This is a genomic window from Caballeronia glebae (assembly GCF_001545035.1).
In the GTDB taxonomy this organism is placed as follows: domain Bacteria; phylum Pseudomonadota; class Gammaproteobacteria; order Burkholderiales; family Burkholderiaceae; genus Caballeronia; species Caballeronia glebae.
This window is the reverse complement of sequence record NZ_FCOJ02000018.1, coordinates 57,672-114,638: the sequence shown is the minus strand read 5'-3', so window position 1 is coordinate 114,638 and position 56,967 is coordinate 57,672. Positions and strand designations below refer to the sequence as shown.

53 protein-coding genes and 1 pseudogene (1 of these 54 cut by a window edge) are annotated in these 56,967 nt (G+C 62.7%); 29 read left to right on the top strand and 25 right to left on the bottom strand.

The annotated features are described in order from the left end of the window. The 7 genes in view from AWB82_RS14900 to AWB82_RS14870 are tightly spaced (at most 49 nt apart) and all read left to right on the top strand, a layout consistent with a single transcriptional unit that may run on beyond the window. Positions 1-1,312, top strand: the 3' portion of a protein-coding gene (locus AWB82_RS14900) for an MFS transporter (protein WP_086968324.1). The gene continues 101 nt to the left of window position 1, outside the view; 1,312 of the gene's 1,413 nt are visible here — the last part of the coding sequence; its start codon lies off the left edge, out of view; it ends in the stop codon at positions 1,310-1,312. Next, positions 1,309-2,064 (top strand): maleate cis-trans isomerase family protein, encoded by a 756-nt coding sequence (locus tag AWB82_RS14895; RefSeq protein ID WP_086968322.1) that lies wholly within the window; start codon positions 1,309-1,311, stop codon positions 2,062-2,064. The genes AWB82_RS14900 and AWB82_RS14895 overlap by 4 nt, the downstream gene beginning before the upstream one ends. 27 nt (positions 2,065-2,091) lie before the next feature. Continuing rightward, entirely contained in the window at positions 2,092-3,291 is a 1,200-nt protein-coding gene (locus AWB82_RS14890) for a CaiB/BaiF CoA transferase family protein (protein WP_086968320.1), read from the top strand. A gap of 7 nt (positions 3,292-3,298) precedes the next feature. After that, positions 3,299-4,252: a hydroxymethylglutaryl-CoA lyase gene (locus AWB82_RS14885; protein WP_086968318.1), complete on the top strand. Its 954-nt coding sequence runs from the start codon at positions 3,299-3,301 to the stop codon at positions 4,250-4,252. A gap of 6 nt (positions 4,253-4,258) precedes the next feature. Next, positions 4,259-6,253: an oxidoreductase gene (locus AWB82_RS14880; protein WP_086968316.1), complete on the top strand. Its 1,995-nt coding sequence runs from the start codon at positions 4,259-4,261 to the stop codon at positions 6,251-6,253. A 29-nt stretch (positions 6,254-6,282) separates the two neighbouring features. After that, the gene (locus AWB82_RS14875; protein ID WP_086968314.1) at positions 6,283-6,714 is read left to right on the top strand and encodes a GlcG/HbpS family heme-binding protein; all 432 of its coding nucleotides are present in this window, start codon (positions 6,283-6,285) and stop codon (positions 6,712-6,714) included. Between the two features lie 49 nt (positions 6,715-6,763). Further along, complete coding sequence (locus AWB82_RS14870) at positions 6,764-7,420, top strand: GntR family transcriptional regulator (protein ID WP_086968312.1); 657 nt, start codon at positions 6,764-6,766, stop codon at positions 7,418-7,420. A gap of 170 nt (positions 7,421-7,590) precedes the next feature. Here AWB82_RS14870 and AWB82_RS38315 read toward each other — a convergent pair whose 3' ends face one another. Then, positions 7,591-8,079, bottom strand: a complete 489-nt coding sequence (locus AWB82_RS38315; protein WP_327344813.1) for an MFS transporter — start codon at positions 8,077-8,079, stop codon at positions 7,591-7,593. On the opposite strand from AWB82_RS38315, the gene AWB82_RS38985 reads away from it, so the two are divergent. From AWB82_RS38985 to AWB82_RS14845, 5 genes are all read left to right on the top strand, one after another. Next, complete coding sequence (locus AWB82_RS38985) at positions 8,012-8,365, top strand: hypothetical protein (protein WP_143756728.1); 354 nt, start codon at positions 8,012-8,014, stop codon at positions 8,363-8,365. The genes AWB82_RS38315 and AWB82_RS38985 overlap by 68 nt on opposite strands. Before the next feature lie 214 nt (positions 8,366-8,579). Further along, positions 8,580-9,878 (top strand): ATP-grasp domain-containing protein, encoded by a 1,299-nt coding sequence (locus AWB82_RS14860; protein ID WP_086968308.1) that lies wholly within the window; start codon positions 8,580-8,582, stop codon positions 9,876-9,878. Positions 9,879-9,888: 10 nt separating this feature from the next. Further along, the gene (locus AWB82_RS14855) at positions 9,889-12,588 is read left to right on the top strand and encodes a CoA-binding protein (protein WP_086968306.1); all 2,700 of its coding nucleotides are present in this window, start codon (positions 9,889-9,891) and stop codon (positions 12,586-12,588) included. Positions 12,589-12,736: 148 nt separating this feature from the next. Further along, positions 12,737-14,035: an MFS transporter gene (gene tcuC / locus AWB82_RS14850; RefSeq protein ID WP_086968304.1), complete on the top strand. Its 1,299-nt coding sequence runs from the start codon at positions 12,737-12,739 to the stop codon at positions 14,033-14,035. 20 nt (positions 14,036-14,055) lie between these two features. Further along, positions 14,056-14,838: a substrate-binding domain-containing protein gene (locus AWB82_RS14845; RefSeq protein ID WP_086968302.1), complete on the top strand. Its 783-nt coding sequence runs from the start codon at positions 14,056-14,058 to the stop codon at positions 14,836-14,838. 15 nt (positions 14,839-14,853) lie between these two features. Here AWB82_RS14845 and AWB82_RS14840 read toward each other — a convergent pair. Continuing rightward, positions 14,854-15,129 (bottom strand): annotated as a pseudogene (locus AWB82_RS14840) (dicarboxylate/amino acid:cation symporter); the annotation flags it as partial. Between the two features lie 265 nt (positions 15,130-15,394). Between AWB82_RS14840 and AWB82_RS14835 the strand changes: the two are divergent. The 9 genes from AWB82_RS14835 to AWB82_RS14800 all read left to right on the top strand — a co-directional run bounded on the left by AWB82_RS14835 (position 15,395) and on the right by AWB82_RS14800 (position 21,308). After that, a complete protein-coding gene (locus AWB82_RS14835) occupies positions 15,395-16,345 on the top strand; it encodes a ketopantoate reductase family protein (protein WP_086968300.1) in 951 nt (316 codons plus the stop codon). Continuing rightward, the gene (locus AWB82_RS14830) at positions 16,342-16,734 is read left to right on the top strand and encodes a VOC family protein (protein ID WP_086968298.1); all 393 of its coding nucleotides are present in this window, start codon (positions 16,342-16,344) and stop codon (positions 16,732-16,734) included. The genes AWB82_RS14835 and AWB82_RS14830 overlap by 4 nt, the downstream gene beginning before the upstream one ends. Positions 16,735-16,736: 2 nt before the next feature. Further along, complete coding sequence (locus tag AWB82_RS14825; RefSeq protein WP_086968296.1) at positions 16,737-17,198, top strand: MaoC family dehydratase; 462 nt, start codon at positions 16,737-16,739, stop codon at positions 17,196-17,198. Further along, positions 17,198-18,418: a CaiB/BaiF CoA transferase family protein gene (locus tag AWB82_RS14820; RefSeq protein WP_086968294.1), complete on the top strand. Its 1,221-nt coding sequence runs from the start codon at positions 17,198-17,200 to the stop codon at positions 18,416-18,418. Before AWB82_RS14825 ends, AWB82_RS14820 begins: the two co-directional genes overlap by 1 nt. Further along, positions 18,418-19,263, top strand: a complete 846-nt coding sequence (aroE, locus tag AWB82_RS14815) for a shikimate dehydrogenase (protein WP_086968293.1) — start codon at positions 18,418-18,420, stop codon at positions 19,261-19,263. The genes AWB82_RS14820 and aroE overlap by 1 nt, the downstream gene beginning before the upstream one ends. Before the next feature lie 110 nt (positions 19,264-19,373). Further along, complete coding sequence (gene aroQ, locus AWB82_RS14810) at positions 19,374-19,814, top strand: type II 3-dehydroquinate dehydratase (RefSeq protein WP_086968366.1); 441 nt, start codon at positions 19,374-19,376, stop codon at positions 19,812-19,814. 33 nt (positions 19,815-19,847) lie between these two features. Beyond that, positions 19,848-19,982: a hypothetical protein gene (locus AWB82_RS38830; protein ID WP_268811026.1), complete on the top strand. Its 135-nt coding sequence runs from the start codon at positions 19,848-19,850 to the stop codon at positions 19,980-19,982. After that, positions 19,973-20,149, top strand: a complete 177-nt coding sequence (locus tag AWB82_RS38310; protein WP_235023294.1) for a dioxygenase — start codon at positions 19,973-19,975, stop codon at positions 20,147-20,149. Before AWB82_RS38830 ends, AWB82_RS38310 begins: the two co-directional genes overlap by 10 nt. Before the next feature lie 253 nt (positions 20,150-20,402). Then, the gene (locus tag AWB82_RS14800) at positions 20,403-21,308 is read left to right on the top strand and encodes a LysR family transcriptional regulator (RefSeq protein WP_086968364.1); all 906 of its coding nucleotides are present in this window, start codon (positions 20,403-20,405) and stop codon (positions 21,306-21,308) included. A gap of 730 nt (positions 21,309-22,038) precedes the next feature. On the opposite strand, the gene AWB82_RS14790 is transcribed toward AWB82_RS14800, so the two are convergent. Then, entirely contained in the window at positions 22,039-23,187 is a 1,149-nt protein-coding gene (locus AWB82_RS14790; RefSeq protein WP_086968289.1) for a glutathione-independent formaldehyde dehydrogenase, read from the bottom strand. An 809-nt stretch (positions 23,188-23,996) separates the two neighbouring features. Here AWB82_RS14790 and AWB82_RS14785 point away from each other — a divergent pair. The 3 genes from AWB82_RS14785 to AWB82_RS14775 all read left to right on the top strand — a co-directional run bounded on the left by AWB82_RS14785 (position 23,997) and on the right by AWB82_RS14775 (position 26,211). Then, the gene (locus tag AWB82_RS14785; protein WP_086968287.1) at positions 23,997-24,239 is read left to right on the top strand and encodes a hypothetical protein; all 243 of its coding nucleotides are present in this window, start codon (positions 23,997-23,999) and stop codon (positions 24,237-24,239) included. A 407-nt stretch (positions 24,240-24,646) separates the two neighbouring features. Next, positions 24,647-25,882, top strand: a complete 1,236-nt coding sequence (locus tag AWB82_RS14780; protein ID WP_086968285.1) for an NAD(P)/FAD-dependent oxidoreductase — start codon at positions 24,647-24,649, stop codon at positions 25,880-25,882. A 56-nt stretch (positions 25,883-25,938) separates the two neighbouring features. Further along, the gene (locus tag AWB82_RS14775; RefSeq protein WP_086968283.1) at positions 25,939-26,211 is read left to right on the top strand and encodes a UBP-type zinc finger domain-containing protein; all 273 of its coding nucleotides are present in this window, start codon (positions 25,939-25,941) and stop codon (positions 26,209-26,211) included. Positions 26,212-26,262: 51 nt separating this feature from the next. Here AWB82_RS14775 and AWB82_RS14770 read toward each other — a convergent pair whose 3' ends face one another. From AWB82_RS14770 to AWB82_RS14745, 6 genes are all read right to left on the bottom strand, one after another. After that, entirely contained in the window at positions 26,263-29,094 is a 2,832-nt protein-coding gene (locus tag AWB82_RS14770) for an ATP-dependent Clp protease ATP-binding subunit (RefSeq protein WP_086968281.1), read from the bottom strand. A gap of 203 nt (positions 29,095-29,297) precedes the next feature. After that, a complete protein-coding gene (locus tag AWB82_RS14765; protein WP_086968278.1) occupies positions 29,298-29,897 on the bottom strand; it encodes an Hsp20/alpha crystallin family protein in 600 nt (199 codons plus the stop codon). A gap of 79 nt (positions 29,898-29,976) precedes the next feature. Continuing rightward, positions 29,977-30,399, bottom strand: coding sequence for a PRC-barrel domain-containing protein (locus AWB82_RS14760; protein ID WP_235023293.1), 423 nt, complete (start codon positions 30,397-30,399; stop codon positions 29,977-29,979). 52 nt (positions 30,400-30,451) lie between these two features. Beyond that, positions 30,452-31,027 carry an HdeD family acid-resistance protein gene (locus AWB82_RS14755; RefSeq protein WP_086968276.1) on the bottom strand — a complete coding sequence of 192 codons (576 nt, stop codon included), beginning with the start codon at positions 31,025-31,027 and terminating at the stop codon, positions 30,452-30,454. A gap of 174 nt (positions 31,028-31,201) precedes the next feature. Beyond that, entirely contained in the window at positions 31,202-32,038 is an 837-nt protein-coding gene (locus tag AWB82_RS14750; protein ID WP_086968360.1) for a helix-turn-helix domain-containing protein, read from the bottom strand. Between the two features lie 255 nt (positions 32,039-32,293). Next, positions 32,294-32,809 (bottom strand): phosphate-starvation-inducible PsiE family protein, encoded by a 516-nt coding sequence (locus tag AWB82_RS14745; RefSeq protein ID WP_086968274.1) that lies wholly within the window; start codon positions 32,807-32,809, stop codon positions 32,294-32,296. A gap of 101 nt (positions 32,810-32,910) precedes the next feature. On the opposite strand from AWB82_RS14745, the gene AWB82_RS37080 reads away from it, so the two are divergent. Continuing rightward, complete coding sequence (locus AWB82_RS37080; protein ID WP_143756726.1) at positions 32,911-33,474, top strand: hypothetical protein; 564 nt, start codon at positions 32,911-32,913, stop codon at positions 33,472-33,474. Here AWB82_RS37080 and AWB82_RS14740 read toward each other — a convergent pair. Then, the gene (locus AWB82_RS14740; protein ID WP_086968272.1) at positions 33,420-34,328 is read right to left on the bottom strand and encodes a LysR family transcriptional regulator; all 909 of its coding nucleotides are present in this window, start codon (positions 34,326-34,328) and stop codon (positions 33,420-33,422) included. The genes AWB82_RS37080 and AWB82_RS14740 overlap by 55 nt on opposite strands. Before the next feature lie 104 nt (positions 34,329-34,432). On the opposite strand from AWB82_RS14740, the gene AWB82_RS14735 reads away from it, so the two are divergent. Continuing rightward, positions 34,433-35,239 (top strand): phytanoyl-CoA dioxygenase family protein, encoded by an 807-nt coding sequence (locus AWB82_RS14735; RefSeq protein ID WP_086968270.1) that lies wholly within the window; start codon positions 34,433-34,435, stop codon positions 35,237-35,239. A gap of 527 nt (positions 35,240-35,766) precedes the next feature. Here the strand turns inward: AWB82_RS14735 and AWB82_RS14730 are convergent. From AWB82_RS14730 to AWB82_RS14705, 6 genes are all read right to left on the bottom strand, one after another. Further along, complete coding sequence (locus AWB82_RS14730) at positions 35,767-36,987, bottom strand: alpha-hydroxy acid oxidase (protein WP_086968268.1); 1,221 nt, start codon at positions 36,985-36,987, stop codon at positions 35,767-35,769. Between the two features lie 108 nt (positions 36,988-37,095). After that, complete coding sequence (locus tag AWB82_RS14725; protein WP_086968265.1) at positions 37,096-38,430, bottom strand: MFS transporter; 1,335 nt, start codon at positions 38,428-38,430, stop codon at positions 37,096-37,098. A 94-nt stretch (positions 38,431-38,524) separates the two neighbouring features. Beyond that, positions 38,525-39,250, bottom strand: coding sequence for a ribonuclease activity regulator RraA (locus tag AWB82_RS14720; RefSeq protein ID WP_235023291.1), 726 nt, complete (start codon positions 39,248-39,250; stop codon positions 38,525-38,527). Positions 39,251-39,292: 42 nt separating this feature from the next. Next, positions 39,293-40,501 carry a porin gene (locus AWB82_RS14715; protein ID WP_407643003.1) on the bottom strand — a complete coding sequence of 403 codons (1,209 nt, stop codon included), beginning with the start codon at positions 40,499-40,501 and terminating at the stop codon, positions 39,293-39,295. Positions 40,502-40,633: 132 nt separating this feature from the next. Continuing rightward, the gene (locus AWB82_RS14710) at positions 40,634-41,335 is read right to left on the bottom strand and encodes a FadR/GntR family transcriptional regulator (protein WP_086968259.1); all 702 of its coding nucleotides are present in this window, start codon (positions 41,333-41,335) and stop codon (positions 40,634-40,636) included. A 175-nt stretch (positions 41,336-41,510) separates the two neighbouring features. Next, positions 41,511-42,428, bottom strand: coding sequence for a LysR family transcriptional regulator (locus AWB82_RS14705; RefSeq protein ID WP_086968257.1), 918 nt, complete (start codon positions 42,426-42,428; stop codon positions 41,511-41,513). A gap of 159 nt (positions 42,429-42,587) precedes the next feature. Here AWB82_RS14705 and AWB82_RS14700 point away from each other — a divergent pair, with 159 nt between their 5' ends. Together AWB82_RS14700 and AWB82_RS14695 are read left to right on the top strand one after the other, a co-directional pair. Then, positions 42,588-43,838, top strand: coding sequence for an MFS transporter (locus tag AWB82_RS14700; RefSeq protein ID WP_086968358.1), 1,251 nt, complete (start codon positions 42,588-42,590; stop codon positions 43,836-43,838). Positions 43,839-43,885: 47 nt separating this feature from the next. Beyond that, positions 43,886-45,403: a M81 family metallopeptidase gene (locus AWB82_RS14695; RefSeq protein WP_235023290.1), complete on the top strand. Its 1,518-nt coding sequence runs from the start codon at positions 43,886-43,888 to the stop codon at positions 45,401-45,403. A gap of 614 nt (positions 45,404-46,017) precedes the next feature. On the opposite strand, the gene AWB82_RS14685 is transcribed toward AWB82_RS14695, so the two are convergent. The 8 genes from AWB82_RS14685 to AWB82_RS14650 are packed head-to-tail and all read right to left on the bottom strand — an operon-like array spanning position 46,018 to position 54,198. Next, complete coding sequence (locus AWB82_RS14685) at positions 46,018-46,752, bottom strand: aspartate/glutamate racemase family protein (protein WP_086968252.1); 735 nt, start codon at positions 46,750-46,752, stop codon at positions 46,018-46,020. Positions 46,753-46,776: 24 nt separating this feature from the next. Next, positions 46,777-47,997: an ArgE/DapE family deacylase gene (locus AWB82_RS14680; RefSeq protein ID WP_086968250.1), complete on the bottom strand. Its 1,221-nt coding sequence runs from the start codon at positions 47,995-47,997 to the stop codon at positions 46,777-46,779. A gap of 12 nt (positions 47,998-48,009) precedes the next feature. Then, positions 48,010-49,557, bottom strand: coding sequence for an amidohydrolase family protein (locus AWB82_RS14675; protein WP_086968248.1), 1,548 nt, complete (start codon positions 49,555-49,557; stop codon positions 48,010-48,012). 30 nt (positions 49,558-49,587) lie between these two features. Further along, positions 49,588-50,472, bottom strand: coding sequence for a carbon-nitrogen hydrolase family protein (locus AWB82_RS14670; RefSeq protein ID WP_086968246.1), 885 nt, complete (start codon positions 50,470-50,472; stop codon positions 49,588-49,590). After that, entirely contained in the window at positions 50,469-51,296 is an 828-nt protein-coding gene (locus AWB82_RS14665) for an ABC transporter ATP-binding protein (RefSeq protein ID WP_235023289.1), read from the bottom strand. The genes AWB82_RS14670 and AWB82_RS14665 overlap by 4 nt, the downstream gene beginning before the upstream one ends. A 1-nt stretch (position 51,297) precedes the next feature. Then, positions 51,298-52,182: an ABC transporter permease gene (locus AWB82_RS14660; protein ID WP_086968244.1), complete on the bottom strand. Its 885-nt coding sequence runs from the start codon at positions 52,180-52,182 to the stop codon at positions 51,298-51,300. A gap of 26 nt (positions 52,183-52,208) precedes the next feature. Continuing rightward, on the bottom strand, positions 52,209-53,270 hold the full coding sequence (locus AWB82_RS14655; protein WP_200818111.1) for an ABC transporter substrate-binding protein: 1,062 nt from the start codon (positions 53,268-53,270) through the stop codon (positions 52,209-52,211). Between the two features lie 34 nt (positions 53,271-53,304). After that, a complete protein-coding gene (locus tag AWB82_RS14650) occupies positions 53,305-54,198 on the bottom strand; it encodes an ABC transporter substrate-binding protein (RefSeq protein WP_086968242.1) in 894 nt (297 codons plus the stop codon). Positions 54,199-54,563: 365 nt separating this feature from the next. Here AWB82_RS14650 and AWB82_RS14645 point away from each other — a divergent pair, with 365 nt between their 5' ends. Further along, on the top strand, positions 54,564-55,301 hold the full coding sequence (locus AWB82_RS14645) for a GntR family transcriptional regulator (RefSeq protein ID WP_086968240.1): 738 nt from the start codon (positions 54,564-54,566) through the stop codon (positions 55,299-55,301). On the opposite strand, the gene argE is transcribed toward AWB82_RS14645, so the two are convergent. Further along, the gene (argE, locus tag AWB82_RS14640; protein WP_327344801.1) at positions 55,296-56,804 is read right to left on the bottom strand and encodes an acetylornithine deacetylase; all 1,509 of its coding nucleotides are present in this window, start codon (positions 56,802-56,804) and stop codon (positions 55,296-55,298) included. The genes AWB82_RS14645 and argE overlap by 6 nt on opposite strands. Positions 56,805-56,967 lie beyond the last annotated feature (163 nt).

Below are 56,967 nucleotides of genomic sequence, written 5' to 3'. Positions count from 1 at the left end.
CGATGGATTCGATGTCTATCTGGCTGGCGGCGTTCTCGGCTCGCTGATCAAGAGTGGCTGGTCGACGCTGGCGATGAACGCGTTCTTCGTCACGGCGACGTTCGCCGGCATGGTCGTCGGCGCGTTCCTGTCGGGCGTGCTCGGCGACCGCTACGGCCGGCGCTTCTCGTATCAGGTCAATCTCGCCATCTTCGGTGTGGCGTCGATCGCGGGCGCGTTCGCGCCTTCGATGGAATGGCTCATCTTCTTCCGGATGATCATGGGGGTCGGGCTCGGCGCGGAACTGGCGATCGGCTTCGCGACGCTCAGCGAATTCGTGCCGGCGGCCAAGCGCGGCCGCTGGATCGCACTGCTGGCGCTGATCGCCAATGCGTCGCTGTTCGCATCGTCGCTGCTCGCGTGCATCATCATTCCGAGCTTCGGCTGGCGCCCGATGTTCCTGATCGTCGGCGTGGGCGCGGCGATCATCTGGATACTGCGCAAGAAGATGCCGGAGTCGCCGCGCTGGCTTGAGGACCAGGGCCGGTTCGCGGAGGCCGAAGCCGTGCTGCAAAGCATCGAGCGGGAAGCCGCGCGCACGACGGGCAAGACCCTGCCGCCGCTCGCGCCGGTCGCGACCGCCGCGCCGGCACAGAAGCGTCAGTCGATATTCGTGCTGTTCACCCCGGCCGTGATTCGCCGCACGTTTCTCGGCGCGACCTTCAGCGTGGTGCAGGGCCTGTCCGTGTACGGACTGGTTGGCTGGCTGCCGAGCTTCTTCGTGAAGGAAGGCGTGAGCGTGGCGTCATCGCTCGGTTATACGACGGTGATGAGTCTCGGCGGTCCGCTCGGCGCGCTGATCGGCTTCATGCTGTCGGACCGCGTCGGACGGCGGCCTCTGATGGTCGGCGCATCGGCATTCACGGCGCTGTGCGCGTTCATCTATCCGCTCACGATCCATCAGACGCCGCTGTTGCTGCTCGTCGGCCTCCTGCTGGTGACGTCGATCTTCGTCTGGCTCACGATCGGCTACACGCTCCAGACCGAGCTCTTCGCGACCGAATATCGGCTGCGCGGCACGGGCTTCTGTCAGACCATGGGCCGGCTCGTCACCGCGTTCGTGCAGTTCATCGTGGTGTCGCTGTTCACGTGGGGTGGCGTGACCGCCGTGATTACCTCGCTGGCGGGCGTGCTGGTCGTGCAGGCGCTGATCTTCCTCGTGGCCGGCATCGAGACCAAGCGCAAGCCGCTCGAAGCCCTCACGCCCGAAGCCGCCGACGGAGCCGCCTACGCCCCCGAGATGGCGCTCAACGCGGAGGGCAAGACGCGATGAGAGATTTTCTCGGCTCGCGCTGCATGTTCGGCATTCCGACGCCCTCGGTCAATACGTGCGTGCAGCCCGAATGCGACGACATGCGCCCGCGAGGTGTAACGAATCACATCGCGCGGATGCACGTGCCCGATCTGGCGGTGCGCTCGGACGAAGACTTCGAGCGCGGCATCGAGGCGCTGTTCGGCGCGCTCGATAACGCCGTCGATCAGGTGATGACCTGCGGTCCCGATCATCTGATTCTCGGTATCTCGGCGCTGTCGATCTGGGGCGGCAGCCGGGCCAGCTCGGACGCGCTTAAGGCGCGCATCGCGGCACGCGCGAACAAGGACGTCGGCGTGACGCTCGCGTCGGACGGCGTGCTCGAAGCGCTCGCGGCGCATGGCGTGAAGCGGCGCATCGCGATCGTCGAGCCGTATTACCCGGTGATCCAGAAGCATCTGCAAGCCTTCTTCGGCGAGGCCGGTTTCGAGGTCGTGAAGTTCAACCACCTGCAGGGCAAGCAGTTCACCGGCTACACGAAAGTGAGCGCGCGATACCTGATCGATGCGCTGCGCGACACCGACACACCGGACGCCGAAGCCATCGTCCAGTTCGGCGCGAATCTGCCGATGGCCTCGCTCGCCGACGAAGCCGAGCGCTGGCTCGGCAAGCCGGTGATCGCGGTGAACATCGCGAACTACTGGCATGCGCTGCGTCACAACGGCATCGACGACAAGCGGCAGGGCTGGTCGGCGCTCATGTCGCGGCTCTAAAGACAATCATCGGAAACAGGACGACGGATGAAAGCCCTCTCGGATATCGTCATGCTCGACTTCACGCACATGTTGTCGGGTCCGTACGGAACCATGCTGCTCGCCGATCTGGGCGCGCAGACCATCAAGATCGAGCCGCCGGGCGCGGGCGAGGGCACGCGGCGGCTGCTCGCGAACGACCCGGATCATTCCATCGACGGCATGGGCGCGTACTTCCTCACGCTCAACCGTAACAAGCGCAGCGTGTGCATCGACCTCAAGACCGACCGCGGCCGCGCGCTCCTGCTCGAACTCGTGCGCCAGGTCGATGTCGTTTTCGACAACTTCAGCAGCGGCGTGATGACGCGGCTCGGTCTCGGCCACGAAGCGCTCGCGAAGATCAATCCGCGGATCGTGACGTGCTCGGTGACGGGCTTCGGCGAGAGCGGTCCGGCGCAGCATCGTCCGGCGTTCGATCTGGTCGCGCAGGGCATGGGCGGCGGCATGTCGATCACCGGCGAGGAAGGCGGACGGCCGATCCGCGCGGGCATTCCGATCGGCGATCTCGGCGGCGGCCTGTTCGGCGCGATCGGCGTGCTCGCGGCGCTGATGGCGCGTCACCAGACCGGCCGCGGCCAGCACGTCGACGTTTCGATGCTCGACTGCCAGGTGTCGATGCTCAATTACATGGCGACCATGTACGCGATGTCCGGCAAGAACCCCGAGCCGCTCGGCAACCGCCATTTCGTGCACGTGCCCTACGACGCGTTTCGCACCTCGACGCGCCATGTGATCGTCGCGGTGTTGACGGACAAGTTCTGGGAATCGCTGATCGATCTGCTCGACATCGAGGAACTGCACGATCCGGCGTACAAGAGCCAGCCGGGCCGCTATGCGGCGCGCGAACGCATCAACGCGCTGGTGCAGCAGAAGTTCGAGACGAACACGTGCGAATACTGGCTTGAGCAGCTCTCCGCGCGGCGCATTCCGTGCGCGCCGGTGAACGACTTCGAGCACGTGCTGAGCGACGAGCAGGTCCGCAGCCGAAACATGTTCGTACCGGTGCGCGCGCCCGATGGCCGCATGGTGGAAATGCCCGGCAATCCGGTGAAGCTGTCGGAGACGCACGAAGACACGTACACGCCGCCGCCGACGCTCGGCGAGCACACCGCCGACGTGCTGTCGCAATTCCTCAAGCTGAGCGAGGCCGATCTCGCCGCGCTTGCCCGCGAAGGCGTCATTCAGTGAGGCGCGTATGACGGAAACGATCCGCATCACCGAAGTCGGCCTGCGCGACGGCTTGCAGAATCAGCCTGTCGCCGTTCCGGTCGAGGACAAGCTCGCGCTGCTCGAAGCGCTCATCGAAGCGGGCGTGCGGCATGTCGAGCTGACGAGCTTCGTGCGCCCCGACGCCGTGCCGCAACTCGCCGATGCCGCGCAGTTCGTCGCAGCGGCGACGCAGCGCGGTCTCGCGTCGCGGCTCGACGACTGCATGGCGCTCGTGCCGAACATGAAGGGCTACGAGCTCGCGCATGCGGCCGGCGTGAAGTCGGTGGCGCTCGTGCTTGCCGTGTCGGAGACGCTCAATGTCAAAAACATCAACATGACGCTGGAGCAGGCGACGGGCATCTGCGAGAGCGTCACGCGGCGTGCGGCCGATGACGGCGTGCGCGTGCGCGTCTATCTCGCCGCGGCGATGGGCTGTCCGTTCGACGGTCCGAGCCCGCCCGAGCGCGCGCAGGCGCTCGCTGCGCGCATGGTCGATGCGGGCGCGGACGCCATCGCGGTGGCGGACACCATCGGCGCAGGGCACCCCAAAGACGTGCCCGCGCTGTTCGAACCGCTTGTGCGCGCGCATGGCGACGCGCGCATCGCAGCGCATTTCCACGACACGCGCGGGCTCGGCAGCGCGCTCGCGTGGCAGGCGGCGCTCTCGGGCGTGCGTCAGTTCGATGCGTCGATCGGCGGGCTCGGCGGCTGCCCGTTCGCGCCGGGCGCATCGGGCAATGTTGCGACGGAAGACCTCGCGTTCCTGTTCGCGCAGGCGGGTTTTGCGACCGGCATCGACCTTGACCGGCTGCTGGATGTGCTCGATACCGTCGAGGCGCTGCTCGGCCGCCGCCATCAGGGGCGCGTCGCGGCGTGGCTCGCGAATCAGCGCACGAAGCGCCGTGCGCATAGCGCTCCGATCAACGCTCTCTCTTCCTGAATCCTCATGACGAATCCAGCCATTTCCTCACCGCTGGCCGAGCCGTTCGTGTTGCCGGGCGGCACGCGGCTGCGCAACCGCGTCGTGCATGCGTCGATGAGCACGTTCATGTCCGACGACTCGAACGTCACCGATCGCCTGATCCGCTATTTCGCGAATCGCGCGCAAGGCGGCGCAGGCGCGGTCGTGACCGAGCCGCTTTCGATGGCGCGGCATCAGCGCGTATGGGACCGCGTGCGTGTCTGGAACGACGACAATCTCGACGGCCTCAAGCGCTGGGCCGAAGCTGTCGAACGCTACGATTCGCGGCTCTTCGGCCAGATTCAGGACCCGGGGCGCGCGCGTCACGAATCGGGGCGCAGCTTCAATGCGATCGGACCGTCGCGGCTCGCCGACGATCTGAGCTGGTCGATGCCGCGCGAACTCTCGGCGGGCGAGATCCGCGAGCTGATCGACGATTTCGCGGATTCGTCGGCGCGGCTGCATCGCTGCGGCTTCGCGGGCGTCGAATTTTCGGCCGGCCACGGGCATCTGTTTCATCAATTCCTGTCGCCGCAATCGAACGTGCGGACCGACGAATACGGCGGCGACTGGGACGGCCGCACGCGTTTCCTGCGCGAGCTGACCGAGGCGATTCGCGCGCGCTGTCCACGCCACTTCGCCATCGGCCTGAAGCTACCCGGCGACGATGGCGTGCCCGGCGGCATCGGCCCGGAGCAAGCCGCGCTCGTCACGTCGATGCTGACGCGCTCCGGCGATGTTGATTACGTGTGCTTCGCGCAAGGCTCGCACGCGCGCTCGCTGGAGATGCACGTGCCCGACCGCTTCGGCGAGCGTGTGCCGTACACCGGGCTGATCCGGCGCCTGCGCGAGTCGGCCAACGGCGTGCCGGTGATGGCGCTCGGACGCATCACCGATCCCGCCGAAGCCGAAGCGATCCTCGCGAACGGCGACGCCGAACTGATCGGCCTCGGGCGCACGCTGATCGCCGATCCCGCGTGGCTCGACAAAGCTCTGGCCGGCCGCGCGCACGACATCCGCTACTGCGTCTCGTGCAACACCTGCTGGGACACGATCATCACCTACAACCGGCCGATTGCGTGCATCAACAATCCGCGTGTGGCCGAGCCCGACGAAGTCGACTTCATGCCGCCGCGCGCGGCCGAGAAAAAGCGCATCGCGGTGGTCGGCGCGGGTGTGGCAGGACTCGAAGCGGCGTGGGTCGCGGCGGCGCGCGGACACGACGTGATCGTGTTCGGCGCGAGTCGCGAGCCGGGCGGCAAGGCGCATGTGCGCTCGCGCCTGCCGGGCGGGGAGACCATCACGAGCGTGTACGACTATCAGGTCGTGGCGGCGCAGCGCGCGGGCGCGCGCTTCGAACTCGGCCGCAAGGCGGGCATCGACGAGATTCTGGAATTCAAGCCCGATGAAGTCATTCTCGCGACGGGCGCCGCGCACAGCGTGCCGTCATGGGTGCCCGCGGAATACGCGCAGAGCGGCCTGATTCCCGACATCAACACGGCGATGGCCGAGCTGCTGCGTCATCCGTCGCGCCAGCCGGGAAGCGCGGTGATCTTCGACATGGATCAGGGCGAAGGCACTTACGCCGCCGCCGAAATGCTCGCGACGATCTTCGAGCGCGTCGCGATCATCACGCCGCGCGAATCGATCGCGCAGGAAGTGGCGCTCGTCACGCGTCAGGGCTTCCTGCGGCGGCTTGCGCTCGCGCGCGTGCAGGTGCTGACGCTCTGCGAGCCGGTCATCGGCCAGTCGTTCGAGGAAGAAGCGCGGCTCGAATATCGCAATGTCTACAACGGCGACGCCGGTTTCATCGACGACGTCGCGTTCCTCGCCTATGCGACGCCGCGCGTGCCCGATATCTCGCTGCTCGGCGCGCTGCGGCAGCATGACATTCCCACCCGGCTCGTCGGCGATTGCCGTACAGGGCGCGGCATTCTCGCCGCCACCGCGGACGGCCACGAAGCCGGCAACGCAGTCTGACCGATCATCGATAACAAGGAGAACCGCGCATGACCTCGATTTCCACCCTCAGCATCGACGCCGCCACCGCGCAGGCCGCCATCGCCGCCGCCGCCGAACACGCGCGCGCCAACGGCCTGCAGATGTCGATTGCCGTATGCGACAACGCCGGCTTGCTGAAGGCGTTCATGCGCATGGACGGCGCCTCGCAGATCTCGCTGGGCATCGCGCAGGACAAGGCGTATACCTCCGCGGCGACCGGACTGCCGACGCATCGCTGGCACGACTTCATCAAGGACGATGCGCCGCTCCTGCATGGCATCGTGCATACGCCGCGGCTCGTCGTGTTCGGCGGCGGCTTTCCGATCGTCGAGGATGGCGCGGTCGTCGGATCGATCGGCCTGAGCGGCGGGCATTATTCGCAGGATATGGAATGCGGGCGTGCGGCGCTGAAGGCGATCGGTGCGGCATCGAACGACTAGCCCGGACTAGAATAGTGCTCCGTAAAGGCAACCATCATCATTCAGCACCATGAAAAGGGCCGTCGACAAGGCATACGAAGCGATTCGTGAAGCCATTCTTTCGCGCGAACTGCATATCGGCGCGCAACTGACCGAGACCGATCTCGCGGCGCAGCTCGGCGTCTCGCGCACGCCCGTGCGCGAGGCGCTGCGGCGGCTCTCCAACGACGGGCTCGTGCAGTTCACGTCGAGCCAGCGTGCGTCGGTGGCGTCGTTCGATATCGACGACGCCGTCGAGATCTTCCAGCTGCGCGCGACCCTCGAGGGCATGATCTGCTCAATCGCGGCGACGCGCATTTCCGATCAGGAGGTGGCGCTGCTCGAAGGACTCGCCGATCGTATGGAGTTCGAGGCGCGCGAGCGGAAGGAGGGCTTCATCGAGCGCATCTCGTCGCTGAACAGCGAGTTTCACAAGCGCATTCTGGAGGCGGCCGGCACCAAGCGGCTCGCCAATGTGGTGACGGGGATCATCGAGCTGCCCGTGGTGCTGCGCACGTTTCATCGTTACGATGACAAGCAGCTCGCGCGCAGCCTCGGACATCATCGCGAGATCATCGACAGCTTCAAGGCCGGCGATGGCGAATGGGCGCGCAGCGTGATGCAGGCGCATATCCTCGCCGCGCGGGCGAGCTATCTCAAATATGGAGCGGATGGCGGCGAGGCATAGCCACGTGTCTTGCCCGCCTGTCTTGCCGCTGCGCTTGCCGTGGTCGCGGCTTGTTGATTCACGCCGCGCTGCCCCAGACGCGGCAGTGCAACGAGCGCCAGCAACGCGAATGTGGTCGACCACGACACCTCCCGCCGACGAACTCACCGCGATCGCCACCTGCGACGTGCTCACGAGCAATGCCGAGCCCGCTTCGGGCAGGTCCGGCGCCGCATGCTGACTCCAAATGCTGGCGCACAGCGGGAGCGCGCCAAATGCGATCCCCCGTGCAGACCGGCACGAGGCACGTGCGCATAGGAATGGCTCGGGGTCGGTAACAGCACCAGGCTCATCATCAGCAATGCGACGACCGCCGCTGTCGTCTGCTTCAGGCGATGCTTCACCGCCGGCGATATCGCCAGATTCGAAACAAAGCCGATGGCGCCGAATGCGAGCAGCAGCAAGGTAATGTCGGACAGCGCGAAATGCCCGTCGCGCAGCAGGAACGGCGCGATGTACGTGTACGAGCAAAAGTGCGCGCCGCACATCAGGGCGATCATCAACAGACATCGACGCGCATGGGGCCGACGCAACAGCGACAGCGGATCGTCGATGCGCAATGCCTTCTCGGACGGCAGCGACGGAACGAGCCATGCTCCGGCCAGCAACGCGAGCGCCACCAGCGCGCCCGTCGCGGCGAAAGCGACGCGCCACGACGCGAGTCCCCGCAATGAAAGTGCCGAGCGGCGCGCCGATAACGGTCGCGCATGCCACGCCTGTAAGGATGAACGCCATCGCCCGCGCGGAATCGGGCTGACGCACGAGCCGTCCGACGGCGGCGGTCGCTCTGATTCGGTACCCGCATTGATAGCGGCCGCACATCAATCATTGAAAAAATTGCATTTTTCGTTTCAGTCCGTTTGCGTCAGTATCTGTCTCAAGATTCCAGCAAAAATTGGAACGTAAGTAAAACGCATCGGAGACACGCCATGCACTTCGCAAGATCCATTCAACGCGGCTGACGATTGCCGCTTGAGGCCGCCCGGTCTCGCCGCTTACCGTCAATGCATACCAGACATCCGAATCCGAGCGTCACTGGCGCGGCGGCCGCCTTGTCTCGTGCGGCGCTGGTTCGAGCTCCCGTTTCTTTCTACGCAATGCCCTTCAGGAGACAGACTTCATGCAAATCACTGGTATGTTGCACGGCGCGCGCCTGCTGCAATTCGTCGGATTCCCGGCGAGTGAAATCCTCGGCCCGAGCGCCAGCGAGGAGGAGATCAAGACCTTGATCGACCGTCATCGGCAGATCTTCATCAAGCCCGTTTTCAAGGGCGGAGTTGGAAAAAAGGGCAAAGCGGGCTTGCTCGGCCGCGCCACCGATCTCAAGACAGCGTTGAGCGAAAAAGAACGGTTGTACTTCGCTGAACACACCGTTGGCCACCTGAGAGCGAAGGCGAATGGCGTGACGTTCGAAGCCGGCGTGCCGGCCGAGCATGAAGTTTATTTCTCGATCACCGATTCCACCCGCTTTCGTGCACCGACTATGACGCTCTCGCACAAGGGCGGCATGGATATCGAAGAGGTTGATCCGAAGCATGTGGCGATGGTGCCTTTCGACGCATTGACCGGTCTCAAGGCGTTCGTCGTGGCGAACGCGCTGAGCGAGATCGGCGCACCGAAGGAGATCATCTCGCCGCTCGTGCAGCAGTTGCCAAAACTCTGGGAGCTCTTTCACGACTTCGGCATGACGACGCTGGAGCTCAATCCAATCCGGATGCGCGAGGACAAGAACGGACGGCTGACACCGGTCGCCTGCGATTTCAAGTGCGGCTTCGATCGCGACGATCCGCGCTGGACGCGTCTTGGACTGCCGCAACACCTATTCGCCGCCGACTACTCCGACTTCGAGCAGGAGATCAATCAGTTGCGCACGCATCAGGGCCAAAGCGATGTGTACGTGATCAACGACAAGGGAACGATCCTCGCGCCGACGTTCGGCGGCGGCGCCAACTCGCTCGTCACCGAAATGCTGGGCGACGCCGCGATCATTTCGTCGGATTTCGGGGGCAATCCGCCCTACGCGAAGATGAAGGAAGTGGCCCGTATCTGCTTCAAGCACTGGCTCAAGCAGTCGAACGTGCTTTTTATCATCGGCGGCAAGTCGAACAACACTGACATCTTCGAGACGCTGCGCGCGATGGCCGATGCCCTTCGCGAACACTTCAGCGAGCATGGACCGACGCCGCTCTACGTTGTGCTCGGCCGTGGCGGGCCGAACCTTGTGCGTGGCATGGCGGCGTTGAGAGACACCTGCGACTCGCTCGGTCTGCCTTACAGACTTTTCGGATTTGACTCCGACATCAGTGAGGTCATCCAGTACGCAAGAAAGGCGGATGCGTGGATGCGAGAGGGTGGCCGGGCCGAGATCGCAGCACGGATCGGCGTGACGGCCAAGAAAGCCGAAACGGCTCAAGCTTGAGGAGTACGACATGCATAAACAACACAGCAAACCGTTCAAGTATTTCGTCGGCGTCAACTCGCTTGCGCAGATCGCTACACGCGACCATCGCGTGTGCGTACTCAACATCCTGGGCGGCGAGTCGTCCGATGTGACGCCCGTTAGTCATGCCTACTCCGGCGGCAATATCGTCTTCGGTACGGCACCGGGAAAGGGCGGGCAAACGCTCTCCACATCGGCCGGCGACATCCCGGTGTACAACAACGTCCGTGAAGGGCTCGAAGCAGGGCACCGCTTCAATTGCGGCGTCGTGTATCTGCCGCCATCGGCTGCCCGTGACGGCGTCGCCGAACTGATTCGCGTCAATCCAGACCTCAAGAAGATTTTCATCATCACCGAGAAGATCGCCGTGCATGACGCCCGCGAAATTCGAGCGATGGGTCAGCAAGCAGGCATCGATATCTTCGGGGCGAACGGGCTGGGCGTCGCGGACTCCTGGAATCGCGTGAGGATCGGCGGAGCGCTCGGCGGTGACAATCCGGACGATTCGCTGCGCAAAGGATCGATCGCGATCTTCTCCAACTCCGGCGGCTTCAGCACCACGATCGCACAATATTTGCGCATGAGCGGCTGGGGCACATCGACCGTCGTTTCGAGTGGAAAAGACGTCTACATCCACTACGCCGCGCCGGAATTTGCGTTTGCACTCGCCAACGACGCGCGCAGCAAGGCCGCCGTGCTTTATTGCGAACCGGGTGGCTATTATGAAGCGGACGCGACATTCACGAAGCCGGTTGTCGCCTGCGTGGTGGGCCGATGGAAGAGCAGCCTGACGCGTGCGGTCGGTCATGCAGGCGCGATGGCCGGCGGTTCCGACGACGCGCAAGCGAAGGAACGCTGGTTCATGGAGAAGTTCGGCGTCGACCGGCTCTTCAGCCCCGACGATCCATGCTGCTCGGCCAAGGGCGCGGTCGTCACGAACATCGCGCATATCCCGGCGGCGCTGACCGCCGTCATGCGCGCCAACGCGACGATGCCCGACTTCGAGCCCGAAGGCAGCCTCGCGCTCAAGCCGTGGTTCGGCTCCGATCAGGGAATCGAGTTGCCGTCTGATCTTGCGATTCCCGTGGTCGGCGCGGTCGCTCCGTATGACGAGCAGGTCTTGCAAGTCAACAGCCAGATCGGGGCGATTGCGCCGCGTCAGACGCTCAAGGACGCATCGGGCGCGTCGCAAATGGACGCGAAAACGCAAGTCAGCAGTCTTCACGGAACCTCGATGCTCGACGCCGCGACGCGCTCGCTCGAAGCGAACGTGAACCTTGCCCTGCTGCACGAACCCGGCGGCGAGAACGACGAGAGGCTGATCAACGTAGCGATCGCGGCATCGGTCAATCTGCATGGAACGCCGGAACTCGTCGCGGCCCAGGCGGCGCGCGAGGCGGGCAACGCCCCCAACGCGATTCTGGCGGCTGCGGCATCGATCGTCGGGCCGAATCGCCAGCGCGCGGCGCGCGATGCGGCGAAATGGCTGATCGATCGCTTCGCGGCTGCGGGCCTCACGAATGCGCTCGACGAAAGCTACGATATCGGCCAGATCGACACCACCGGCAGCGAGCCGCTCTTCGCCGATGCCCGCGATCCGCGCGCCGAGGCGATGCTTGCGGGACTTGCGAAGCGCGGCGCCAAGTCTGTATTCATCCGCTGGCTCGCGTCGCAGCCGGCGCACCCGACGGCTGACGCCGTGCTCGCCGCGATCACAACCACTTTGGCGTGGGGCCCGCTCATGCGCAAGCGTGTGTCGCGCGTGACCGCCGAGAGTTTGCCTTGGTGGACCATGCTGTTCGGACGTTTGATCGGCGCTTCGGCGGATGCGTCGCGTCACGCCCCGGAAGGCTTCTGCGGCTTTACCAACGAATCGCTTTTGAACGAACGCAGCCTCACGGAGATTTGCTTCGCCGCATTGCTCGATCTCGAACCCGGCCCCGACGACCTTTTCGCATTCAAGACGCTCGCGGGGCTGCTGCTCACCAACGGTCCGGGAGCCATTTCGGCACAAGGGGCGAAAGGCGCCGTATCCGCCGACGGTCCTGAGAGCCCCGAGCGCGTGCAGCTCAATAAGGCGCTCGTCGGCTTCCTCTCGCATACCGGCTACACGCATGGCGGCAACGGGTACGAGGGAATCGCGTTCCTGATCGAAGCGTTCCGCGACACGTCGCTCGGCGATCCGTCGGATGCTAACCACGGCGTGGATCTGCGCAAGCTGGCCGCGCACGCGGTGGAGCGTTACGCGCAGTACAAGGCGCGCAAGAAGAACGCGGGCAGCCTGGACATAGCGAAGCTGCCAGGGGTCAATCATCCGGTGTTCAAGGACAGGCCCGTGAACCATGACCCGCGCGAAGTGTTCATCGCAAATTTGTGCGAGCAACGCGGCGAATACAACGCGTTCCATGCGTTCTATCGCGAGCTCGTGCAGGCTCTGTTCGATGCCGGTGTATCGCGCAACGTGTATTGCGTGAATGTCGATGCGGTGATCGCGGCGCTCTTGCTCAAGATGCTGTGGCAACCGCTGCGACGCGGCGATCTGGCGGAGTCCGATCTGGAGACTGCCGCGTTCACGATCTTCCTCTATCCCCGGATGCTCGGCTGCGCGGCAGAAATCGACGATCACTTGAACCGCGGACGCAACATGGACACGCGCACGCCCGCCTCCCAGTGCCGCTTCGTCGCCTGATCGGAAAACCGGCAGCGATGCGCGCGCTGATAAACAGCACGCATCAATCGTTCCGAAAATAGCACTTAATGTTTTGCGCCGTTCGGGCGAGTATTCGACAAACAAGAAATCGCCCGGACACCAAGCCGAAATTTCTGGAGACACCTCGATGCATCCCTCTTCAAGCACCTCTGCCCCCGCGCAATCGAAGACATCCGCCGTACTACGCGTGACGGCCGGCAACTTCCTGGAGCAGTTCGATTTCTTCCTGTTCGGCTTCTACGCCACGCAGATCGCTGCCGTCTTTTTCCCCGCGGGAAGCGAGTTCGCTTCGTTGATGATGACTTTCGCGGTGTTCGGCGCTGGTTTCCTGATGCGTCCGCTGGGCGCGGTCATTCTCGGCGCGTATATCGACGATGTCGGCCGGCGCAAGGGCCTGATCGTCACGCTGTCGATCATGGCGAGCGGCACCATCCTGATCGCGTTCGTGCCAGGCTACGCGACGATTGGACTATTCGCGCCGGCGCTGGTTCTGATCGGCCGTCTGCTGCAGGGCTTCTCGGCGGGTGCGGAACTGGGCGGGGTTTCGGTCTATCTCGCCGAGATGGCGACGCCGGGACGCAAGGGCTTCTTCACGAGTTGGCAGTCCGCCAGTCAGCAAGTTGCGATCGTGGTGGCAGCAGCGCTCGGCTTCGCGCTTAATCAATGGCTCGACACGGCGACGATCGCCGCGTGGGGATGGCGCGTGCCGTTCTTCGTCGGCTGCATGATCGTGCCGTTCATTTTCATTCTTCGGCGCAATCTAGAGGAAACGCGGGAATTCAAGCAGCGCCAGCATCGTCCGAGCATGAAAGAAGTTTTTGCCACGCTCGTGCAGAACTGGACCGTCGTGATCGCCGGCGTGCTGCTGGTCTCAATGACCACCACGAGCTTCTACCTGATCACCGTCTATGCGCCGACCTTCGGCAAGACGGTTCTGCATCTGAGCACCGCCGACAGTCTGCTCGTCACGCTGTGCGTGGGCATCTCCAACTTCATCTGGCTTCCGATTGGCGGAGCACTGTCAGACCGCATCGGACGCCGCCCGCTTCTTCTTGGAATGACGATCCTCGCAATCGCGACGGCCTACCCGGCGCTTTCGCTGCTTGCTCACGCGCCGAGCTTCGTCAACATGCTGCTCGTGCTTTTGTGGCTTTCGTTCATGTACGGCATGTACAACGGCGCGATGGTTGTCGCGCTCACCGAGGTAATGCCGGTCGAAGTGCGTGTCGCCGGGTTCTCGCTTGCCTACAGCCTCGCGACGGCGGTTTTCGGCGGTTTCACGCCAGTCATCTCGACCGCGCTCATTCACCTGACAGGCGACAAGGCCGCGCCCGGCTACTGGATGAGCTTCGCCGCGGTGTGCGGACTCGGAGCGACACTCGCACTGTATCGTCGCCGTTCCCTTCCGCTCCATGCGGCGTCCTGAATCACCGCATCTCTTTAAACATGAAATCCATCCTTCTCAAACTCTGCACTGCCGCGCTGCTCGGCAACGCCGTCGCCGTGGCGAACGTACAGGCCGCCGATCTGCATGTGATGAGCTCGGGTGGCTTCACCGCGGCGTACAAGCTGCTTGGACCGAAGTTCTCGGCATCGACGGGTAATACCCTCGACACCGCGCTCGGCCCGTCGATGGGCAAGTCGCCGGAAGCCATTCCGAACCGCCTTCAGCGCGGCGAGCCTGCCGACGTGGTGATCATGGTCGGATACGCGCTCGACGACCTGATCAAGCAGGGCAAAGTGATTCCCGATTCACGCGTCGAACTCGCGGACTCGCGCATCGGCATGGTCGTGCGCGATGGTGCCCCCAAGCCCGACATCGGGTCCGAGGCGGCCCTCAAGGAGACCTTGCTGCGTGCCCGGTCGATCGCGTATTCGGACAGCGCGAGCGGCGTCTATATTGAGCGCGAGTTGTTCAAGCGCCTCGGCATCGAAGAGCAGGTGAAGGCCAAGGCGAAGATGATCCCGAAGATCCCGGTGGCGTCCGTGGTCGCGACCGGCGATTACGAAGTCGGCTTTCAGCAGGTCAGCGAGTTACTGCCGGTCAAGGGCGCCGCGTACGTCGGCAAGATTCCGGAGTCGATGCAGTCAGTCACGCGCTTTGCGGCCGGCATTCCCGTTGGCGCGCAGCATCCGAAGGAAGCTAAGGCGCTGCTCGACTATCTCGCGTCGCCCGCGGTGCAGCCGGAGGTGGTATCGACCGGACTCGATTCCGTCGCCGCGCATTGAGACGAGCCCAACGAATCAGCCCGGCAGGTCAGCGGGCTGATCGACGTCTTCTTCAGGCTCGTGCGCCAGGCTCAGTGCGTCTTGCAGGCGCGCTCGGTCGCACGCGCGTTCCCACATCGATACGAAGATCACCGCGCATGCGTTGCTGATCACGCTCGTCAGGGCGCGCGACTCGGACATGAAGCGATCGATGCCCACCAGCACCGCGACGCCCGCCGCGCCCTTCGACGGGAGCAGCATGACCGCGAGCATCGTCGCGATCTGGCCGCCGGGGAGGGGTACGTCGCACGCTCCCCGCAGCGCCGCGACGATCTCGATCCAGCTCGCACCGCGACCACCCGCCGAACGCGACACATGGGTCAATGCGCCGTTTTGAGGATCGATCCGATACGCACTGACGTGTGACGCTGCACAAAGCATCAAGACCCGTACTACTTTCCCTAATCGATAATTCCGCGTCCCACGACAATTGCGTTTTGCAATGTCGATATTGCGTTCATTGCATTGCCAGTATGTGCGCGAGATCGTATCTTCGTGTCCATTCAAGGAGACATTCATGAAGATCGCATTTCTGGGCGCAGGCGCGCTGGGCTGCGCCATCGGCGCTGCGCTGACCGAAGGGGGCCACGAGACGTGGCTCGTCGACAGGTTTGCGGCACACGTCGAGGCCATGTCGCGCGATGGCCTGCAGGTCGACGACGAGCGCGGCACGCGCCGCGTCAAAGTCCGCGCCACGATGAACCCTGCCGACGTCGGCCCTGTCGACGTTGTGATCGTACTGGTCAAATCATTTCACACCGATTCAGCAATGCGCGGCGCGCTCGATCTCGTCGGGCCCGAAACGCTGGTCCTGTCGCTGCAGAACGGCCTCGGTCACGAAGATGTGCTGAGCGATATCGTTGGACGTGAGCGCGTGCTTGCGGGCAAAACCTACGTCGGTGGCGTGTTGCGCGCGCCCGGACATATCCAGTCCGGCGTTACCGGAAAGATCACGATCATCGGCGAACTCGATGGGCGCAGGACCTCCCGCGCGCAAGATGTCGCGAAGGCTTTCAATGACGCCGGTCTTACGACAATGGTCAGTGACAACATTCTCGGCACGATGTGGGACAAGCTCCTGATCAACGTTGCCACCGGTGCGATCACAGGCATAACCGGTCTCACTTACGGGCAGCTTTACAGCGAACCGGTGCTGAAGGCGACCTCGCTTGCGGCGATCGAGGAAGCAATGGCCGCAGCGAAGGCGGCCGGCGTCAGACTCTCCATTACAAGTGCGCAAGACGCCTGGAATATGGCCGCCGAAGGCCTGCCGGCCGCGTTCAAGACTTCTATGCTGCAAAGCCTGGAAAAGTCTTCCGTCACTGAAATTGACTTCATCAACGGTGCGGTCGTGCGCTGGGGCGAGCGGCTTGGTGTGCCAACGCCGGTGAACTCGACGCTCGTGGCGTGCGTAAAAGGCATTGAGCGTGCGATGACTGACCGCCAGGAAAAGGGGGGCGCAGCATGAGCGCACCCAAAGCCTATCTCGAACACGTCGCGATCTGGGTGAAGGATATCCACTGGCATATCCGCTTCTTCGAAGAAGTGCTGGGCATGACCATGCGCGAAGTGGACGGTTCGCGTGAAGCGCCGCGTCAGTACTGGACACTCGGCGGGCTCCAGTTCATCAGCGATCCGCTTCACGAGGGCTCCGAAGGCCGGCTCGCGCATCTAGGCGTGATGTGCGAGGACCTCGAAGCCGCGCTCGCCGCCGCGCAGCCGTTTGGCGTCACCGAGATGACGCAGGGCCGTAACTGGCTGCGTCTGCCCGACGGACTCGCCGTCGAACTCATTCAGGCCAAACCCGCCACGTGCGTCGCCGAGGCGCTGGCAATCAATCCACGCGCGGAGGCGTGAGCATGAGCACCATCACCGAAAAATACTGGGACGATGCGCAGGAAGGAGACGAGTGCGTTAGCCCGGCCTACGCCGTCACGAAAGAGCGCATCTTGGCTTACGCCGATCTCACGGGTGATCACACGCCCGTGCACGTGGACGAGGAATACGCCAACGCGAGCCACTTCGGATCGATCGTCGCACACGGCTTGTTCGGCCTGTCTATTGCCGATGGCCTGAAAACGCAAAGCGCGTATCGCTTCCTGCCGGGCATGTCACTAGGCTGGACGTGGGACTTCGTGCTTCCGATCAAGGTCAATGACGTGCTGCACGTCAAGTTTCGCGTTGCTTCGATGCGCGCAAGCAAAAGCCGTCCGGGTTGGGGCATTGTCATCCTTCCTTCCGAGTTGATTAATCAGAACGGCGAAGTCGTTCAACGCGGCGAGCATCGGCTGATGATCCCGCGCCGTCCGGGAGCGAACTGATGCAGGCCCGTCCCCTCGAAGGTATTCGCGTAGTCGACTACAGCCACTTCCTTGCCGGTCCCTACGTCGGACGCTGCCTCGCTGCGCTCGGCGCCGAAGTCATCAAAGTCGAGCGTCCCGGCAGCGGTGATGCAGGCCGCCAGCACGCGACGATCCTCGACGACCAGCAAAGCGCCTACTTCCTCCAGCTGAACATGGGCAAGCGCGGCGTGAGCGTCAACATGAAAGATCCGCGGGGTAAGGCGTTCATGCAGCGCCTTTGCGATTCGGCGGATGTGTTCATCGAGAACTATCGCCCCGGAGCGCTGGACAAGCTTGGCCTCGGCTACGCCGCGTTGTCCGAACGCAATCCCGGTCTCGTCTACTGCTCGATCTCAGCCTATGGGCATACAGGTCCGGACGCGCATCGCGCAGGCTTCGGGCTGATCGCGGAAGCAAAGAGCGGCATCATGCAGATGATCGGCAATCCCGGCGAACCGCCACCGCTCATGCGGATTTCGCTCGGCGATATGTACACCGGCATCCACGCAGTCGCCGCGATCAACGCCGCCTTGCTCGGCCGCGTGAAAAGTGGACGCGGCCAGCATATTGACATGGCGCTGTACGACACGCTGTTCTCGATGCACGAATACGCCGTCCAGTGCTACACGATGCAGGGAGTGGTGCCCGAGCAGACCGGCCATGACATGCCGACATCAACTTTATACGGCGTCTTCCGGGCAAGCGATGGTGACTTGGTCATCGCCGCGCAGGTCGACGATTCGTGGAAGCGATTCGCGACGGCCGTCGAGCAGAACGGCGGCCCCGTGGGCTTCGGGACCGATGCGCGTTTTCACAGCCTGAACGGGCGCAATGCGAACCGCGAGGCCGTTCTCGCGGTCGTGAAGCCGTGGGTCGCTGCACGCAACGTCGCTGATGTCCTCGCGCTGCTCGACAGCGTTGATGTGCCCTGCGCCAAAGTCCAACGCATCGACGAGGTCGTGGCCGATCCGCAGATCGTGGCGCGCGGCATGGTGATCGAACAGGAGCATCCGCGCTTGGGCACGCTGCGTCTGCCGAACCTGCCATTTCGCTTCTCGGACTGCGATACGTCGATTCGCGAAGTCGGCCCCGATCTCGGGCAGCACAACGAGGAAGTCGCCCGATCGTTGGGCTTCAGCCCTGCCGAGATCGATTCGATGCAAACCGACGGCGTGCTGTTCTCGAAGCGGAGCGCGTGATGAGCGATCGTTACGCGGTTATCGGCAATCCGATCGGGCACACGAAGTCTCCCTTGATCCACAGCCTCTTCGCGCAAGAGACCGGTCAGGACATGAGCTATGAGGCCATCGAAGGGCCTGTGGGATCTGCCAGCGGCTTCTCTGACAGCGTGAAAAGCTTCATTGCAGCGGGCGGCCGCGGCATGAACGTGACCGCACCCTTCAAGCTTCAGGCATTCGAAATTTCCGATGAGCGCAGCGAAAGAGCGGAGCTCTCGGGTGCCGTCAACGCAATGAAGTTCGAGGACGGCCGAATCATCGCCGAGAACTTCGATGGCGTAGGCCTCGTGCGCGACATCGAAGTCAACCTGCATCAGCCGATGGCCGGCAAGCGCGTGCTGATTCTCGGCGCGGGTGGCGCTGCGCGTGGGGCGTTGCTGCCGTTTATCGCGGCACGGCCCGCCAAACTCGTCATCACAAACCGGCATGTGGACAAGGCGCGTGCGCTTGTCGAACAAGTCGCCGGATCGCTGACTGCGGGTGGATCGCTCACCGCCTGCGGTTATGCGGACTTAGAGGCAATGGGGCGCTTCGACCTCGTCATCAACGCGACGTCCGCGAGCCTGACCGGGCAACTGCCGCCGGTGCCGCCTGGTGTCTTCAGCGCCAGCGCAATCGCCTATGAACTCGCTTACGGCAAGGGACTCACGCCTTTCCTGCGGCTGGCGCGCAATGCAGGCGTGCAAGGTATCGCGGACGGCGTCGGCATGCTGGTCGAGCAGGCGGCCGAAGCGTTCGCCTGGTGGCGGGGCGTTCGTCCGCAGACGCGCGCGCTCATCGAGCGCCTTACTGTTCCGCTCGATTGACAGGAGGAGATATTTCGCATGCAAGCCGAGCCGTATCGTTTTTGCAGGTACGAAGTCGACGGGCCGCTTCTTACATTGACGATCAACCGGTCACTACACTGGATGGAATGATGAAAACGTTTCTCATGCTGCACGGCGTCAATCACAACATGTTCGGCAAGCGCGACCCGGTTCAGTACGGCACGGCCACGCTCGCCGATATTGATGCGCAATTGCAGGCGCTCGGGAAGGAACTCGGGGTGACGGTCGAAAGCTACCAGACCAACAGCGAGGGCGACATGTGCGATCGCATTCATCAGGCGTTCAGCGACAAGGTCGATGGCGTGCTCATCAATGCGGGCGCCTGGACGCACTACAGCTATGGCATCCGCGATGCGCTCGCCATTCTGATCGTGCCCGTCGTGGAGATTCATATGTCGAACATCCACGCGCGTGAAGCGTTCCGGCATCACTCGGTGTTCGCGGAAATCGTGAAGGGGCAGATTTGCGGCTTCGGTATCGAAAGCTATTCGCTCGGACTGCGGGCGGCGGTGTCCGCTGCCGCCCGATAGTCGGGGCAGGGCCGGATTCATGCGGAGACGGCGATGATCATCGGCAACGAACAGGAAGTCACGCGTGCTGTACTCGACGAACTGGCGCATGCGCCGGATGCGCGGTTCGGGAAATCACGTCGGCCGTGGTCCGTCATTTGCACGATCTGGCGCGCGAAGTGCGGCTGACTGAAGCGGAGTTTCATCAGGCCTGCGCCATCGTGGCGAAGCTCGGGCAACTGAGCACGGCATCGCATAACGAAGTGGTGCTCACGGCGGGAACGCTCGGGCTGTCGTCACTGATCTGCCTGCTCAACACGGCGAAAACGGTCAGACCGCAACCACGGCCAATCTGATGGGCCCCTTCGCGCGCATGAATTCGCCGCGAACGGAAAACGGCCGCTCGATTGGTGCCGCCGGAGTTGTGGGGACGCGCCATCCGCTGGCTCTCGCCTTGCTTGCCTTCTTTCGGGCTCTCTCGTCTATGAGGCCGTCGTTCAGCCGGCCTCGACGCGGCAGTCCTTGTTCCATGAACGTCTCCTGACGTTTTCGCCCTTGCAATGCAATGATTACAATAGGGACATTGCGCTAAACAATGACCCGACCATCATGACTACCGCTGAGTTGCCAGATCTTAAGCTGCTTCAACTTTTCGATCTGCTGTACGACTTGCGCAGCGTCACGCGCGCAGCGGAGCAACTTGGACAGGCTCAGCCAACAGTCAGCATATGGCTTGCGCGTCTGCGCGATCATCTGCAGGATCCACTGTTCGTCCGCACGCCTGGCGGCATGACGCCTACGCCGCAGGCGGATGCGCTGATCGGGCCGTGTAGGGAAATCTTGGAGTCGTTACGTCGGTTTTCCGCATGGGAGATTTCGTTCGATCCGATGACAGCGAAGCGGCGGTTCCGCATTTGCATGACCGATGCGAGTCACATCACGCTGCTACCGCGAATGCTTGCACACGTACGTGCGCAAGCCCCGGGCGTCCGGTTGGAGGCCGCGCGAATTGACGGCAACACGGAGCGCGCGCTCGAATCTGGCGAAGCCGATCTGGCAATCGGATATGTCCCGTGGCTCGGAAGCGGTATGTATCAACAACAGCTCTACATGCAGGACTGGGTCTGCCTGGTCAATCCGCGCCACCCACGTGTACGTGCAAGATTGACTCTCAAACAGTATCGCAGCGAGGGGCACGTCATCATCGCCGCAGGAACAGGCACGCAACTGCTAGAGCAGGCCCTTTTGCGCGAGGACATTGAGCGTGATGTTGTGCTTGAGCTTCCCGGGATGCTCGGGCTTGGATCGATAGTCAAGTCCACCGACCTCATTGCCACTTTGCCGCGCAACATCGGTGAAACGCTGGCGCGGGTAAACGACTTAACCGCTCATACTTGTCCGTTTCCGGTTGATAAATTCGCAGTGCGCCAGCACTGGCACGTGAAGTACCATCACGAGGCGGGTAATCGCTGGCTGCGCTCGGTCGTGGCCGATTTATTTTTGAGCATGACTTAGGCTTTGACTGCAACGGTTCGGTGGAGGAGCAATTCGGTTTAGGCGAGCCGCTCGCGAGCGCGGTGCCACCATCACGACCCGCCCCCGAAAGAGCGACACATTTGCCACCGTGTTTTCGGAAGTGATGATCGGTATAGCGGTGATCGCGCGCGACCCAAAATACCTGGTTCAGAAGTTGTTATGAAGGCAATACGGGCGTGATACCCGCAGGAGTTGTTAATCCCCGGCAATAAGTTCATCTGCCACTTAGCATTCGACAGGCGCAACGAACCATTGCGACACGCGCCAATACAGCGCTTCGTCAATTCGAGAGGCTGTGCGTTTTGACACGATCTGGGCCATGAAAGGACGTTCGTCTGGATCCATGTCAGACGGTGAGACGGCCGCTTCGCTCCGGCGATCAGTCATTGGAGCGCTGACGACTCCAGACCGAGCGCGTGATCGTAGCGCGTGCGCAGTTTCGTGACGACCACGACTATTGACAAGCGCGAATAGTCGGCGCCGGCTGTCGCCCGCGAGATGCGGTGCGGCTGCGGCGTTGCCCGCCACGCCGGCAGTTCCGTGCAGCGGGATCGCCGAGATATGCTCGCGACACTCGAGCTCATCGCGCGCGTGGCCACGAGTTGCGGAACTGGACCGCCCAGCTCCGGTTGGTCGGTTCGCGTTCCCACGGGTCTCGATGAGCGATGAGCTCGAGCGCTCATGCGACCAGGATCGCCGCGTCGCTTCGCTAGCCTCCGGGGTGCAATACCACCTTGGTCCAGCCGTGCTCGCGCACGTCGAAGTGCTGGTAGGCGTCAGGCGCTTCGTCGAGTTTCAACTCATGCGACACGATGAACGAAGGCTTCGCGCGGCCGGCGTGAATCAGGTCGCGCAACTGCCGGTTGTATGCCTTGACGTTGCACTGGCCAGTGGCGATGTGCTGGCCTTTGAACCAGCACTTGCCCCAATCGAATGCAATCTTTCCTTTCTTTGCCAGTTCGTCCTGCGCGCCCGGGTCCTCCGGAACGAACACGCCGACCACTCCGATCCCGCCGGTGAACTTCACCGACGAAACCAGATTGTTCATCGTCAGATTGGGGTTCTCGTGGCGTTGCGGAGCCGGATCGTGGCACTGGTAGCCGACGCATTCGCATCCCACGTCCGCGCCCATGCCGTGCGTCAGGTCCATGACCCGCTGCACCGGATCTTCCTTCGAATAATCGATCGCAATTGCGCCGATCGACTCTGCGAGTTTGAGCCGGTCGGGATGGCAATCGACCACCATGACGCTGCGGGCGCCCTTGATCATGGCCGAGTGTGCGGCCATCAGACCGACCGGTCCGGAGCCATAGATCACCACAGCGTCGCCGGGCCTCATGCCGGCGAGCTCGGTCGCGTGCCAGCCGGTCGGGAAGATGTCGGCGCACATCACGTAGTCGGTCTGCTTCTGTTCTGCGTCCGGCGGCAGCTTCAAGGACATGAAGTCCGCCCAAGGTACCCGAAGATATTCGGCCTGTCCGCCCGGCCACGGACCCATGTCCGCAAAGCCGAATGCGCCGCCGGCAATGCCCGGCTGGTTGGCGCTTAAGCAAAACGCGGTCAGGCCGCGCTCGCAGTTTTTACAGTGGCCACAGCTTATATTGAATGGCAGGCACACCCAGTCCCCGGGCTTGATCCGCTCCACTGCCGGTCCCACCTCTTGAACCACGCCTAGATTCTCGTGACCGAAGATGCGACCTTGCTCGAAGTCCGTTCGACCCTCGTACATGTGGAGGTCGGAACCGCAGATGTTGGTACTGGTGATTCTGACGATGGCGTCGGTCGGACGCTCGATCTTAGGATCCGGAACATTCTCAATCGTGACCTGGCGAGGACCGCGATACACAACGGCTTTCATATTGTTCTCCCGAGAGTCAACTGCAAAAAGCCTGAGCCGCGTCAAACCTTCGGCGGCTGTCGGCGTCGACAAACCCGCAGGCTCACCTGCGGGAAGTCCCTCTCTCATCCAGACCGACACCTTTCAGACAGCTTCTCCTATTGCTAGTTGAAGCTGTAAAGTCTATAGCTATACTAAATAGAAGGTGCCAGGCGCACCGGATTATTTGCGACGGCGTGCAACCAGATCGGCAGCTATCCGCGTGCCCGATTGATGTCGAGAGAGGCAGTCACGGATGAGCGTCGTTCACTCCCGGATTTGGTGCGATTCGATTGGTCGCCTCATCGGTGCGTGATGGCCAACGGCTATCGTGTAGTCGCGGACAACTTGCATCAGGCTGCACATTTTGCAAGAGAGGCTCAAGTTTTCGGGAACCGGAGATGCTGCGGATCAGCCAGCCGGCGCGCGGGCGAAGCCTGCATCGCGAAGCCTTTTCGGGAGCACTTGTCCAAGACGACAAAGCGCAACGATCGAGCGGATCGGCTGCAGGTTTAACCGGACCCAAAGATGGTCAGCAACGGCTTATGTCGCGCAGCACATGAAAATGCTTTTTTGACATGGACGTCTCTCTGCGCAGTTGATGCGGTCGGCCCGCGACGGTCGCCTTTTTTTTGCGTCTCTCATCAGCGGGCGGGACGATCATTGCATTGGTCGGTGCCTATCCGAATTAGCGACTAGACTTTAAGAGGTCGTCGGCGCATGCGTCCACAAGAGGAACGTCTGCGCCCATTCCGTCACGATCCAGACGTGCAACCGAAGGAGGCAGACCGATGCCGAAAACCATTCGAACCCCTGAGGAGATTCGCGACGAACTGCAAAACCGCGTGGCGAAAATCGGCCCTGACGCGCCGGGAGCTTTGCGCTTGCGCATACCGCTACCAGAGCGGCACCCGCCCGACGCATCCGGCCGCAACTGGAACATCGTGCCGCTCAATGACCGCGGTGCGGATTACATACATCACGTCAAGAAGGTGATCGAAGACATGCGCACCGAGTTCGTGCTTCCAGATTGACGCCGTGATACGAAAAACGTGTCTGAGCATCGATGTTAGGAAATTGTGCTGCGGCAAAGGCCGGAGCAGAACGGACACGGTGCGTTGCAGGCACACAGTGACTGTGCGTCATGCCGATAGCCCGTGGCGGAATATCGTCCGGAAACGGCTCAGCCGGAATGACGTGCGCAAGGGCATCGAATGGGGCATGCGTTTTTGTTGGCCGCAAGGAAGCGTCGCACGACCGATGTTATGGAAGCGTCGGCAGAAAGCCAACAAAATTCGGCAGAATCGCGAAAGACACATCCCTACGATGCGTCTAACGTCTCGGGAATATGGCCTATCGCTGTTATCGAGCGCGTGCTGCTAGCTAGTGAAGGGCATGAAACCAACGAAATTCCTCTATGTCGTGAAAGGCGGACAAGTTCATGGTCAGGATCTATGGACGCATGCGCAGCGCGAACGGCTACGCGATACGCGACTTCCTCCATCGTTGCGATATACCGTTCGAATGGATCGAACTTGGCAGCGATAAAGAAGCTGAGAAACTCGCGCATGTGCAGCATCTTTCCGACTCCCGCTTGCCGGTCTGCGTTTTCCACGACGGCACCCGGCTCGAATGTCCCACCGTCCGGCAAATCACCGAGAAGCTCGGCTGGTTTGCGAGTCCATCCAGGGAGGCCTACGATCTGGCGATTTACGGCGCGGGACCGGCGGGATTGAGCGCGGCCGTATACGGAGCATCGGAAGGGCTGCATACCGTACTGGTGGAGCGTTGGGCACTGGGCGGTCAGGCAGGCAGTAGTTCAAAAATCGAGAACTATCTGGGCTTCCCGCACGGCGTGTGCGGCGCGGACCTGGCAGAACGGGCGCGGGTCCAGGCCATCAAGTTCGGCGCCGACATCCTGATAGCGCGCGCCGGCGTGCGCGCGGAGTTTGCGCCCGGCCAGGGCATCGTGTATCTGGAGGACGGCACACGTATTACGGCGCGCACGTCGATCTGCGCGACCGGCGTGGCCTATCGCACGCTCGGCCTGGAAGGTGAAGGGCGCTTTCTCGGCGCAGGCCTTTACTACGGCGCCGGCGCGAGCGAAGCAGCGCTGATTCATGGCGAAGACGTCTATGTGGTGGGCGGCGGCAATTCGGCGGGACAGGCCGCTATGCACTTTTCGCAGTCCGCCAATCGCGTCTATATGCTCGTCCGTGACACTTCGCTCAAGAACACGTTGTCCCAATACTTGGTGGATCGCATCACGGCGGCGCCGAACATTGAAGTTCGGACCAGCACGGAAGTTACCGCGCTCGCAGGCAGTGACACCTTGCAAGAAATTACGTTGACCGATGTGCGCACGGGACGGCAAATCTCGGTAAAGACAAATTGGCTGTTCGTCTGCATTGGCGGCGTGCCCCAGACTGAATGGGCGCAGGAGGTTGGCATTGTCCGAGATGAAGCCGGTTATCTGATGACCGGTCCCGACTTGCAGGAATATCGGTCGAATATGAAATGGCCGCTCGAGCGCGCGCCGCTACATTTGGAGACCTGTATTCCTGGCGTATTCGCAGCGGGCGACGTGCGTCACGGGTCGATCAAGCGTGTCGCGTCGGCAGTCGGCGAAGGGGCGATGGCTGTCGCGCTGGTGCATCGCTATTTAAATAGCGCGTGAGCGTAAGCGCAACGTTGCTTCGCATGCCTGCGCGCGCCTGTCCGAGGAGTACGATCATGACCCCTGGTTGCACGCATCTAGACGAGGCCCGCATCCTCCACACGCCCATCGACTATTGCGAAGACTGCATCAAGCTTCGCCAGCCGTGGGTACATTTGCGGCTGTGTCTTTCGTGCGGACACGTCGGCTGTTGCGATTCGTCGCCCAACCGGCATGCAAGCAAGCATTTTCATGCGACCGGCCATCCGCTGGTGCGCTCAATCGAACCTGGCGAGACTTGGATCTGGTGCTATCGCGACGAGATGGTCGTGGGTGAACTTGAATCGTGACGGTACGCCGCCCGAATGTGCGGGCGGCGTCTCGTTCAAGCAATGCCGCACTCACGTATGCGCCGGTTCTTGCTTCGCCCCTTCCATCGTCGCTTCTGCGGGTGCTGAGCCTTTCTGCACACGTACAGAGTGGGAACCCGAGTCGTAGGTCATTGTGACCTTGTCGCCGTCGCGAACGTCCCCCCGCAGCAGCGCATCGGCGAGTTGCGATTCCACTTCAGCCCGGATCTTGCGCTTGAGCATTCGTGCGCCGAACTCTGGGTCATAGCCGATCTCCGCGAGATGATTACGCAGCGAATTGTCGAACGACAACTCAATGTTCTGCGCGGCCGCAGTGCGTTGCACGCGCGCGAGTTGCAGATCCACGATGGCACGGATTTGCTCCTTGCCGAGCGCATGGAACACGACGACTTCATCGACCCGGTTCAGGAACTCGGGCCTGAAGTGATGCCGCAGTATTTCCATCAGACGGTCGCGCAGCGCGGGGTAGTCGAGTTGCTTCTTGTCGGAGCGCACGTTGTCCTGGATCAGTTGCGAACCGATGTTGCTCGTCGCGATAATGATCGTGTTCGTGAAATCGACGAGACGGCCCTTGCCGTCGGTGAGGCGGCCTTCGTCGAAGAGCTGCAACAGGATGTTGTGCACTTCCGAATGCGCCTTTTCGATCTCGTCGAGCAGCACCACGCTATACGGGCGGCGTCGCACGCGCTCGGTCAGCTGACCGCCTTCCTCATAGCCGACATAGCCCGGAGGCGCGCCGACCAGCCGGGCTACGGTATGCCGCTCGGAGTACTCGCTCATGTCGATGCGCACGAGCGCGTTCTCGTCGCCGAACACCGAGGCGGCGAGCGCTTTGGCGAGCTCGGTCTTGCCCACGCCGGTCGGTCCAAGAAAAAGGAAGCTTGCGGTCGGTTTGCCACCTTCGGTGAGGCCGGCGCGTGAGAGTCGGACCGCCTTCGCGACGGCGCTGACCGCCTCGTTCTGACCGACTACGCGTTCCTTCAGGCGGTCTTCGAGACGCAGCAGCTTCTCGCGGTCCTCGGCGGTGAGTTCAGACACCGGCACGCCTGTGAGCGACGCCACGATCTGCGCGATGTCCTCCGCTGTGACCTCTTGCGAACTGGTGCCGCGCTCCTTCTTCCACGCTTCGGTCGCATCGTTGAGCCGCTTCTGTTCGGAGACAAGCTTGTCTTCAAGTTGCTTTGCCTTGTCGAACTGCTTGGCGGCGCTTGCCGCGTCCTGTTCCTGACGTGTGCGGCGGATGGTCGCCTCGATGTCATGCAGCTGCCCCGGCCGGGAATTTGACGAGATGCGCACGCGAGCGGCCGCCTGGTCGAGCAGGTCGATGGCCTTGTCGGGCAGGAAGCGCGCTGCGATATACCGGTCCGACAACTTCGCAGCCGCCGCGATCGCCTCTTCGGTGATCTTCACCTTGTGATGCGCTTCAAGGCGGTCACGCAGTCCTCGCAGGATTTCGATCGTCTCCGCGACGCTCGGCTCGGGCACGTTCACCGGCTGGAAGCGCCGTTCGAGCGCCGAATCTTTCTCGATGTACTTTTGGTATTCGTTGAGCGTCGTCGCGCCCACGAGATGCAATTCGCCGCGCGCGAGCGCCGGCTTGAAGATGTTGCCGATATCAAGCCCGCCTTCGCCGCCGCCCTGACCCGCACCGACGATCGTATGCAGTTCATCGATAAAGATGATCAGCCGGTCCTGGTTCTCGACGATCTCGTCGAGAACCTGCTTCACGCGCTCTTCGAACTCGCCACGATACTTTGCCCCCGCCACCACGCTGTTGATATTCAACTCAACGACGCGCTTGCCACGCAGCACTTCTGGCACCTGGTCCTGGGCGATGCGCTGCGCGAGTCCTTCGACGATCGCCGTCTTGCCGACGCCCGGTTCGCCGATCAGCACCGGGTTGTTCTTGCGTCTCCGCGCAAGGACTTCGATAGTCGTTTCGATTTCCTTGTCGCGGCCGATCACCGGATCGAGCTTGCCGCGCCGGGCGAGATCGCTGAGATCGCGCGCGTACTTGTCGAGCGTCGGCGTGGTGGAGCGGCCCTCGACGGTGCCTTCCTCGGCGCCCTTGCCGACCACCTTGACCGTCCTCTGCCTAAGCGCATGCGACGATAACCCGTACTTGCGCAGCAACTCACCCGCGAAGCCGTCTTCCTCTTCCACGAGCCCGATCAGGATATGCTCCGGTCCGACGTAGCTATGGCCGAGTTCTCGTGACGCGGTGAGCGCGTTTTCAAGCGCACTCTTCGCGCGCGGTGATACGCCGATGCGTTCCTCGTCCGTCTTCTGCGCCCGGTTGCCGCGTGGCGCGTTCTGATCGATGTTCTTCCTGATCTCCTCGGGATCGAGCTTGAATTCGCGCAGAATCTCCTGCACCACGTTATTGCTGACGAGTGCGAGCAGCAGGTGCTCGGTATCGACTTCGGACTTGCCGAACTCGACCGCCATTTGCGCGGCCGCCTGCAAGCGGTCCAGGCCGCTTTCGCTCAGGAACGTCTGCAGGTCGACGGCTTCACGCGAACGTCGATGCCGGCGCGGCCGGCCGCCTGCATGTTCGCCGGCGGACTCCATTTGCCCGCTATCGGCGTTGGTACCCTGATCCGAGCGGCCGGATTGTCCGGGCGAGCGCCCGATGCGTGACGGGCTACCGCGGCCGCTTTCCATCTGCGGCCACATGTCGTCGAACAAACTGTCGAACAGTCCGCCGTGAAAGAGGGACTCAAGCGGCGACAGCCGGCGCTGATTGCGCGCCATGAACTCCATGTAATGCTCATCGCACAGCATCAGCTGACGACGCTGGCCGTTTTCGTTGATCGTGATCTGCGAGGTTGCCGGTTTGCCGCAGACGCTGCAAGTAGGCATGATGTTCTCCGTAGGGTGGGCAGGGGGTGGTCCTTTTCGTTACGCGCGCACAGCCTGACGAGTTCCGTCGCGAAGTACCGCAGGTGCCGCTTGAAGTGATGCGCGTCCAGTTCGGGAATCCCATCTCTGACGGCTTCACGCGGGGTATCGTCGAGGGCCATGAGAACTGCCGAGCTGTCCGATGTCGCCTTGAGCGCACCGCGCTATTTGATCTCGAGGCGCCGCTTTGCCGCGGGTTCATTTGCCGCTTTGGGCACCCGCACGGTGAGCACACCATTCTCGAAATTCGCCTCGGCGCGTTCGAGATCAACGCCAGAGGGCAGCGGAATGGCGCGCTGGAACTGTCCGAACGCCCGCTCCACCCGGTAGCAGCCCTTCTCGTCGCTCTTCGATTCGATGCGCTTCTCGCCGGTCAGCACCAGCATGTCCTCAACGACTTCCAGCTCCACGTCCTCGCGCGATAGTCCTGGCAATTCGGCCACGATGCGAAGCGCGTCGCCGTCGTCGATCACGTCGAGTCGCGGCTGAAAGCGGCTGGGACTGAAGTCGCCGAACCAGTTGCCAAGCGGTCCCATCCCGCCGAATGGATCGCGTATGAGGTCGGTGAGAAGATGCAGGGGGTCGGGCAGCGGCCAACGCGCCGCATCGAACGATGCCGGCCATGCGGACGCTGCCGCATCTGAGGTAGACGGCGCGGGGGCCTGCTGTGAGGGCGGGGCGTTCAGCTTCGCGCCTGTGCCCTTTTCCTCGGGACTCTTGCGCAGGAAGCGAAAGGGGTTCCACTTATCGAGGTCCAATAGCATCGCTATGCTCCTTGTTCCGATGAGCCGCAGGAGCGGCCCGAATCTTCAGTGACTGCTGCCTTGGCGCTCGCGGCCAATGTCAGCCCTTGGCATATTCGAACTCCGGCAGTTTCTTGAGCGCGTCCTTATTGGCGCCAACCAGGATTGCCTTCGGCGCTATCTGCTTGAACTGCTGAATGGGAATGGCGACACGGTGCGCCGCGACGCCGAGAAAGCCGCCGACGTCGATAATCGCGGCCGAAAGCGAGCCATCGGGCGCGACAATCAGGTCGTCGACGCGGCCGATCTTTTCGTTCTTTTCGTTGTAGACATCGCTGTGAATCATCTTGGATGCGCGCCAGCCTCTTGCGACCACTTGCTCTTCGGTGACGGTCACCCCAAGCGTCGCCTTGCCGGCGATGGGCGCATCCTGCGCGGTTGCTCCGCTGGCCGCAAAGCCACAGGCGGACAGCGCGAGGATGAATGACGACAGCCTTGCGGCCGATGCGAGGTTAGTCTTCATGGCGTTCTCCAAATGCGCAACGGACTACGTGGACGCCGGGCGCGGGATGCGCTCATGAGTGCAGCGGCGTGTTTTGCTGGTCGCGAAGGACGGCGCTGCGCCAATTCCGTGCGCCGAGGCCCAGGACGAACAGAAGCGCACCGGTCACGATCGCGTAGGTGCCGATCATCCAGACGAGGGCAAGCGCTCCAGCACCCGGGACGGCCAGCACGAAGATGCCAAACAGAACCGACAGGCTACCGATGAACAACAGCAGCCACTGCGTGCGGCCGCTTCTTTTCAGGCGAACCCAGGCGATGAGGTCGAGCACTCCGGTGACGATGGCGTTCGCGCCCATCACGGTGATCAGCACGAGCGCCGTGACGCCCGGCGCCGCGACGGCGATCAGACCCGAAGCGATCATGCACAGCCCGAGCAACAACGGGAGCCACCAGTCGGTGCGGATCGACCGATGGCGTATCGCCGCGCTGACCGCAGCGACGCCTCCGATGAGTGCATACGCCGCGAACATCGCGACAAGAAGCAGCAGCGTGAGACCAGGCCAGCAGAGCGCGAGGAGGCCGAACAGGATTCCCGCGGCGCCACGCAGCGCGAGCATCCACCATGCGCGACCGAGCAGTTCGTCCATCGTTTGGCTCCTCAGCCGGATCGCGGGTATTCGGCTAACAGTGCGTCCAATGTCTATGTGCTCAAGCCTACGTGCGCGCGGCGCGCTCTTCTTTCGAGTTCCTGCCCAAGGGTGTCGGATTTCTGCGTTTGTTGGTTGCTCACCGATCCAGTCGAAAAGGTCTCACGCCGGATCCTAGGGGCGATAATGCGCAATGCGGAAAGCGCGGGGCGTACACCCCGCATATCGATGAAATACTGCGGTGAAATGCTGCTGCGTTTGAAAACCAACGCGTGCTGCGATATCGATTAGCGAGAGACTCCCTTCCGAAAGCATCGACTGCGCTAATCTCAATCTTTCGGTTGTCAGGAAGAAGTGCGGCGGATGCCCTGTCGCGGTCTTGAAAGCCCGCGCGAAATGCGACTGGCTCATGTGCACGACCGCAGCGAGGTCCGCGATCTGGATATTGTCCGCGATGTGCTCGTGTATGAAATGTTCCACGACGCTTAGCTTTGAGTGGGTGAGGCTCGTAGCCGCATCGGGCGTACCGGCGGTAAGTCCATACCGGTGCGCGAGATGAAGCGCAAATACGTCGGCGAACGCGGCGAGGCATCTAGGGTCCGGACTACTGTTGGCATGCAACGCGGAAAGCGTGTCGCCCGCGTCGCGCAGGAAAGGATCCCACGCCTTGAACCAACAAGGGATTTCGCAAGCCGTGGTGCCGAGCGCGTTTCGAGCGGTTTCTCTCAGCCTGGCCCAATGGAGGGCGACGACGAGGCCGCACGGATCGTCGTCATTGACGAGCTTGACACGAGCCCAGGCCGGCACAACCGCGATAAACGGCGCGCTGACGCTTAGATGCTGATAGGGGCGCGCGCTGCTGCGGACAGTTATTGCGTGCGCGGTGGTCCGGTCCGCCGGGATGATACACAGGATCCATTGCGCCGAATTCAGGGCGCAGTCCGCGCACGACGCACCGATCCCGTGGCAGCTAAGGCGTTGCAACTGTGGAGGACGGTGTAGTTGCTCCATTGCGCGCTTCCTCCAGGGGACCTCAACATCGTTAGGCATTGAATGGTAGTGTTCAGTTTCCGTCTATGTCAGCTTGTTTGGTTATATGCACGCGGACGTTCCGCGCTATCGCTGGCAAAAATGCCGGTCCGGGCCGCTGGACATGGGGCGCGGAACCCGACGTTGAATCAGGGGTTTTGCCCAGCACTGCAGGCCTGCGCGACGATTGAGCAAAACTTGCGGGTACGCCATGATCTTTGAGAGAAAGTAGGTAAATCAATCGCGCTTTTCGCGATCGCGCACGGCGCGCTCTGCGATCGCCGTATCGACGGGATCGTCGCGTTGCCGCATTAGCCAGTAGACGCTGCCAAGCGCGATCAGCGCCGTCGCGAGTGCGGCAATGCGACCCGGGTCCGCGGCTGGATCAAGGATGATGAACTTGCGTGCTATCGCGAGCATCGCCACGAGGATCACTGTCTTGACCTGCACGATGTGATCACGTCTCAACATGACGCGGGTGATCGAATGCTTGAATTCCATCGCGATCAACAACGTCATCACCATCCCGAACACCGCTTGAAAGATCGCATGATCCAGCGGATTAAGCGCCCCCGACAGCAATAGAGCCATGACCGCCCGAATCAACTGCCATAGCGATACGACGATGATCACCGAGATCACGACGCTCAGGATATGCGCGATGATCTGCTCGAAGCGCTCGTAGAAGGTCAGCACGCGCCATTGCAGCCGGAATTCGTTGAGCTTGACGCGAATTTGCGCTGGTTTGCTCATGGATCGGCTCAGGGAGCCTCGGGCACGGTGTGACGCCGGTCATGGCGTGGATGCGCGGTGACGGCGACACGAAAGCCGACCCGGCCCCGTGATGTTGACCCATGCGCGCGGCGGTTTCTTTCGCCTTCGTGCTGATTCTTTTCCCTTATCTGCTTGCTGTGCACGGAATCGACGCCTTCTCCAGCGTCGCGCGCAGCATGAACCTCTTTCTTGCGACCGGCACCAGACTTGCACGCCCCGCGCAAGATAAGCCCTTGCTCGGCGAGAAAGGGTCGCGTCGCGACGAGCTTGCGAATGGTGGAAAGCACGTCGATCCCGCAGCGTGGTGCGAGCGCTGTCCGTCAACTACATGTCGCTCATCGCATTTCTTTGCACAGGCTGTATCCCCGATGGTTCGGCCGCCATCCTCGCTCACGCGGATCGCGCTGAAGGCGAGACACGAGGCGTTAAAGGAGATGTTTGAGCACGACTCACACCGACGCCAACGCTATCAGTCAAGCAATCGCATCAGCGTCGCATACGGCGGCCGAGAACCAAAGCAGTTTGCCGACAGTTTTGACCGGCAAAGAACAAACCTGTTCATCGCAATTGAAGCCGTACCGCTTCGCGCTTATTCGTTCTTCGCTTTTCGCGGTGTGTGCACGGCTATCTCGCGCGCTAGTTGAACAAAAGAGCCTAGCGCAGCGGGCGGATTGAGTTCCTTCCACGCGAGATAGAGTTCGCTTTTGGCGTGCTGTTCGCGCAGAGGACGATAGACGACGTTGTCCATGTGCGTTCGTTGAACTGAGGCCGGTACGAGCGTCACGCCAAACCCGGCGCTTACGAGGCCAAGGGAAGCGTAGATCTGCCCCATTTCAAAGCTCGTGGAAGGAGAAAATCCGGCAAGTGCGCACAACTGGTTGATGGTGGCGTGGTAGTCCGGCGCGACATCCTTCCGGTAATTGATGACGCGCAACTGCCTACAGTCCTTGATGGAAATCTGTCGTTTGGCTGCAAGAGGGTTGTCCTTGGCGATGGCAACGAAAAACGGCTCCTGAAGCAACAAGGCGCTCTTCAGTTCAGTATCCGGCGGCAAAGAGCGGACGAATGCCAGATCGACGTCCCCTCGATTCAGGGCATTGATCTGCTCCGCAGAGGAAAACCATCGAAGTTCGACTGTCACAGCGGGGTAACGCTGCTGGAATTCACGCAAGAGCGGTGGCAGCAGTGTGTACGCGATGTGCTCGAAGAACCCGACCGCCACCCGGCCGATTTCGCCTCTTGCCGCGCGTTGCGAATCCACGATCGCGGAGTTCGTTTCCGTCAGAATCCGCTTGGCCCGTTCTTCGAAAACCTGGCCCGCCGATGAAAGAAACACTCGTTTGCCCCGGCGCTCAAAAAGCGCTACGCCGAGTTCCGCTTCCAGTTCCCGTATTTGCCGGCTCAACGGCGGCTGCGCCATGTGCAGTTCATCCGCCGCCTTCGTGAAGTTGAGTGTGCGCGCCACCACCAGAAAGTAGCGAAGATGACGTAGCTCCATTTGGTACCTTTTAGGTATCGATACGGAACTTATTATATCTTTTACATTGTAAGCAACGGGTCTTAGGATCATGACATCGCACCACCGAGGCAGGAGATCCCCTCATGAAACTTACCGCGTCACAGTTGGAAGCGTACAAGCGCGATGGGTTCGTTGTTCTGCCGGAGCTTTTCTCGGAAGAAGAAATCGCGCATATGAAGAGCGAGCTGCGCCGAATCCAGAAGATTGACACCGATCATCTTGTCCGGGAAAAAACGGGCGGCATCGCAAAAACGATCTACAAGGTTCACGAGACTGAAAGTCCGACGGCATCGGCGGTTTTCCACTCCGCAGTGCGCTCTCCCAGATTGCTCGAGCCGGCACAACAACTGATCGACGATGCCCAACTTTACGTCTATCACACGAAGTGCAATTTGAAGACGGCAATCGACGGTTCCGTCTGGCAATGGCATCAAGACTTCGGCACCTGGCATATCGACGGCGTGAAAGAGCCGATGATGACAACTGCGTTGGTCATGCTCGACGAGCCGACCGAAATGGGCGGATGTCTCTACTTTATCCCGGGAAGCCACAAACTGGGTTCGCTCGATCCGGCGTTCGATGAGGCAACCGGTTATCGCTTCTACGTGGTACCCAAGCCGACCATGCTTGATATTTTGTCCAGCCATCCCAAGGCCGTGCCTATCATCGGCCGCCCGGGAACAGTCGTGTTCTTCGACGCCAACATTGTGCATTCTTCGGGTCACAACCTGTCCGGTGACGATCGATGGCAGGCCTATGTCGTGTACAACCAGGTGAAGAACAAACCTGAAGAAGTCGAGCAGCCGCGACCGGATTATGTGCGCTCGACCAATTTCGCTCCGCTCGAGGTTGGTTCAGACGAGATTCTCGACGGAGCTCAGATCGGTTGAACTTCCGCAGGCGTCGCTCCCAGGACGCATCTACCTGGCGAGTAGCGGCGATTCAGAACGTGATTGCCGATACGCGTACACGTTGCGTTCGGCAGTCACGGCCGCATCGATCGAGTAAGCCTTATCTCCTGAATGTCGGGCGGCCGACGCGTTAGCTAGCGCTTCCGCTCCAAATGCGGCCATGGCAACGACGTGTCAGGCCTCTTCTTCTGATGGTCGCAAGTGAAGCAAAGCGTACGCAGAGTGCCGCGCAAGGACGCATGAAAGGTAAAGCGACATGAAGGTCATAAAGATAAAACTAGCCGCGTCTCGCGGTCATTTGGCTGGCTGCTATGCCTCGGGAAGCAGACCTTGAAACACACAGCGCGTCAACCAGGCGAACGAGACCTGGGATGTCGAGGTTCTGCGAACGTGTGATGGTTCGGAATACAGCAAAGACATTCGATCGACCGTTTAGGTCCAGGGTGCGTCGCTGCCCGTCCAAGCGCCGATGTAACATCGCCGCCCGCGCGCAAGCTCGCATCCAGTCACCGACTTCGGTTCGCACTCGGATCGCTGAACCCGAACCTTAGCAGACGCAAAAACTCGGGCCCCAGTTCGTCGAGACGGTTGACACCGAGCAGACCCATATCGGCGTGAATCTCGGCCTTGACGAGACCGATTGCATGCTCCACGCCCGCCTGACCGCCCACGCACGCTGCGTAGTTCATTGGCCGCCCGATGAAAGCGCATTTCGCGCCGAGAGCAACTGCCTTCAGTACGTCGGTGCCGCGGCGAAAGCCGCTGTCGACCATGAGCTCCATGTTAGGGCAGGCTTCCACGATGGCAGGGAGCATGCGCATCGGCGAGACGGAGCCGTCGAGCTGTCGGCCGCCATGGTTGGATACGATAATGCCGTCCGCTCCGAGGTCTCGCGCAGTCGCGGCATCGTCCGGATGCAGAATGCCTTTGAGCACCAGCGGACCCTTCCAGCGCGCGCGAATTTCGCGGATCGCATCCCAGTCCAGGTGCTCACGCCCGCTGAAATCCCGGTTGGCGCGACGCGAGAGCAATGGCTCGCCTCGTTGCGCCGATGCATTCTCGAAATGCGGCATGCCGTGCCGAAGCAACGTGCGCAGGAACGTGAAGAGCGACCAGTTCGGATGCGTCAGGCCGTCGCGCAATAGCTGAAAGTTCGGCCTGAGCGGAGTCCTGAAGCCGTTGCGCAAGTTGTTCTCCCGATTCGGCACGACCGACGAGTCCACCGTGACGACCAGCGTCGATACGTTGGCGGCGCTGACTCTCTCCACCAGCGCGCGCATCTCTTCCAGCGTTCTCGGCATGTAGACCTGAAACCATGTGCCCGGCGCGGCCTCGACGACTTCTTCTAGCCGCACCAGCGACGCCGCGCTGAGAATCATGGGCACGCCGCACGCGCGCGCCGCCTGCGCCTGTGCGAGGTCGCCCCGGTAACCTGTCAACGAACTGATGCCCATTGGCGCGATGCCGATCGGGGACTCGTAGCGTACGCCGAAGAGCTCCATCGACTGGCTTCGCTGCGCCACGTTGCGCAGTACCCGCGGAACGAAGCCGAGTTCGTTGAACGCCGCGCGGTTGTCCGCGAGGGACGCATTGTCTTCCGTCGCGCCCGCGACGTAACCGAAAAGAGGGCGCGGCAGCTTGCGTTTGGCCGCTGCTTCGAAATCGGCGAGCGAGAGGAAGCCGCGCATTTGCCGGGAGACGCTTTTGGATTGCCTGATTGTGATCATGCCGCGCAACGACCTTCCATTTTCCAGTGGTCCCCGCGCTCGTCGCATAGCGACGACAAGCGCGCAGACCGTTCGTATTTGCCCGAGAGGGCAGGCTTTTGATCGAAATCAGCGCGTTGCTGTGACCGCATCGTTGCCGTTCCGTCCCGCGAGACCCAGACGGAACCACACGACGAGCGCCCCAGCCCCGAGCAACAGCAGGCTGATGGCGGGTACGAGCATCGGTGCTGATGTACTGTGCATCGTCTTGCCGACCCACGGCATGATGTTTTGCGCCAGGAAGCCGCCGACGCTGGAGCCCGCTGCAATGACCGCGAGCGCCGCGGCGCCGCCCGCGCCCTTCATGAACGAAGCAGGCAAGAGCCGCGGCGGCAGCGCCCAGAAGCACGGGATCATCAGATACAGGCATGGCGCGCCGACCGAAAGCGCCGCGAAACGCACCGCGTTCGAGAACGGCCCGACGCTCGCGATAAAGCACAGAACGCCGAGGAACGCGGCAGCGAAGGCTGCCATCAGCACGGTTCGAGGCGTGCGCAAGCGGCGCGGCAGCCAGAGCAGCATCAGTGAAGTCAGGAACCACGGAATCATGTTGAGCATGCCGTTGACACTGCTCGAAACGCCAAAGCCGCGGACAAGGGTAGGGAGCCAGTAGGCGATACCGTAAATCGCAATGGAGATCGTGCCATAGCCGAGCGAAAACAGCGCCACGGTCACGAGCGAGTTGAACGACCAGGCGCGGCCCGTCGCCTGGACCGGCGCCGGATCGCGGCGCAGACTGTCCTCGATGACCTCCTTCTCGCGTTCGGAGAGAAAGCGCGCCGAGCGCGGATTGTCCGGAAGGAAGTACAACGAGACGAACGTCAGCAACACGGCGGGCGTGCCCGTCGTGAGAAACACCCACTGCCAGCCTTCAAAACCGAGCAAACCGTGAAGTTCGAGCGAGAAGCCGCCAATGAGCGAGCCGAGCATGTTGCCCATGCTGCTGCCAAGCGTGAGCAATCCGATGATGCCGGTGCGCTGGCGCTCCGGAAACCACATGCCGAGATAAAGAATGATGCCCGGATAAAGTCCCGCCTCGGCCGCGCCTAACAAGAAGCGGAGCACCTGGAACGCTGTTTCGGACGGCGTCCACGCCAGCAGCAGCGTCGCGACGCCCCACGTGAACATGATGCGCGAAATCCAGCGGCGGGCGCCATACCGATGCATCGCCAGATTGCTCGGCACTTCGCACAACAGATAGCCGATGAAAAACAGCGAAGATGCGAACCCGTACGACGCCTCGCTCATATGCAGGCTCGTGAGCATCTGCAACTTGGCGAAGCCGATGTTCGCGCGGTCGATATACGCGGTGAGAAAGATCGCGATCAGAAGCGGCACCAGCCGCCACGCCACGCGCGTGAAAAGTTGAGCTTCCACACTACGGTTTGTCACTATGGTCTCCATGCCCGGCGGCTTTCCCCGCTCGCCGTGGCGCTTAACGATATTGGAGCTGCGCGGCACACGGAAGGCGTCGCGCAACCGTTTCGGCTTGGCCGGCCTAGTTGCTGCTGTTTGCTTGCCAGGCCTCGAATTCCGCGCGGGTCGACTCATCGGGCGGATAGAGGCCAAAGGTGGAACGGCCCTCGCGCACTCGCGCATCGACCCAATCCTCGAAAAGCGTCATCGCGGCCGCTTCCTCGGCGAGTTCGTTCGCCAGTTGCGCTGGAATCACGACGACGCCTTCCGCATCGCCGACGACGATGTCGCCGGGATACACGGCAACATCGCCACACGCGATCGGCACGTTCAGATCCACAGCGTGGTGGTGTATCAGATTCGTCGGCGCGGATGGACGGGCCGCATAGCACGGAAAGTCGAGCGAGCGCAGATCCGGCGTGTCGCGAAATCCGCCGTCGGTGACGATTCCGGCGACGCCGCGCATCATCATGCGTGTGATCAGGATGCCGCCCGCAGAAGCGGCGCGCGGGTCCTTGCGGGAATCTACGACCATGACATGACCGGCCGGAATTTCTTCGACGCCGCGCCGCTGCGGATGACTGCGATCGTTGAAAACGGACATGGTGTCGAGGTCCTCGCGCGCCGGGATATAGCGCAGCGTGAACGCCTCGCCGACCATGCGCGCCGCCGCTGGATTGACCGGCAGCGCGCCCTGGATGCAGACGTTGCGCAGGCCCCGCTTGAAGAGTGCGGTGGTCAAAGTCGCCGTGCTGACGCCACGAAGGCGCGCGCGGTTCTCGTCGGTGAGCGAACGGGTGGTATTCACTGGAAGCATCCTGTTGAAGGTGAAGCCGTGTGTGGCGACTCGTTAGAACTTGTGGCGCACAGCGAAGCGAACGGCGGCCTGCTGGTCCGACGACGAAGGCGTCAAGCCGTTGAGTGACGCGCGTGCCGCGTGGCCGGTCGAGTCGGTACCTGATGCGTGTTGCAAGACGCCGATCAGATAAAAGTCGGTTCGCTTGGAGACCGCGTAGTCGGCAGCGAGCGCGCCCTGGTGATACCTGGCGTCATGTGCGCCGCTGCTTTTCGTGTAGCTGTAGGCCGCGCCGAGCGACAGCGCCGGCGTCAACTGGTACTGGAAGTCGAGTTCGGCGCTGTTGAAGGTCGCCGTGCCGCTGGCTCCCGCAGGGTTCAGGACGGATACGGTGCCGCTCAGGTTCTTGAACCTGGTGTTGGAGTAGATGGCTCCCAGCGTCGCACGGCCGATCGCATAGGTCGCGCCGGCTCCGATGATCTGCTCGGTTTGCGCCGACGCATAACCATTGATCACGGGAGAACTGCCGAAGTTATTGCTCGCCGCGGTGGCGCCGACCGCCGTCCCGAAAAACGAAGCATTCGGGTTGCGCGCGTTGAGGTAACCCGCACCGACGTTGAGCGAACCGCTCGAATAGCCGACGCCCATCGACCAGATCTGATTCGCGCCGACGCTACCGGGAACGCCACCGAAGCTATAGAGCCCTTCGGCCGAAAAACCGTTCACCGTGACGGTGCGGTACTTGATCGCATTGTTCACGCGGTTCGCGTTGTTCAGATTGTCGACGTCAGCCGGATGCGCGCCGATGCTTCCCGAGAACATCGCGCTCGGCATCAGCGCATGCACATAATCGACGACCGGATCGTACTGGCGGCCGAGCGTAACCGATCCGAACTTCGCGGAGAGTCCCACATAAGCCTGGCGACCAAATTCCAGCGAGCCTTGGCCCATCCGGCCGTTGTTCACGTCGAAACCGTTCTCCAGCACGTAGATCGCCTTCAACCCGCCGCCGATATCCTCCACGCCGCGCAGCCCCCAGCGACTGCCGCTCAGTATGCCGCTGGAGAGGTTGAACAGGTTATGACCGTTGCCGGGGTTCGTCTGGACGTTGCTTGTGTAGTTCACGCCTTCATCGACGATGCCGTATAGCGTCACGCTGCTTTGCGCGTGCGCCTTGCCGGCCGCCGCCAATGCGCATGCGGCGGCGAGCCCTGCCAACGGAAGGTGTTTAAGGTAGGTTCGGACCTGGACTTGCTCTTTCACTGAATGTCTCCGGTTTGTGATTGGTTCGTATCGGGAAGTTGGATGTGCAGCGTGCGAAAGTCTGAAAATCAGGTTGTCAGACAAAGAACGCAAAAAATTGCGGCGCTCATATCTGACATGGGCGCCGCCGCGTCAGTCGTTGCGAGGCAGGTCGATGCCTTGACGTTTTGCCGCCGCGCGCAAATGGCGCTCGGCCGCAGCGGCTGCCTCAATGCAATCGCCGCGTTCGATGGCGTCGAAGAGTTCACCGTGCTCCCGCCACGCGAAGTCGCCGGCGTGGTGCGCCGTCTTTTCCCACTGCGCGCGCCGCGCTATTGCGAGTTGGCTACGCAGGAAATCGTGGAACGCGACAAAGTACTCGTTTTTCGTCGCCGCCGCGATCGCTCGATGAAAGGCGACGTCCGCCGCCGACGCCGCCTTGGAATCGTTGCGCTTCATCTCCATCTGCCGAATCGCATCGCTCATATGCTTCAGGTCCGCGCGCGTCCGACGTCGTGCCGCCGCAGTGGCTGCCTGCGTCTCTATCCACAGTCGAAACTCGAACAATTGCGGTAGGTCGATGCGGCTGCCGTCGTGACCGGGAAGGCGAAAGACCGTGCCGGAAGGTGTGCCGGAAATGAACGAGCCCGCGCCCCGACGTGCGATCAGCACGCCGTCGGACTTCAATTGAGCGATCGCTTCGCGGACAACCGAGCGGCTGACATTGAGCCGCTCCGAGAGTTGCTGCTCGGTCGGCAAGCGTGAATCCGCGGGGAAGTTTCCCGCCTGAATCTCCGCGCGGATGGCTCCCACTACTCGCTGCACCAGCGAGTCAGGTCTTTCAAGCTCAAGCATTGCATCGACGATTTATCAGGTTGTCGGACAATAACGTGTCGGATGCGCCGTGTCAATATCGACAGTCGCCGCCAGCTACGGTGCTCGAAAAGCTCGGCCGTTGTTGCCGTTGGCGGAGCGTCGGCGTCTACTGCGTCAGGCTTTGCGCCTCACGAGCATCATGTATCGATCGAACCTAGGCGCTCGCCGCAAATACGCTCATCCGCTGCAGAATCCAACTGAGCAGTTCTTCCGCCGCGCCGGAAAGCGGCCGTCGCGCCTTCACGAGAATGCGTGCTTTCGCTGCCTCGAATAGCGGATGCAGGACGGGTAACGCGACCAGTTCGCCCGCATCGATTTCCCGGTACACAGAAAACGCGCCGATCAGCGTCGCACCTTCGCCGCGCGTCACGAACTGGCGCAGTACCTGGAGCGAGTTGGTGACGAGCGTCGGTCTGACCTCGACATTTTCCGTGTAAGCGAGCATTTCGATGACTTGTCCGAGACCGAAGGCCGGCGGCATCAATGCGAGCGGATACTGCAACATCTCGCCGATGGTGACAGCGCCGCCGCGTTGCGCAAGCGGATGCGCCGCATTGACCAGTAGTACGACCGGCTGCGATGACGTCGCCCGATACACGATGTCCGGATGCGCCGGCGGGTTGTACGCGAGGCCGATATGCGCGCGACTCTGGGCGACTTCTTCCAGCACTTCGTTGACGGGCAGAATATCGACCGCCACATCGAGCTTTGGATACTGCATGTGAAAGTCGCTCAGCACTTCCTCCATCAGGCCGTCGATATAACCCTCGCTGATCGCAAGCCGGATGTGCCCGCGCTGCAGGCCGTGCAACGCCCGCAGCCGGTCTTCGAGTTGTTCCTGCTGTGCCTGACAGCCACGCCAGTATTCGAGCAGATGCGCCGCCGCCTCGGTCGGCTTGACGCCGCGCGCGTGTCGTTCGAACAGTGACGCGCCGACTTCTTCCTCGAGCAAGCGGATTTGCCGCGTAATTACCGATGCCGCCGTGTTGAGACTGTCCGCCGCCGCGCGGATGGAGCCTTGCGTGAGCACTTCGTGGAAATACCGCAGCCTTCGTTGATTCAGTTCGCGCATTCCCGTCCCATTGTGCAAGCGTTGCCAAACAGGCAACGATAGCGGACTTCGGTTGCTCTTGCTCGTCGCATTCTGGCTGTTGATGATAGTTTTGCTTCACGACCGAAACGTTTATCGGAGACTCCCTTGTCCGCCATTCCCTCCACGCACATCACCGAAATGCACGCGGCGCTGTATCGCAAGCTCGACTGGCGGCTGCTTCCGTTCCTGCTGCTTTGCTACACGTTTGCGTATCTCGACCGCGTCAATATCGGATTCGCCAAACTGCAGATGCAGAGCGATCTCGGTTTCTCCGACGCCGTTTATGGCCTCGGCGCAGGCATCTTCTTTCTGGGCTACGTGCTGTTCGAGGTTCCCAGCAATCTTTTGCTGCCGAAGATCGGTGCACGAAAGACCATCAGCCGGATCATGATTCTTTGGGGAATGACATCGGCGGCGATGCTGTTCGTGCGCAGCGAAACGACCTTTTATGGGATGCGCTTTCTTCTGGGCGTGTTCGAGGCAGGCTTCGCGCCGGGCATGATTTTTTATCTGACGTACTGGTACGGCCGCGCGCGCATGGCGCAGGTGATGGCGATCGTGATGCTCGCCGGGCCGATCGGCGGCGTGTTCGGCGGGCCGCTCTCGACCTGGATCATGACGTCTTTCTCCGGCGCGCACGGTCTCGACGGATGGCAGTGGATGTTCCTCATCGAAGGCCTGCCGTGTGTGCTGTTCGGCGTGCTCGCGCTGTTCGTGCTCGCCGACCGTCCCGCCGACGCGCGCTGGCTTTCTGACGATGAAAAACGTCTGCTCGCGTCCGAACTCGATACTTCCGGCGGTCATCATTCGTTCGCGCAGGTGGCGCGCGATCCCCGTGTCTATCTGATGGCCGCGCCGTACTTCTGCTTCATCTGCGGTATCTATGCCGTGAGCTTCTGGCTCCCCTCCATCATCAAGGCGGCGGGAGTGAAGGACACGATGCAGATCGGCCTGTATTCCGCGATTCCCTATGCCGCCGCCGCCATCACGATGATTGTCATCGGGCGGAGTTCCGACCGGCGCGGCGAGCGGCGCTATCACAGCGCGGTCCCAGCTCTGGTCGGCTCGCTGGCGCTCGCGCTCGCAACCTTCTTCGGCGGCGATCTTGCGATATCGCTGAGTTGCATGACCATCGCGACCGCGATGATGTGGTCCGCCTACACGGTGTTCTGGGCGATGCCTTCCGAGCATTTGAAGGGAGACGCCGCCTCGGGTGGCATCGCGCTCATCAACACCATCGGGCTCATCGGCGGCTTTCTTAGCCCGACGATCATCGGCTGGGCGCAAAGCGCGACCGGCAGCCTGCACGCCGGCTTGTACGTGATGGTCGCGCTGCTCGCCATCGGCGCACTGGTGCTGATCACCATGCGTCCCGCGCGTGTGGCGTGAGCTTCGCTCAATCATCGAACAGACCACGAAAACGAGAGGTTTCCATCTTGCCGAGTTCCAATCGCACCATTCTCATCGCCGGCTTCCAGCACGAAACGAACACGTTCGCGCCCTCGAAAGCCGCCTATGAAAACTTCGAGCGCGGCGAAGGTTTTCCGCTGATGTGTCGCGGCGACGACGTGCTCGCGCTGCGGGAGGTCAACATTCCCGCAGGCGGATTCATCCGCGCGGCGCAAGGGGCGGGGCACACGCTTGTGCCAGTCGTCTGGGCGGGCGCGAGTCCATCGGCGCACGTCACGCGCGACGCCTTCGAGCGGATCGTGGGCGAAATCGTCGAGGCCGTGAGTACGCGCGACTTCGACGCGGTCTACCTTGATCTGCATGGCGCGATGGTCGCCGAGCATGTCGACGACGGCGAAGGCGAGGTCCTCGCGCGCGTACGCGAAACGGTCGGGCGCGATGTGCCGATCGTCGCTTCGCTCGATCTGCATGCAAACGTCACGGAATGCATGTTGCGTAACGCCGATGCGCTGGTCGCCTACCGCACGTATCCGCACGTCGATATGGCGGATACGGGTGCGCGCGCGGCCGCGCTGCTCGAACGGCTCCTGGCGGGCGAGACGCTGCATGGCGCGTCACGGCGGCTGCCATTTCTGATTCCGATCAACGGCATGTGCACCTTGCTCGAGCCGTCGCGCGGCATGTACGAAGCCGTAAGCGATTCGGAGGCCGGCGCGGTGGTGTCCGCGTCGTTCGCGCCGGGTTTTCCGGCGGCGGATTTCGCCGAATGCGGTCCGGTGATCTGGGCTTACGCGCATTCAGCCGAGGCGGCGGACGCGGCCGTCGACTCGCTGTACCGCCGCATGCTCGCTGAAGAGCCCGCCTGGTGCGTGCCGTTCCTATCGCCCGACGAAGCCGTCCGCGAAGCGATGCGCCTGTCGGATGGTGCAAGCCGTCCGGTCGTCATTGCAGACACGCAGGACAATCCTGGTGCGGGTGGCGATGCCAACACCATGGAGATGCTGCGCGCGCTCGTACGCAACGGCGCGACGGGCGCGGCCTTCGGGTTGATCTACGATCCCGCTGCGGCCGCGGCGGCGCATCGTGCGGGCGTCGGCGCACGGTTGGAACTGTCGCTGGGAGGGCAATCCAACGTGCCGGGCGATGCGCCGTTCGCCGGGGTGTTCGAGGTCGTCTCGCTATCCGATGGACGGTGCCGCTACGACGGCCCGATGATGAACGGCATGCAAGCCGAACTCGGCCCGGTGGCGTGTCTGCGTTTCGATGGCGTGCTGATCGCCGTGAGTTCGGGCAAAGCGCAGATGCTGGATCGAAATCTTTATCGCGTCGCAGGCATCCAGCCCGAGGACATGAGAATTCTGGTCAACAAGAGCTCGGTGCATTTCCGTGCGGATTTCGAGCCGATCGCACAGGCTGTTCTTGTTGCGAAGGCCCCCGGTCCAATGGTGGCTGACCCGGCTGACTTGCCATGGACCCGTCTTGCGCGAGGCATGCGAACCCGTCCGGGCGGCAAGGCGTTCGAGGCAGGCAGCGGATTCATGTGAGCGAAGGCGTCTGCTATCGGCAGACGCAGCAATTGCGTCCGAATAGGTGCGATTAACTATTGGCGTCAATGCACAAGATGAGAATCGTTTGTGTCCAGGTGATGTGCGGCCGAGTGGCCCGCGTTGAGGGGCCGAATCGAAATCCTCCGATCTCGATTGGGCCGCTGGCTGTTGTCAAGTGACTACCTGCGCAAAACTCCTCAGGTTTGCACCTTCAGAAAGTGGACGCGGCCGCTTCTGTCTCCTGCCGCGAGGCTCAGTTTCTTGCGCGCGAGGCAGAGAAGCGGCGCATGAATCAGGAAGGTCTGGATGATGTCACCGCGGGCCGTCTGATCTCGATGGAGCAAGCTCGTGCGTGGGCAGATAGCCTGGGACCGACAATGAGTTGCCGATACCGCAGGCGTGAGCGTCAAAGTCCACGCGAAGAAAACCTTAACGGTCAATCAATGGGCCATCGCGAAGGTGCCGATAATGCCACCAACTTGAAGGGAGGTCGCGATCAGCGTCGAGGAGGCGGCGTCAAACCCCCGGATCGTTCGCAATTGTTGGCAGCTTGCGACTCGACGCGCGGCCAGATCGGCGGCCAGAAGGAGCGTTACGGGCCTTTCCCGCACTTAGCGCGGGCTGAATCGATCAAAGTCACCGGCGTAGCGTTTAGGCAGCGGGCGCGCGTATTCCCCGTGCTTGGGCGTGTGCAGTCTCAGCGCGACGAGTGCCTCGCACCACTTAAACGCGGCGGTCACGCCATCGACGACGGGTACACCAAGCTCGTCCTGCAACTGCGTACACAGGTCGGCCATGCCGGCGCAGCCGAGCACGATCGCTTCGCTGCCGTCCTCGTCAAGCGCGCGCCGGCACTCGTCGAGAATCGTTGCGCGGGCGGCGGAGCCGGGCACTTCGAGCTCGAGAACGGCGAGCTCGGTCGCGCGGACGTTGCGGCAGAATCGCTCCATGCCGTAGCGCTGCGCCAGATGCCACACCATCCCGCGCGTGCGCCCGAGCGTCGTCACGACTGAAAACGCGGGTGCGAGCACGCTGGCCGCGTGCATCGCCGCTTCCGCAATGCCGATGACCGGCCCGCGCGCCAGTTCGCGCGCCGCGAAGAGTCCGGGGTCGCCGAAGCAGGCGATCACGTACGCATCGACGCCTTCGCGTTCGCCGTGTTCGACTTCCATCAGCACACCAGGCGTGGCGAGCGCGTCGTCGTAATGGCCCTCGATCGAGCGCGGCCCCATCGGCGGACTCACCGCGATCACGTCGGTGCCGGGCGCGGCAACGGCGCGCGCGCAGCGCGCCATCGCGTCAGTCATGCGTTGCGTGGTGTTGGGATTGATGAGCTTGATGCGCATGGCGTGTTCTTCATCTCCTCGTTGTCAGGCATCGCCGAGCAGCCGGACGAGCGCCAGTGCGACGGTCTTCGTTGCGCGCCGCATGTCGTCGAGCCGCACATGTTCGTCCGCGCGATGCCCGTTCGCCTCCAGCAGCGTGCGCGGCCCCGCGCCGTAGATAACGGTCGGCACGCCGGCCTCGCAATAGAGGCGCGCATCGGTGTAGAGCGGCACGCCTTCGGCTGGAATGTCGATGCCGATGACCTCGCGCGCCGCCGCCTGCAACGCGTGCGTGAGTGCTTGCGCACCGGGGAGCGTGCGCATCGGCACAGTGGCGAGCACTTCGCGAATCTCGACGCCGATGCCTGGCCGGTCGCGCACCGCGTCGCGCACGACGGCCTCGATGCGCTCGCGCGCCCGCGCCGCGTCTTCCTCCGGTACGACGCGCCGGTCGAGCCGCAGCGTCACGCGATCCGGCACGACGTTCGTGTTGATGCCGCCTTCGATCAGCCCGACGACGAGCGTCGGATGTTCGATGCCGGGCGTCGTCGAGCGGATCGTCTGCAATTCCCGCCGATGCGCGTACAGCGCCTGAAGCACGCCGGTGGCGGCTTCGAGCGCGTCGTGGCCGGAATCGGGGCGCGCGGCGTGAGCCGACTTGCCGCTCACCGTTACTTCGAGATGCAGGCATCCGTTGTGGGCGACCGTCACTGCATAGCTGAAGCCCGCGCAAATCGCGTAGTCGGGCGCGACGATGCCTTCTTGCAGCAGCCACGCCGGGCCGAGCAGGCCGCCGGTCTCCTCGTCGTAGGTGAGATGTAGCTCCACCGTTCCGCGGATTCGCACGCCGCTCGCGATCAGCGCCTTCAGCGCGAACGCGTAGGTCGCGAAGTCCGACTTCGATACAGCCGCGCCCCGCCCGTACAGCGCGCCGTCGCGGATTTCGGCGCCGTACGGGTCGGCGGACCAGCCTTCGCCGGGCGGCACCACATCGCCGTGGGCGTTGAGCGAGATGACAGGGCCTTCGCCGAAACGATGCCGCACCACGAGATTCGTCACGCTTCGCATACCCGCCGCTGCCACGCGCGTTTGCGGCACGGCATGCCGCTCCACGCGAAAGCCGAAGCCTTCGAGCAGCGCGGCCGTCATCGCCGCATGCGGCGCGCAGTCGCCCGGCGGATTGTCGGAGGGCTCGCGTACGAGCGACGAAAGAAACCGCACTTGCGCGTCGAAATGCGCATCGATGAGATCGAGAAGAGCCTGCACGTCGCTTCTCCTTCAAACACGCGAGGACGGCGCGTAGAACGGCTCGCGCGGCGTATCGCGTTCGCCGGTCAGATAGCCGTCGTAAAACGCCTTCACATGCGGGAACACGGCGCGCCCAAGCTCGCGCCGCGCAATTTCATCCTCGGTGCGCGGCTTCGACAGCGCGCGCGCGATGTCTTCGAGCACCGCATCGCGATCCACGCGCGTGAAGCGGCCATTGCGATACACCACTTCGCCGCCGATCATCACCGCATCGACCGCGTTGGTCTTCGCGCGCATCATCAGCGCATCGAGCATCGGCACGTCGTCGTCCTGATACGGCCACGTCGCGGTCTTCCAGTTCATCAACACGAGGTCCGCGAGCCGGCCTTCCTCCAGACGTCCGATGCGCGCTCCGAACGGCGTCGTGCGCGCGCCGTCTTCGCTCGCCATGCGAAGGATTTGCGGGCACGTGGGAACGTCGTCGTCCATGCCGGGTGTGCGGTGGACATTGAGCGCAAGCCGCATTTCCTGCAGCATGTCGCGGTCCTCGTTGATGCCGGCTTCGTCGAGTCCCATGCCGACGGTCACACCGTACCGCGCGAACGCGTTGAGCGGCGCGACGCCGCTGCGAAGGCGCAAGTTCGAGCTGCAGTTATGGCAGATGCACGTGCCCGTATGCGCGATGGTCTCGATGTCCGCCTCGGTCAGCCAGACGCCGTGGCCGAGCGTGAGCGACGGCCCGAGCAGCCCGAGATCGGCGAGATGAGCGACCGCGGTCTTGCCCGAGCGGCGGCGCGCATATTCCTTCTGGTAGGCGGTTTCGACGAGATGCATGTGCATCGGCACGCCGTGGGCGTCGGACTTCTCCTTGAGCGCCCGCAGTGTGTCGTCGCTGCACCAGTGCAGATTCGCCGGCGCAAGCTGGATGGCGGTCAGCGCGTGGCCTTCGTTTTCGTGCGTGAGCGTGTCGAACAGTTGCAGGTAGTCGGAGAGCGGGATGCGAAAGCGCCGCAGATGCGCGCGCAGCTTCTCGCCGATGTCGGGTGGCAGGCGGTCCGCGAAGTCGTCGTCGGCCTCATAGACGAGAAGGTTCTGATCACGCACGGCGAAGCTATACGACGCGCGCATGCCGAGATCGCGGTACGCGTCGAGCACGCGCGATGCAGCGCGATGCACCGCGTCCAGCGGACCTGGCCGCCAGCCGTGGATGTGCTGAACCGTCGTGATTCCCGACGCGATCATTTCGAACGCGGAATACAGCGTGTCGAGGTACAAGTCGATCTCGCGCGCGCCCATGCGGCCGGCGAACCACAGTTCGAGTGCATAGTCGGGCGAGCCGAGCTGCACCGGCGTGAGGCCGACATGATGATGGCTGTTGACGAAGCCCGGCATCAGCACCGTATCCGACGAACCGAGCCGCAAGGCGTGCGGATATTTGTGAATCATCGCCTCGCGCGGACCGATTTCGACGATCACGCCATCGCGCTGATAGAGCGCCGCATCGCGCAGAATTTCCGCCGTATGGCGGTCGGACGCGCCTTTGACTATCCAGCCTGCCACGATCAGTGTTTCGGACATTGTCTTCTGTGCTCTGGAAGTGGGTGTGTTTTAGAACGACGGCGTACCGTACAAATCGGTACGCCGATGCAGGAAATAAGGAAGCCGCTCGCGCGTGCGCGCGATCTCCGCGCGATTCAGCGACGCCGATACGACGCCCGCACCCGCCACGCCCGCACGCCGCGCGAGGACCGCGCCGTCGGCGGCGATGACGCACGACTCGCCGTAATTGTCGATGCGCGTGTCGTCGAGAAATTCGTCGCCGGCCTTGTTTGCGCAGAGCACGGCGAGGCCGTTCTCGCGCGCGTGGGTTCGCATCTCGCCGACGAAGAAGTCCATGTCGTCGCCCCCGCTGCCCGCCACCGGCACGATCACGAGGTCCGCGCCGGCCGCGCGCAGCGCCCGCCAGCATTCGGGAAAACGACGGTCGTAGCAGACCAGCACGCCGATGCGCCACGCGCCCACGCGCATCACGTGCAGCGCGGAGCCGGGCGTGAAGTGCGCGGGTTCGTCGAAGCCGGGCGGCGGATCGTCGCCGACGGGCAGATGCAGCTTGCGCGCGATCGCGCCGCCGTTGCTGCGCAGCGGTGCGCCGTTCGCGTCGAAGCCGAGTACCGCGTTGTGAAAGCAGCCGCTCGCGGGATCGCGTTCGTAAAACGGCACGACGAGCGCCGCGCCGCATTTCTTTGCGAGCGCCGCCCAGCGATTTGCGAACGCACCCTGCGCGGGCTGCGCCCACTCGCGATACCGCCCCGCGGGCGAGCCGGCGAAGTACGGCACGGTCGCAAGCTCCGGCAACGCGATCAGATGCGCGCCGCTGTCGGCAGCATGCCGCACGGCGTCGAAAGCGAGGGCTTCGTTGCGAGCGAGATCGGTCGTGCATGGCGGCGACTGGATCGCCGCGACGCGGAGTACATCGCCCGTTACATCTCTCATGACTTGATGCGCTCCTGTTCGGCGAAGGCGCGGTCCACTTCGTCGCGCAGCAGGTCGGTGAGCTGATCGGCGAGCGCGTGGAACTGCGGGCTGCGCGAATCGCGCGGCCGTGGCAGATCGACGGGAATGATCGTCTTGATGCGCCCCGGCCGCGCCGTGAACACGACGATGCGATCCGCCAGCGCAATGGCTTCGTCGATGTGGTGTGTGACGAAGATCATCGACACGCCCGCCTGCCGCCACACCTGAATCAGGAAGTCCTGCATGCGCGCGCGCGTCTGGACGTCGAGGGCCGCGAACGGTTCGTCGAGCAGCAGGATTTCTGGCTTGAGCGCGAGCGCGCGCGCCACCGCAACGCGCTGGCGCATGCCGCCGGACAACTGGTCCGGCCGCTTGTCGATGGCTTCCGACAAGCCCACGCGCTCCAGAATCTCCTCGGCTACGCGCCGACGGCGCTCCTTTGGAACATGCTGCATTCTGAGTCCGAAGGTGACGTTCTCGCCGACTGTCAGCCACGGATACAGCGACGCCTCCTGGAACACGAGCCCGCGATCCGTGCCCGGCGCGTTGACTTGCGCGCCGCCGCACACGATGCGGCCTTCGCTCGCCTGTTCCAGCCCGGCGATCAGAAAAAGCAGCGTGCTCTTGCCGCACCCGCTCGGCCCGAGAAAGACGACGAATTCGCCGCGCGCGACTTCCAGTTCGATGTCGCGCAACGCGACGAACGGCTCTGCCTGCGTCGGCCAGATCTTTCCGACGCCGCTGCATGTGACGAGCGGCGGCTGCGCGCGCGCTTCCATTGCGATGCTGGTTTGATCGCTCATGTCATTTCCTCAGGCCGCTTTCCGGCACCCAGAACAGCACCTTGCGCTGGACGATGCGCAGCAGATAGTCGAACGCGAAGCCCAGCACGCCGATGAGCGTCATCGTGAAGAACGACAGGCTCGCGTTGAATGTGTTGCGCGAGAGCATGACGACCTGGCCGAGGCCGCTGCCGACGCCGGTCGCTTCGGCGATCAGCACGACCATCCACGCGCCGAACAGGTTCATGCGCAACACCATGAAGAGCGATGGCAGGATGGCGGGCAGGATCACGTGCCGGAACGTCTGCGCTCTCGTTGCGCCCATCACCGCCGCGACATTCAGGTGCGTGCGGCTCACGCTGTCGATTTGTCCGATCGTCGATACGGTCATCACGAAAAAGAGCGAGATGAAGACCATGAAGACCGCGGGCCCGTTGCCGATGCCGAACAGAAAGATCGCGACGGGCAGCCAGGCGATTGGCGATATCGGCGCAAGAAGCGTGATGGTCGGCAACGTGAGATTGCCGAAGAGCCCAAAATAGCGGATCGCGACGCCCATCGCCAGCGCGCAGACGAAGCCCAATGTGAGGCCTGCCAGCACGCGCAACGTCGTCGCAACGATGGTCATCGCGAGCGCGCCGAACGCCGTGCCGCTCGACTGTTCGCCGATGACGTCGCTCGGCAGGAAGTACTGCGCCTGCGAGCCGAAGTTGCGCAGAAAGATATGCGGCGGCGGCAGCAGCAACGGATCGGCCCAATGAAGCGCCCACGCGGCTTCCCAGATCCCAATGAAGCACGCGAGCGAGGCGAGGCCCCAGACGAGCGGCATGAGCCGGGCGGGCAGACGCGGTCCACGGCCGCCGCCGCGGCCGTCTTCCGCCTTCTTGCCGCCGTTGCGACTGAGCATGGAGGTAGCGTTTCCCAAGGGACTGCTCATGCGGACTTCCGCTGCAACTGGCCGTACAGATCGCCGTTTTCCTTGATGACTTCGGTGAGCGGTCCCCAGTCGAACATCTCCTTGCCCGGCAGTTTCTTGATGTAGCGCAGTTCCTTCAGGTTTTGCGCGCGCCCGAGGATGAACGCTTCGTTGGCGCGCTGATCGACCATCGGCGGCTGTTTCGTCGCCGCGTCGAGCGTCGCGTCGTAGCTCGTCTTGAAGTACTTGCCGACCGTGTCCTTCACCGCTGCCGCGCGGTCCTGCTCTTCCTGATGCTGCGCGACCATCATCGCCTTGATGAGCGCCTTCACGGCGTTGGGGTTCTCGTGCAGCAGCTTTTCGCGCACGGCGAGCACGCAGTCCGAGTAATTCGCGCCGTACACGTCGACGCCGTTCGAGAGCATCACCGAACCGGGGCGCGACTTTAGCGCTTGGGTCGCGTATGGCTCGATGTGGCACATCGCGTCGATATTGCCGGCGATGAACGCCTGCGCCAGTTCCGGCGACGTGCCGAAGTAGCGCACCTGGACGTCCTTGAAGCTCAGTCCCGCCTTCTTCAGATAGTCGTACGGCAGCATTTCGAGCGTGTCCGCCTGGAACGTGCCGATGGTCTTGCCGCGCAGTTGCTCCGCCGACGTGATGCCCGCCTGCGCCGCGATCACGCAGCCCTGCACGCCGGAACCGGCGACGATCTTGATCGGCGCGCCCGCGTCGTAGAGCGTCATGAAGTTGGTGTAGGGCACGACGCTCACGTCAACGACGCCCGCGCCGAACAACGCAGCGATATCCGCGTTGGTCGGTGTCGTAACGAAATCGAGCGACACGCCCTGCGCCAGATTGCGCTCTTTGACGAGAAAGAAAGGGCAGTTGCAGAGGCCCGTGCCGTGCGTCGCCTTCAGCGTGACGGAGCCGGCGGCCGCCGCGTCGGTCAGCCATGTGCCGCCGAGCATCGCGCCGCCGGCGAGACACGCGCCGCGCACGAGAAAGTCGCGTCGGCCATGGCTGATCGCGCTCAGGCGCCGGAAAGCCGCGTTTTCATCGATGAATTTCCTGAACATCGTGTGAGTCCCCGTCAGAAGGAAAAAAGGCGTTTCAGTGGCTCGACGCCGCATGGCGGTGATCTAGCAGTTCGTCGAGCAGATCGAATGCGAGGATGTCCGGCAGACGCGAGGTAATGTGCATGCGTGCGAGCGCTTCGAGCGCCGGCGCGCGCGCAAGCACGCTTTGCGCGAGCGGTCGGATGTCGACAGCGGGTGGCTGCCTGGCGATGCCGGTCATCAGCTCGTCGTGCGAAAACGCCGGCCAGCGATGCGCGCTCGCACGCACGGCGGCCTGCGGATCGCGTTTGATGAGCGCCTCTGCGTCGAGCATGCAGCCGATCACTTCGCGCACGACATCGGGATGTTCGGCGAGAAAGCTCGCCCGAGCGACCAGCACGGTGTCCGGATATTCGCCGTCCCACGCTTCGAGGCCGTCGCACAACACGTTGAAGCCTTGCGCCTGAAAGCGCGAAATCCACGGTTCCACGACGGTGAGCGCGGCGATGCGGCCCGAGCGCAGGTCACTGACGGCGTTCCCGAGCGTCGAAAAGCGCACGCATTCGACGTCGTCCATGCCGATGCCATGAATGCGCAGCGCATCGAAAAGAAGAGCTTCCATCGGGTCGTCGGCGAAAGTGCCGACGCGCTGCCCCCGCAGGCGGCTCACGTCGAGACCGGCGCGTCCGACGAGCGCCATGCCGAGTTTGCCGCTGCCTGCCACGATCCGTAGCGGGTCTGGCAGCGCGTGATCGACGAGTGCCTGCGTGAAGCCCGTCGTGCCGATCGACGCTGTGCCGGTCCGCAGCAGCGCGGCCGTCGACTTGAATCCCGCGAGTTCGGGCGCCTCGGCCCGGATGCCGCGTGCCGCGAAAATGCCCGCGTCGATCGCGACGAAGAGGGGGAGATTGGAAAGCGCACTTCCGTGCGCCAGCAACAGCGTCTGCATTCTGTTCCCTGTACGAGTGAATCGTTGAATCGCCGTGCAGTGGGGCAATTACCAAATCTTTAGCGAGTTTCGTGCCACTTTGCATACGTACAGAGCGTAAATCAGCGAACGAATCTGTTTACAGGAGATATCCAGAAATGAAAACAATATTGCCGTATGTTTGTATACGAAAACGGGGCTCATAACTGAGACACGAAGGCACCAGTTATGTGTTCAATGCACCGAGAAGGACGTTCGAAGCACCGTCGGTGGGCTTCGTCCACGGCGTGAAATCACGCACGCCGGTAAATACAATCCCGATGGAGTTCGTATGCAATTTGGGGGACAATATGCGAAAAAATGGTTGCATCACTCAGGAAGCTTTCATGGCAAGTACCAAGAATCGCGTAACGCGGAACGACGCAGAGCCGAAGGACTCGTTTGACGGTGCGCACCGCAATCCGATCTACGAACGTCTGATGAACGCCATCGCTGAGCATCGTCTTCGTCCTGGGACCAAGCTCGCCGAGGACCGGCTAGCCGCCATCTTCGGTGTGAGCCGCACGGTGGTGCGGGCCGTTCTGCAGCAGCTCGCGCATGAACTGGTAGTCACGATCGTGCCGAACCGGGGCGCTTTCATCGCCAGTCCCTCTGTCGAGGAAGCGCGCGAACTGTTCGAAGCGCGGCGCCAGATCGAGCTGCCGATTGTCGAGAAAGTGTGCCGGTCGGCCGCAAAAAAGGGCGTTGCGTTACTCAGGGCGCATGTAGCGCGCGAGCAGGAAGCCCGCAAGCGTGACGACCGCCGAGCCGCCGTGCGTCTCTCGGGTGATTTTCATGTACTGCTGGCCCATCTGGGCGGCAACCGATTCATCGAACGTACGATGCGCGGTCTGCAAATGCTGACGTGCCTCACGATCCTGCTGTACAACGCGCCGACGTCGCAGGCCTGCCCGCACGACGAACATGCGCATCTCATCGACGCCATCGAGGCCGGCAACGTCAAGCTCGCGCAGAAGCTGATGATCGATCATCTAGCGCACATCGAGGCGAGCTTGCGGCTGAATGCAGCGGAGGAAGAAGACGACGACCTCGAGGCCATTCTGCTGAGCGGAGCGCCACTATGACGAGATCGAATCGACGAGGCGGACGATGAAACCCGAGCATGCGTCGAGTTGATCCAGCGCCACAAATTCGTCGGCCTTGTGCGCCTGCTCAATCGAGCCGGGACCGCAAATCACCGTTGGTACACCCACGCGCGCGAACAGGCCGGCTTCGGTGCCATAGGCGACCTTGCGCACGGCGGAGTCGTGGCAGAGCGCCCGCACGAGCTGCGTGATGGCGGCATGCTCGTCGACCTCGAGCGCGACCGTGGTGCCGATCTTCTCGAAGTCGATGCTTGCCTCTGCCGCCACCGCGCGCATCTGCGGTTCGAGCTGTTCACGGGCGAAACGGGCGACCCGCTCGAAAAGATAATCGGGGTTGTCGCCTGGCAGGTTGCGATATTCGAACTGGAATTCGCAACGTTCCGGAACAGTGTTGAGCGCATTGCCACCTGCGATCAGTCCCGTCTGGGCCGTGGAGCACGGCACGGCGAAGGCATGGTCGAAGGGGCCGTCGCGCTTGAGGGTATCGGCAATTTCGCGGATGCGGCAAATGAGCCGCGCCGCATACTCGATCGCGTTGACGCCGTGCGGCGAGAGCGACGAATGCGCTGCGCGGCCACGCACGCAGCATCGATAGCCGTTGTTACCCTTGTGCGCCACGACCGGGCGCATGCCGGTCGGTTCGCCGACGACACAGCCGCGCGGACGGATGCCGCGTTCTGCCAGTTCGGCAAGCAATAGCGGCAAGCCGAGACAGCCCACTTCCTCATCGAAGGACAACGCGAAGTGCAGCGGCTCGCGCAGCCGACGCCGCAATATTGCTGGCACGAGACCGAGCGCCACGCCGATGAACCCCTTCATGTCGCACGCGCCGCGTCCATATAGGCGTCCGGCGCGAATCCGGGCGTCAAATGGATCGGACGACCAGGCTTGGCCTGTCACGGGCACGACATCGGTATGGCCCGATAGCAGCAGGCCGCGAGCGGTATCGCCATTCGCCGCGGGCAGCGTGGCAAAGAGGTTCGCCTTCGCGCCGGCCGCATCGCGCACGACGAATATCCGTTCGACGCCGTGACTCTTTAGCCATGTATGCACGAAGTCGATCAACGCGAGATTCGACCGGCTGCTGGTGGTATCGTAGCCAATCAGCGCGCGAACCAGATCGAGATCGGCGCGTGCTGGTTGAGGCGGCGGGTCCAAAGGCATTTTGAGTTTTCCTGGATTGACGACGCTCCCGAACAGGCAAGAATCCTGCCAAACTTCGCCGATCCGGCAATGCGAACGGCCACCTTGGTTCCGGCCGTTCGTCTCACGACGATGCAGTTCGCACTGGCATTCAAGAGAGAGGCCGAACGCGGTCAGTAGTCTTATCGGTTTCGCGAGCCTACTCGACGTCGAGCGTGATGCCCAGTCGGAGCGCATATCCAACTGCATGGCGTTGGGCTGTCGAGTCATAGTCATCGCGGCGGCCCGACTGAGTGTCCTATCCCGTGATTCCGCGGACGAACGAATAAGGTGCAGCATGAGGGCATCCATTCGGACATTCTCTTCTACGACTACGATTAGCCGTCTCACAAGACCGCCAAGAAATATCTGCTGTGGACACATAGCACAGAAAGGACCCGCGATCGTTGAGCGGACACGTGGACACTATTGAACAAGAAGCGCTGCCGACGCGTCGCCGTCG

Bases quoted from the DNA above. Each gene is read 5' to 3' on its own strand.
- AWB82_RS14895 (WP_086968322.1), top strand. From the start codon at position 1,309: ATGAGAGATTTTCTCGGCTCGCGCTGCATGTTCGGCATTCCGACGCCC.
- AWB82_RS14890 (WP_086968320.1), top strand. From the start codon at position 2,092: ATGAAAGCCCTCTCGGATATCGTCATGCTCGACTTCACGCACATGTTG.
- AWB82_RS14885 (WP_086968318.1), top strand. From the start codon at position 3,299: ATGACGGAAACGATCCGCATCACCGAAGTCGGCCTGCGCGACGGCTTG.
- AWB82_RS14880 (WP_086968316.1), top strand. From the start codon at position 4,259: ATGACGAATCCAGCCATTTCCTCACCGCTGGCCGAGCCGTTCGTGTTG.
- AWB82_RS14875 (WP_086968314.1), top strand. From the start codon at position 6,283: ATGACCTCGATTTCCACCCTCAGCATCGACGCCGCCACCGCGCAGGCC.
- AWB82_RS14870 (WP_086968312.1), top strand. From the start codon at position 6,764: ATGAAAAGGGCCGTCGACAAGGCATACGAAGCGATTCGTGAAGCCATT.
- AWB82_RS38985 (WP_143756728.1), top strand. From the start codon at position 8,012: ATGCGCAATGCCTTCTCGGACGGCAGCGACGGAACGAGCCATGCTCCG.
- AWB82_RS14860 (WP_086968308.1), top strand. From the start codon at position 8,580: ATGCAAATCACTGGTATGTTGCACGGCGCGCGCCTGCTGCAATTCGTC.
- AWB82_RS14855 (WP_086968306.1), top strand. From the start codon at position 9,889: ATGCATAAACAACACAGCAAACCGTTCAAGTATTTCGTCGGCGTCAAC.
- tcuC (WP_086968304.1), top strand. From the start codon at position 12,737: ATGCATCCCTCTTCAAGCACCTCTGCCCCCGCGCAATCGAAGACATCC.
- AWB82_RS14845 (WP_086968302.1), top strand. From the start codon at position 14,056: ATGAAATCCATCCTTCTCAAACTCTGCACTGCCGCGCTGCTCGGCAAC.
- AWB82_RS14835 (WP_086968300.1), top strand. From the start codon at position 15,395: ATGAAGATCGCATTTCTGGGCGCAGGCGCGCTGGGCTGCGCCATCGGC.
- AWB82_RS14830 (WP_086968298.1), top strand. From the start codon at position 16,342: ATGAGCGCACCCAAAGCCTATCTCGAACACGTCGCGATCTGGGTGAAG.
- AWB82_RS14825 (WP_086968296.1), top strand. From the start codon at position 16,737: ATGAGCACCATCACCGAAAAATACTGGGACGATGCGCAGGAAGGAGAC.
- AWB82_RS14820 (WP_086968294.1), top strand. From the start codon at position 17,198: ATGCAGGCCCGTCCCCTCGAAGGTATTCGCGTAGTCGACTACAGCCAC.
- aroE (WP_086968293.1), top strand. From the start codon at position 18,418: ATGAGCGATCGTTACGCGGTTATCGGCAATCCGATCGGGCACACGAAG.
- aroQ (WP_086968366.1), top strand. From the start codon at position 19,374: ATGAAAACGTTTCTCATGCTGCACGGCGTCAATCACAACATGTTCGGC.
- AWB82_RS38830 (WP_268811026.1), top strand. From the start codon at position 19,848: ATGATCATCGGCAACGAACAGGAAGTCACGCGTGCTGTACTCGACGAA.
- AWB82_RS14800 (WP_086968364.1), top strand. From the start codon at position 20,403: ATGACTACCGCTGAGTTGCCAGATCTTAAGCTGCTTCAACTTTTCGAT.
- AWB82_RS14790 (WP_086968289.1), bottom strand. From the start codon at position 23,187: ATGAAAGCCGTTGTGTATCGCGGTCCTCGCCAGGTCACGATTGAGAAT.
- AWB82_RS14785 (WP_086968287.1), top strand. From the start codon at position 23,997: ATGCCGAAAACCATTCGAACCCCTGAGGAGATTCGCGACGAACTGCAA.
- AWB82_RS14780 (WP_086968285.1), top strand. From the start codon at position 24,647: ATGGTCAGGATCTATGGACGCATGCGCAGCGCGAACGGCTACGCGATA.
- AWB82_RS14775 (WP_086968283.1), top strand. From the start codon at position 25,939: ATGACCCCTGGTTGCACGCATCTAGACGAGGCCCGCATCCTCCACACG.
- AWB82_RS14770 (WP_086968281.1), bottom strand. From the start codon at position 29,094: ATGCCTACTTGCAGCGTCTGCGGCAAACCGGCAACCTCGCAGATCACG.
- AWB82_RS14765 (WP_086968278.1), bottom strand. From the start codon at position 29,897: ATGCTATTGGACCTCGATAAGTGGAACCCCTTTCGCTTCCTGCGCAAG.
- AWB82_RS14760 (WP_235023293.1), bottom strand. From the start codon at position 30,399: ATGAAGACTAACCTCGCATCGGCCGCAAGGCTGTCGTCATTCATCCTC.
- AWB82_RS14755 (WP_086968276.1), bottom strand. From the start codon at position 31,027: ATGGACGAACTGCTCGGTCGCGCATGGTGGATGCTCGCGCTGCGTGGC.
- AWB82_RS14750 (WP_086968360.1), bottom strand. From the start codon at position 32,038: ATGGAGCAACTACACCGTCCTCCACAGTTGCAACGCCTTAGCTGCCAC.
- AWB82_RS14745 (WP_086968274.1), bottom strand. From the start codon at position 32,809: ATGAGCAAACCAGCGCAAATTCGCGTCAAGCTCAACGAATTCCGGCTG.
- AWB82_RS37080 (WP_143756726.1), top strand. From the start codon at position 32,911: ATGCGCGCGGCGGTTTCTTTCGCCTTCGTGCTGATTCTTTTCCCTTAT.
- AWB82_RS14740 (WP_086968272.1), bottom strand. From the start codon at position 34,328: ATGGAGCTACGTCATCTTCGCTACTTTCTGGTGGTGGCGCGCACACTC.
- AWB82_RS14735 (WP_086968270.1), top strand. From the start codon at position 34,433: ATGAAACTTACCGCGTCACAGTTGGAAGCGTACAAGCGCGATGGGTTC.
- AWB82_RS14730 (WP_086968268.1), bottom strand. From the start codon at position 36,987: ATGATCACAATCAGGCAATCCAAAAGCGTCTCCCGGCAAATGCGCGGC.
- AWB82_RS14725 (WP_086968265.1), bottom strand. From the start codon at position 38,430: ATGGAGACCATAGTGACAAACCGTAGTGTGGAAGCTCAACTTTTCACG.
- AWB82_RS14710 (WP_086968259.1), bottom strand. From the start codon at position 41,335: ATGCTTGAGCTTGAAAGACCTGACTCGCTGGTGCAGCGAGTAGTGGGA.
- AWB82_RS14705 (WP_086968257.1), bottom strand. From the start codon at position 42,428: ATGCGCGAACTGAATCAACGAAGGCTGCGGTATTTCCACGAAGTGCTC.
- AWB82_RS14700 (WP_086968358.1), top strand. From the start codon at position 42,588: ATGCACGCGGCGCTGTATCGCAAGCTCGACTGGCGGCTGCTTCCGTTC.
- AWB82_RS14685 (WP_086968252.1), bottom strand. From the start codon at position 46,752: ATGCGCATCAAGCTCATCAATCCCAACACCACGCAACGCATGACTGAC.
- AWB82_RS14675 (WP_086968248.1), bottom strand. From the start codon at position 49,557: ATGTCCGAAACACTGATCGTGGCAGGCTGGATAGTCAAAGGCGCGTCC.
- AWB82_RS14670 (WP_086968246.1), bottom strand. From the start codon at position 50,472: ATGAGAGATGTAACGGGCGATGTACTCCGCGTCGCGGCGATCCAGTCG.
- AWB82_RS14665 (WP_235023289.1), bottom strand. From the start codon at position 51,296: ATGAGCGATCAAACCAGCATCGCAATGGAAGCGCGCGCGCAGCCGCCG.
- AWB82_RS14660 (WP_086968244.1), bottom strand. From the start codon at position 52,182: ATGCTCAGTCGCAACGGCGGCAAGAAGGCGGAAGACGGCCGCGGCGGC.
- AWB82_RS14655 (WP_200818111.1), bottom strand. From the start codon at position 53,270: ATGTTCAGGAAATTCATCGATGAAAACGCGGCTTTCCGGCGCCTGAGC.
- AWB82_RS14650 (WP_086968242.1), bottom strand. From the start codon at position 54,198: ATGCAGACGCTGTTGCTGGCGCACGGAAGTGCGCTTTCCAATCTCCCC.
- AWB82_RS14645 (WP_086968240.1), top strand. From the start codon at position 54,564: ATGGCAAGTACCAAGAATCGCGTAACGCGGAACGACGCAGAGCCGAAG.
- argE (WP_327344801.1), bottom strand. From the start codon at position 56,804: ATGCTGCACCTTATTCGTTCGTCCGCGGAATCACGGGATAGGACACTC.